General features: G+C 69.5%; 52 protein-coding genes and 2 tRNA genes (2 of these 54 only partly in view). 43 read left to right on the top strand and 11 right to left on the bottom strand.

Annotated elements, in window-relative coordinates:
• The 16 genes from rplJ to EPD65_RS03880 all read left to right on the top strand — a co-directional run.
• A protein-coding gene (rplJ, locus tag EPD65_RS03805) for a 50S ribosomal protein L10 (RefSeq protein WP_131581838.1) crosses the window boundary here: on the top strand, positions 1 to 166 show its end. 485 nt of this gene lie to the left of the window's left edge; only the last 166 of its 651 coding nucleotides appear in the window; the start codon falls outside the window, past its left edge; its stop codon occupies positions 164 to 166.
• 81 nt (positions 167 to 247) lie between these two features.
• A complete protein-coding gene (gene rplL / locus EPD65_RS03810) occupies positions 248 to 631 on the top strand; it encodes a 50S ribosomal protein L7/L12 (RefSeq protein WP_131581839.1) in 384 nt (127 codons plus the stop codon).
• A 250-nt stretch (positions 632 to 881) separates the two neighbouring features.
• On the top strand, positions 882 to 1,868 hold the full coding sequence (locus tag EPD65_RS03815; protein ID WP_131581840.1) for an ABC transporter ATP-binding protein: 987 nt from the start codon (positions 882 to 884) through the stop codon (positions 1,866 to 1,868).
• Positions 1,869 to 1,879: 11 nt separating this feature from the next.
• On the top strand, positions 1,880 to 2,665 hold the full coding sequence (locus tag EPD65_RS03820; protein WP_131581841.1) for an MlaE family ABC transporter permease: 786 nt from the start codon (positions 1,880 to 1,882) through the stop codon (positions 2,663 to 2,665).
• A gap of 4 nt (positions 2,666 to 2,669) precedes the next feature.
• Positions 2,670 to 3,497 carry an MlaE family ABC transporter permease gene (locus EPD65_RS03825; RefSeq protein ID WP_131581842.1) on the top strand — a complete coding sequence of 276 codons (828 nt, stop codon included), beginning with the start codon at positions 2,670 to 2,672 and terminating at the stop codon, positions 3,495 to 3,497.
• A 3-nt stretch (positions 3,498 to 3,500) separates the two neighbouring features.
• Entirely contained in the window at positions 3,501 to 4,778 is a 1,278-nt protein-coding gene (locus tag EPD65_RS03830; protein WP_131581843.1) for an MCE family protein, read from the top strand.
• Complete coding sequence (locus tag EPD65_RS03835) at positions 4,775 to 5,812, top strand: MCE family protein (protein ID WP_243640437.1); 1,038 nt, start codon at positions 4,775 to 4,777, stop codon at positions 5,810 to 5,812. Before EPD65_RS03830 ends, EPD65_RS03835 begins: the two co-directional genes overlap by 4 nt.
• Positions 5,812 to 6,798, top strand: a complete 987-nt coding sequence (locus EPD65_RS03840; RefSeq protein WP_131581844.1) for an MCE family protein — start codon at positions 5,812 to 5,814, stop codon at positions 6,796 to 6,798. The genes EPD65_RS03835 and EPD65_RS03840 overlap by 1 nt, the downstream gene beginning before the upstream one ends.
• Positions 6,795 to 7,928 carry an MCE family protein gene (locus EPD65_RS03845; protein ID WP_131581845.1) on the top strand — a complete coding sequence of 378 codons (1,134 nt, stop codon included), beginning with the start codon at positions 6,795 to 6,797 and terminating at the stop codon, positions 7,926 to 7,928. The genes EPD65_RS03840 and EPD65_RS03845 overlap by 4 nt, the downstream gene beginning before the upstream one ends.
• A complete protein-coding gene (locus EPD65_RS03850; protein ID WP_131581846.1) occupies positions 7,925 to 9,334 on the top strand; it encodes an MCE family protein in 1,410 nt (469 codons plus the stop codon). The genes EPD65_RS03845 and EPD65_RS03850 overlap by 4 nt, the downstream gene beginning before the upstream one ends.
• Positions 9,331 to 10,614, top strand: coding sequence for an MlaD family protein (locus tag EPD65_RS03855; RefSeq protein WP_131581847.1), 1,284 nt, complete (start codon positions 9,331 to 9,333; stop codon positions 10,612 to 10,614). The genes EPD65_RS03850 and EPD65_RS03855 overlap by 4 nt, the downstream gene beginning before the upstream one ends.
• Before the next feature lie 27 nt (positions 10,615 to 10,641).
• Positions 10,642 to 11,202: a hypothetical protein gene (locus EPD65_RS03860; RefSeq protein ID WP_131581848.1), complete on the top strand. Its 561-nt coding sequence runs from the start codon at positions 10,642 to 10,644 to the stop codon at positions 11,200 to 11,202.
• On the top strand, positions 11,199 to 12,017 hold the full coding sequence (locus EPD65_RS03865; RefSeq protein WP_131581849.1) for a J domain-containing protein: 819 nt from the start codon (positions 11,199 to 11,201) through the stop codon (positions 12,015 to 12,017). The genes EPD65_RS03860 and EPD65_RS03865 overlap by 4 nt, the downstream gene beginning before the upstream one ends.
• A gap of 188 nt (positions 12,018 to 12,205) precedes the next feature.
• Positions 12,206 to 15,679 carry a DNA-directed RNA polymerase subunit beta gene (gene rpoB / locus EPD65_RS03870; RefSeq protein ID WP_131581850.1) on the top strand — a complete coding sequence of 1,158 codons (3,474 nt, stop codon included), beginning with the start codon at positions 12,206 to 12,208 and terminating at the stop codon, positions 15,677 to 15,679.
• A gap of 95 nt (positions 15,680 to 15,774) precedes the next feature.
• Positions 15,775 to 19,629 carry a DNA-directed RNA polymerase subunit beta' gene (locus EPD65_RS03875; protein WP_131581851.1) on the top strand — a complete coding sequence of 1,285 codons (3,855 nt, stop codon included), beginning with the start codon at positions 15,775 to 15,777 and terminating at the stop codon, positions 19,627 to 19,629.
• Positions 19,630 to 19,724: 95 nt separating this feature from the next.
• On the top strand, positions 19,725 to 20,228 hold the full coding sequence (locus tag EPD65_RS03880; RefSeq protein ID WP_165872865.1) for a DUF4232 domain-containing protein: 504 nt from the start codon (positions 19,725 to 19,727) through the stop codon (positions 20,226 to 20,228).
• 22 nt (positions 20,229 to 20,250) lie between these two features.
• Here the strand turns inward: EPD65_RS03880 and EPD65_RS03885 are convergent, their stop codons facing one another.
• Positions 20,251 to 20,757: a hypothetical protein gene (locus EPD65_RS03885; RefSeq protein WP_131581853.1), complete on the bottom strand. Its 507-nt coding sequence runs from the start codon at positions 20,755 to 20,757 to the stop codon at positions 20,251 to 20,253.
• 78 nt (positions 20,758 to 20,835) lie between these two features.
• Between EPD65_RS03885 and EPD65_RS03890 the strand changes: the two genes are divergently transcribed.
• The 7 genes from EPD65_RS03890 (at position 20,836) to EPD65_RS03920 (ending at position 29,626) form a co-directional block, all read left to right on the top strand.
• Entirely contained in the window at positions 20,836 to 21,867 is a 1,032-nt protein-coding gene (locus EPD65_RS03890; protein WP_131581854.1) for an acyltransferase family protein, read from the top strand.
• Positions 21,868 to 21,877: 10 nt separating this feature from the next.
• Positions 21,878 to 22,762: an NUDIX domain-containing protein gene (locus EPD65_RS03895; RefSeq protein ID WP_131581855.1), complete on the top strand. Its 885-nt coding sequence runs from the start codon at positions 21,878 to 21,880 to the stop codon at positions 22,760 to 22,762.
• On the top strand, positions 22,762 to 25,563 hold the full coding sequence (locus EPD65_RS03900) for an FAD-binding and (Fe-S)-binding domain-containing protein (protein WP_131581856.1): 2,802 nt from the start codon (positions 22,762 to 22,764) through the stop codon (positions 25,561 to 25,563). The genes EPD65_RS03895 and EPD65_RS03900 overlap by 1 nt, the downstream gene beginning before the upstream one ends.
• Positions 25,564 to 25,739: 176 nt before the next feature.
• Positions 25,740 to 26,978 (top strand): class I SAM-dependent methyltransferase, encoded by a 1,239-nt coding sequence (locus tag EPD65_RS03905; protein WP_131581857.1) that lies wholly within the window; start codon positions 25,740 to 25,742, stop codon positions 26,976 to 26,978.
• Complete coding sequence (locus tag EPD65_RS03910; RefSeq protein WP_131581858.1) at positions 26,971 to 27,981, top strand: hypothetical protein; 1,011 nt, start codon at positions 26,971 to 26,973, stop codon at positions 27,979 to 27,981. Before EPD65_RS03905 ends, EPD65_RS03910 begins: the two co-directional genes overlap by 8 nt.
• Before the next feature lie 56 nt (positions 27,982 to 28,037).
• Entirely contained in the window at positions 28,038 to 29,123 is a 1,086-nt protein-coding gene (locus tag EPD65_RS03915; RefSeq protein ID WP_131581859.1) for an alpha/beta fold hydrolase, read from the top strand.
• A gap of 8 nt (positions 29,124 to 29,131) precedes the next feature.
• A complete protein-coding gene (locus tag EPD65_RS03920; RefSeq protein WP_207891394.1) occupies positions 29,132 to 29,626 on the top strand; it encodes a macro domain-containing protein in 495 nt (164 codons plus the stop codon).
• An 86-nt stretch (positions 29,627 to 29,712) separates the two neighbouring features.
• Here the strand turns inward: EPD65_RS03920 and serC are convergent, their stop codons facing one another.
• Positions 29,713 to 30,831, bottom strand: a complete 1,119-nt coding sequence (gene serC, locus EPD65_RS03925; protein WP_131581861.1) for a phosphoserine transaminase — start codon at positions 30,829 to 30,831, stop codon at positions 29,713 to 29,715.
• A 72-nt stretch (positions 30,832 to 30,903) separates the two neighbouring features.
• Here serC and EPD65_RS03930 point away from each other — a divergent pair, with 72 nt between their 5' ends.
• Positions 30,904 to 31,377 carry a GNAT family N-acetyltransferase gene (locus EPD65_RS03930; protein ID WP_131581956.1) on the top strand — a complete coding sequence of 158 codons (474 nt, stop codon included), beginning with the start codon at positions 30,904 to 30,906 and terminating at the stop codon, positions 31,375 to 31,377.
• Entirely contained in the window at positions 31,374 to 32,012 is a 639-nt protein-coding gene (locus tag EPD65_RS03935) for a DedA family protein (protein ID WP_207891395.1), read from the top strand. Before EPD65_RS03930 ends, EPD65_RS03935 begins: the two co-directional genes overlap by 4 nt.
• Positions 32,013 to 32,060: 48 nt before the next feature.
• Here the strand turns inward: EPD65_RS03935 and EPD65_RS03940 are convergent, their stop codons facing one another.
• Positions 32,061 to 33,185 carry a citrate synthase 2 gene (locus EPD65_RS03940; RefSeq protein WP_131581862.1) on the bottom strand — a complete coding sequence of 375 codons (1,125 nt, stop codon included), beginning with the start codon at positions 33,183 to 33,185 and terminating at the stop codon, positions 32,061 to 32,063.
• Positions 33,186 to 33,271: 86 nt separating this feature from the next.
• Between EPD65_RS03940 and pdxH the strand changes: the two genes are divergently transcribed.
• The 4 genes from pdxH (at position 33,272) to EPD65_RS03960 (ending at position 38,320) form a co-directional block, all read left to right on the top strand.
• Positions 33,272 to 33,904: a pyridoxamine 5'-phosphate oxidase gene (gene pdxH, locus EPD65_RS03945; RefSeq protein WP_131581863.1), complete on the top strand. Its 633-nt coding sequence runs from the start codon at positions 33,272 to 33,274 to the stop codon at positions 33,902 to 33,904.
• A 111-nt stretch (positions 33,905 to 34,015) separates the two neighbouring features.
• Positions 34,016 to 34,597 (top strand): TetR/AcrR family transcriptional regulator, encoded by a 582-nt coding sequence (locus EPD65_RS03950; RefSeq protein ID WP_131581864.1) that lies wholly within the window; start codon positions 34,016 to 34,018, stop codon positions 34,595 to 34,597.
• Position 34,598: 1 nt separating this feature from the next.
• Positions 34,599 to 36,332: an ABC transporter ATP-binding protein gene (locus EPD65_RS03955; RefSeq protein ID WP_131581865.1), complete on the top strand. Its 1,734-nt coding sequence runs from the start codon at positions 34,599 to 34,601 to the stop codon at positions 36,330 to 36,332.
• Positions 36,332 to 38,320, top strand: a complete 1,989-nt coding sequence (locus EPD65_RS03960) for an ABC transporter ATP-binding protein (protein WP_131581866.1) — start codon at positions 36,332 to 36,334, stop codon at positions 38,318 to 38,320. Before EPD65_RS03955 ends, EPD65_RS03960 begins: the two co-directional genes overlap by 1 nt.
• 314 nt (positions 38,321 to 38,634) lie before the next feature.
• Here EPD65_RS03960 and EPD65_RS03965 read toward each other — a convergent pair whose 3' ends face one another.
• A complete protein-coding gene (locus EPD65_RS03965; RefSeq protein WP_131581867.1) occupies positions 38,635 to 40,257 on the bottom strand; it encodes a glycoside hydrolase family 13 protein in 1,623 nt (540 codons plus the stop codon).
• A gap of 63 nt (positions 40,258 to 40,320) precedes the next feature.
• Here EPD65_RS03965 and EPD65_RS03970 point away from each other — a divergent pair, with 63 nt between their 5' ends.
• Entirely contained in the window at positions 40,321 to 41,007 is a 687-nt protein-coding gene (locus EPD65_RS03970; protein WP_131581868.1) for an iron-dependent transcriptional repressor DtxR, read from the top strand.
• A gap of 136 nt (positions 41,008 to 41,143) precedes the next feature.
• Here EPD65_RS03970 and EPD65_RS03975 read toward each other — a convergent pair whose 3' ends face one another.
• On the bottom strand, positions 41,144 to 41,413 hold the full coding sequence (locus EPD65_RS03975) for a DUF2277 domain-containing protein (RefSeq protein ID WP_131581869.1): 270 nt from the start codon (positions 41,411 to 41,413) through the stop codon (positions 41,144 to 41,146).
• A gap of 66 nt (positions 41,414 to 41,479) precedes the next feature.
• Positions 41,480 to 43,402: a beta-propeller domain-containing protein gene (locus EPD65_RS03980; RefSeq protein ID WP_131581870.1), complete on the bottom strand. Its 1,923-nt coding sequence runs from the start codon at positions 43,400 to 43,402 to the stop codon at positions 41,480 to 41,482.
• A 66-nt stretch (positions 43,403 to 43,468) separates the two neighbouring features.
• Between EPD65_RS03980 and EPD65_RS03985 the strand changes: the two genes are divergently transcribed.
• Positions 43,469 to 44,641: a saccharopine dehydrogenase family protein gene (locus EPD65_RS03985; RefSeq protein WP_131581871.1), complete on the top strand. Its 1,173-nt coding sequence runs from the start codon at positions 43,469 to 43,471 to the stop codon at positions 44,639 to 44,641.
• 10 nt (positions 44,642 to 44,651) lie between these two features.
• Here the strand turns inward: EPD65_RS03985 and EPD65_RS03990 are convergent, their stop codons facing one another.
• Positions 44,652 to 45,500 carry a class I SAM-dependent methyltransferase gene (locus EPD65_RS03990; RefSeq protein WP_131581872.1) on the bottom strand — a complete coding sequence of 283 codons (849 nt, stop codon included), beginning with the start codon at positions 45,498 to 45,500 and terminating at the stop codon, positions 44,652 to 44,654.
• A 37-nt stretch (positions 45,501 to 45,537) separates the two neighbouring features.
• Positions 45,538 to 45,613: transfer RNA gene (locus EPD65_RS03995), tRNA-Arg, on the bottom strand.
• Positions 45,614 to 45,788: 175 nt separating this feature from the next.
• Here EPD65_RS03995 and EPD65_RS04000 point away from each other — a divergent pair.
• The 5 genes from EPD65_RS04000 (at position 45,789) to EPD65_RS04020 (ending at position 48,558) form a co-directional block, all read left to right on the top strand.
• Positions 45,789 to 46,973 carry an LCP family protein gene (locus tag EPD65_RS04000; protein WP_131581873.1) on the top strand — a complete coding sequence of 395 codons (1,185 nt, stop codon included), beginning with the start codon at positions 45,789 to 45,791 and terminating at the stop codon, positions 46,971 to 46,973.
• The gene (locus tag EPD65_RS04005; protein ID WP_131581874.1) at positions 46,970 to 47,158 is read left to right on the top strand and encodes a hypothetical protein; all 189 of its coding nucleotides are present in this window, start codon (positions 46,970 to 46,972) and stop codon (positions 47,156 to 47,158) included. Before EPD65_RS04000 ends, EPD65_RS04005 begins: the two co-directional genes overlap by 4 nt.
• Before the next feature lie 60 nt (positions 47,159 to 47,218).
• Entirely contained in the window at positions 47,219 to 47,860 is a 642-nt protein-coding gene (locus EPD65_RS04010; RefSeq protein WP_131581875.1) for an SAF domain-containing protein, read from the top strand.
• 60 nt (positions 47,861 to 47,920) lie between these two features.
• Positions 47,921 to 48,256: an MscL family protein gene (locus tag EPD65_RS04015; RefSeq protein WP_131581876.1), complete on the top strand. Its 336-nt coding sequence runs from the start codon at positions 47,921 to 47,923 to the stop codon at positions 48,254 to 48,256.
• Between the two features lie 77 nt (positions 48,257 to 48,333).
• A complete protein-coding gene (locus tag EPD65_RS04020; RefSeq protein WP_131581877.1) occupies positions 48,334 to 48,558 on the top strand; it encodes an FmdB family zinc ribbon protein in 225 nt (74 codons plus the stop codon).
• Positions 48,559 to 48,600: 42 nt separating this feature from the next.
• Here EPD65_RS04020 and EPD65_RS04025 read toward each other — a convergent pair whose 3' ends face one another.
• On the bottom strand, positions 48,601 to 49,245 hold the full coding sequence (locus tag EPD65_RS04025; protein ID WP_131581878.1) for a 5-formyltetrahydrofolate cyclo-ligase: 645 nt from the start codon (positions 49,243 to 49,245) through the stop codon (positions 48,601 to 48,603).
• Between the two features lie 57 nt (positions 49,246 to 49,302).
• On the opposite strand from EPD65_RS04025, the gene EPD65_RS04030 reads away from it, so the two are divergent.
• The 7 genes from EPD65_RS04030 (at position 49,303) to EPD65_RS04060 (ending at position 54,512) form a co-directional block, all read left to right on the top strand.
• Complete coding sequence (locus EPD65_RS04030) at positions 49,303 to 50,685, top strand: UTP--glucose-1-phosphate uridylyltransferase (protein WP_131581879.1); 1,383 nt, start codon at positions 49,303 to 49,305, stop codon at positions 50,683 to 50,685.
• 1 nt (position 50,686) lies between these two features.
• On the top strand, positions 50,687 to 51,901 hold the full coding sequence (gene glp, locus EPD65_RS04035) for a molybdotransferase-like divisome protein Glp (RefSeq protein WP_131581880.1): 1,215 nt from the start codon (positions 50,687 to 50,689) through the stop codon (positions 51,899 to 51,901).
• Positions 51,901 to 52,371 (top strand): cyclic pyranopterin monophosphate synthase MoaC, encoded by a 471-nt coding sequence (gene moaC / locus EPD65_RS04040; RefSeq protein WP_131581881.1) that lies wholly within the window; start codon positions 51,901 to 51,903, stop codon positions 52,369 to 52,371. Before glp ends, moaC begins: the two co-directional genes overlap by 1 nt.
• Positions 52,368 to 52,847, top strand: coding sequence for a MogA/MoaB family molybdenum cofactor biosynthesis protein (locus EPD65_RS04045; protein ID WP_131581882.1), 480 nt, complete (start codon positions 52,368 to 52,370; stop codon positions 52,845 to 52,847). Before moaC ends, EPD65_RS04045 begins: the two co-directional genes overlap by 4 nt.
• Positions 52,848 to 52,854: 7 nt before the next feature.
• Positions 52,855 to 53,460, top strand: a complete 606-nt coding sequence (locus tag EPD65_RS04050) for a GNAT family N-acetyltransferase (protein ID WP_131581883.1) — start codon at positions 52,855 to 52,857, stop codon at positions 53,458 to 53,460.
• Between the two features lie 60 nt (positions 53,461 to 53,520).
• A complete protein-coding gene (gene sepX / locus EPD65_RS04055; protein WP_131581884.1) occupies positions 53,521 to 54,345 on the top strand; it encodes a divisome protein SepX/GlpR in 825 nt (274 codons plus the stop codon).
• A 91-nt stretch (positions 54,346 to 54,436) separates the two neighbouring features.
• Positions 54,437 to 54,512 (top strand) — tRNA-Ala (locus EPD65_RS04060).
• Between the two features lie 58 nt (positions 54,513 to 54,570).
• Here EPD65_RS04060 and EPD65_RS04065 read toward each other — a convergent pair.
• Together EPD65_RS04065 and EPD65_RS04070 are read right to left on the bottom strand one after the other, a co-directional pair.
• Entirely contained in the window at positions 54,571 to 55,962 is a 1,392-nt protein-coding gene (locus EPD65_RS04065; protein ID WP_131581885.1) for a copper amine oxidase, read from the bottom strand.
• Positions 55,963 to 56,036: 74 nt separating this feature from the next.
• Positions 56,037 to 56,978, bottom strand: partial view of a choice-of-anchor G family protein gene (locus tag EPD65_RS04070; protein ID WP_131581886.1) — the 3' portion only. It continues 633 nt past the right edge of the window; 942 of the gene's 1,575 nt are visible here — the last part of the coding sequence; its start codon lies off the right edge, out of view — the gene reads right to left on this strand; it ends in the stop codon at positions 56,037 to 56,039.

The raw sequence follows: 56,978 nt of genomic DNA on the forward strand, positions 1-56,978 counted from the left end.
TGCCGCTCTCGAGGCCAAGGCCGCGAACGACCCCTCGATCCTCGCAGGTGGTGCCGGTGCCCCGGCTGCCGCCGAGGAGACCCCGGCCGTCGAGGCCGCTCCGGAGGAGGCTGCCGACGAGGCTGCCCCCGCCGAGGCGACCGAGGCCGAGTCCGCCGACGCCTGATTCCAGGCTGACGCACCACACCACCTGAAACCCCGGCCTTCTCCGACAACCGGAGCGGGCCACTGCGAAAGGACCGCCATCATGGCGAAGCTCACCACCGCCGAGCTGCTCGACGCGTTCAAGGAGCTCACCCTCATCGAGCTCTCCGAGTTCGTGAAGGAGTTCGAGGAGACCTTCGGCGTCACCGCCGCTGCTCCGGTTGCCGTTGCCGCTGCTGGTGGCGCTGCCCCGGCCGCCGAGGCTGCCGCTGAGAAGGACGAGTTCGACGTCGAGCTCACCGCCGCCGGCGACAAGAAGATCAACGTCATCAAGGAGGTGCGCGCGCTCACCAACCTCGGTCTCAAGGAGGCCAAGGACCTGGTCGAGGCCGCCCCCAAGGTGATCCTCGAGGGCGTCGCCAAGGACGCTGCCGAGAAGGCCAAGGAGGCCCTCGAGGGCGCCGGCGCCACCGTCACCCTCAAGTGACTCTGACTCTCTGAGTCTTCCGGACCGGGCGGTCACCCTGCGGGGTGGCCGCCCGGTCTGCCATTTCCGGAGGGGCGTTTCCGGCGGGCTCCCGGCACGTGGTTTACCCGTCAGTACAAATACTGGGCATTGGGTGACGTGGGCCACGAAAGGCCGTAACTTTGCGGTGTCGGTCACGTTGAGTGCACCGTGAGGCAGTCGACCCCGGTCGGTGCAGCCGCGATACGCACGTAAGGAAGAGGGAACCCTCATGGGTGTTGAGATCAAGATCGAGCATCTGACGAAGTCGTTCGGCAAGCAGCTGATCTGGAACGACGTCACGCTGACGATGCCCGCCGGCGAGATCTGCGTGATGCTCGGCCCGTCCGGCACCGGTAAGTCGGTCATGCTCAAGACCCTCATCGGCCTGCTCAAGCCCGATCACGGCTCGGTCATCATCGAGGGCACCGACATCGCCAACTGTTCGGAGAAGGACCTCTACGAGGTCCGCAAGCTCTTCGGTGTCCTCTTCCAGGACGGCGCGATGTTCGGCTCGATGAACCTCTTCGACAACGTCGCCTTCCCGCTGCGCGAGCACACCCGCAAGTCCGAGTCCGAGATCAAGAAGATCGTTCTCGAGAAGATGGACCTCGTCGGTCTGATCGGCGCGGAGTACAAGCTCCCCGGCGAGATCTCCGGTGGTATGCGCAAGCGTGCCGGCCTCGCCCGTGCCCTCGTGCTCGACCCCGAGATCCTCCTCATCGACGAGCCCGACTCGGGTCTCGACCCGGTGCGTACGTCGTTCATCAACCAGCTCTTCGTCGACCTGAACGCGCAGATTGAAGCGACGTTCATGATCGTCACGCACGACATCCACTCGGTCCGTGTCGTCCCGGACTCGATCGGCCTGCTCTACCACAAGCACCTGGCCATGTTCGGCCCGCGCGAGATGCTGCTGTCCTCGGACGAGCCGGTCGTGCGCCAGTTCCTCAACGCCCAGACCGTCGGCCCGATCGGCATGTCCGAGGAGAAGGACGCCGACCAGCTGGCCGCGGAGAAGGACATGGACCTCCCGCCGCTGCCGCCGATCCCGCTCCAGCTCGAGCCGTCCAACGGCATTCCGCGCCGCACCCAGCGTCCGCCGGGCGAGTGGTGCCGCATCAACGGCGTGACGCCGCCTCCGGGTTCGTTCCGCGCGGACTCGATCCTGTCGGCCACGGCTGCCGCTAAGGGTGAGCCGGACGCAGCGAAGCTCTGAGAGGCGGGCCCATGGCAGCGCTCACTGCTTCCAGGGCTCTCGCGCCTATCGGCACGGCAGGCAAGCTCTTCGCGTTCGCGCTGGATGTTGCCAGGGGGCTGTTCCGTCGACCGTTCCAGACACGGGAGTTCTTTCAGCAGGCGTGGTTCATCGCTTCGGTGACCATCGTCCCGACTGCACTTGTCGCCATCCCCTTCGGCGCGGTCATCGCGCTGCAGGTCGGTGGCCTCATCGCGCAGTTCGGCGCCCAGTCGTTCACGGGATCGGCGTCGGTCCTCGCGGTCGTCCGTGAGGCCGGCCCGATCGCGACCTCGCTGCTCATCGCGGGGGCCGGCGGTTCGGCGATCGCTGCCGACCTCGGCGCGCGCAAGATCCGCGAGGAGCTCGACGCGATGATGGTGCTGGGCATTGACCCGATCCAGCGGCTCGTCGTCCCGCGCGTGCTCGCCTGCATGCTGGTGGCGGTCTTCCTCAACGGCCTGGTCAGCGTCGTCGGCGTCATGGGCGGCTACGTCTTCAACGTGATCCTCCAGCACGGCACCCCCGGCGCCTACCTGTCGAGCTTCACCGCGCTCGCCCAGCTGCCCGACCTCTATCAAGGTATGGTCAAGGCGCTCGTGTTCGGCCTGATCGCGGCCATCGTCGCGTCCTACATGGGCATGAACGCCGGCGGCGGCCCGAAGGGCGTCGGCGACGCGGTCAACATGTCGGTCGTCATCACCTTCATGCTGCTCTTCCTGGTGAACTTCGTGCTCAGCGCGCTGTACATCCAGCTCGTCCCACCGAAGACAGGCTGACGCGATGGGTGCCCTGCTCGCGCTTCCGCAGCGCTTCCTCAGCTTCCTCGACCACCTCGGTGGCGAGCTGGCCTTCTACCTGCGTGCCCTCGCCTGGGCGCCGGTCGCGATCAAGCGATGGTCGCGCGAGATCATGCGCCTCCTGGCCGAGGTCACCCTCGGCACGGGCGCGCTCGCTGTCATCGGCGGCACGGTCGGCGTCATCGTCTCGATGTGCTTCTTCACCGGCACGGAGGTCGGCCTCCAGGGATACGCCGCCCTCAACCAGCTCGGCACGGGTGCGCTGACCGGCTTCGTGTCGGCGTACTTCAACACCCGTGAGATCGCGCCGCTGGTCGCCGGCATCGCGCTGGCCGCCACGGTCGGTTGCGGTTTCACCGCGCAGCTCGGCGCCATGCGGATCTCCGAGGAGGTCGACGCCCTCGAGGTGATGGCGATCCCGTCGCTGCCGTTCCTCGTGACGACGCGCATCCTCGCGGGTCTTGCCGCCATCGTCCCGCTGTACGTCGTCGGCCTGCTGTCGTCGTACTTCGCGACGCGCCTGGTCGTGACCAAGGCGTACGGACAGAGCAGCGGTGTCTACGACCACTACTTCCACGCGTTCCTGCCACCCGGTGACGTGCTGTGGTCCTTCGGCAAGGTGCTCGTCTTCGCCGTGGTCGTCATCCTGATCCACTGCTACCACGGCTACACCGCATCGGGCGGTCCGGCCGGCGTCGGCGTCGCGGTTGGCAAGGCCGTCCGGACCTCCATCGTGGCCATCAACGTCATCGACCTGCTGCTGTCCATGGCGATCTGGGGCACGTCGACCACGGTCAGGTTGGCGGGCTGAGACATGTCGATCCTGCGCAGTCACCGACTCATCGGTCTCCTCTTCCTCGCATTGATGGCCGCATCGCTGTGGTTCACCTACGCGATCTTCAGCCAGAAGTTCACCTCGTTCGACGAGGTCACCCTCAAGTCGTCGGCCATCGGCCTGCAGATGCCCGAGCGCGCGGACGTGAAGTACCGCGGCGTGATCGTGGGTCAGGTCCTGGACTTCAAGCCGGCCGACGGGGGAGCGGAGATCACGCTCGGAATCCGCCCGGACGAGATGAAGACGATCCCGTCCGACGTCACCGGCTCCATCCTCCCGAAGACGCTCTTCGGCGAGAAGTACGTGTCGCTGGAGGCGGCCGCCGGGGACACCTCGAGCGCCCTGCAGCCCCACGACGTCATCGCCCGCACCAAGGTCGCGACCGAGGTCGAGGCGGTCCTCTCCGACCTGATGCCGCTGCTGCGCGCGGTCCAGCCCGAGCAGCTCAACTACACGCTCAACGCGCTGGCCACCGCGCTTGAGGGGCGTGGCCCGAAGCTCGGCCAGGGCCTGACCAACCTCGACAACTACCTCAAGCGGTTCAACCCGGAGGTCGACGACTTCATCACCGACATCCGCAAGACCGCGGAGGTCTCGGACCTCTACGCGAGCGTGATGCCGCAGATCGCGACCATCCTTCGCAACACCGTCTACACCGGCAACACGCTCAAGACGCGTGAGGCGAAACTGCAGCAGCTCTTCGGCGAGGTCTCGGCGTTCTCCGACACGGCGCGCAGCTTCCTCGCGGCCAACGAGAAGAACATCATCCGGCTGGGCCAGCTCAGCCAGGTGCAGCTCCACCTGCTCGCGGAGTACGCACCGCAGTACCCCTGCTTCCTCCAGGGCATGGAGCTGCAGAACAGCCAGGTCCAGGACATGTTCCGGGGCCACATGCTCCACATCAACGCCGAGCTGATTCCGCACCAGCCGCGCGGCTGGACGCCCGCCGACGCGCCGGTCAACGGGCTCACCGGCAAGCCCTACTGCGGTCCGCTGCCGCGGGACACGACCAACCAGGCGCACACGATGCCCGCTCCGCCGAACTTCAACGACGGCGTCGACACCCCGACGGGCAAGGGCACGATGCGCGTCGCACCCGGCACCGACCTCGCTGCGTACAGTGGCACCTCGGCCGAGTCTGCCCTGCTGCGTTCGCTGCTCAGCTCCGTCGTGGGCACCGACGCCGCCGACGTACCCGACGCGGCGGTCTTCCTGCTCGCGCCGATGGCCCGTGGATCAGAGGTGAGTGTCCAGTGAGCCGCAAGGGCCTCGACAAGCGGACCAGCCAGGACCTGATCCGCCTGAGCATCTTCATGGTGATCACGGCGCTGGCCACCGGTCTGCTCGCCGTCACCATCGGCAACCTGTCGTTCCAGCCGACCGAGGACTACAAGGCGGTCTTCTCCGACGCGACCGGCGTCAACAAGGGCGACGACGTCCGGATGGCCGGCGTGAAGATCGGCAGCGTCAAGGACGTCACGATCGTCGACCGCACGCACGCCGAGATCGCCTTCAGCGTCAGCAACGACGTTCACGTGACCGACGGGACGCACCTGACGGTGAAGTTCCGCAACCTCGTCGGCCAGCGCTACCTCTCGATGACGCAGGAGTCCGGCGATGCGGCCGCGCTGAAGGCCGGCTCGACGGTCCCGATGGACCGCACGACACCGGCGCTCGACCTGACCGTCCTCTTCAACGGCTTCAAGCCCCTGTTCGCCGCGCTCTCGCCGCGTGACATCAACAAGCTGTCCTACGAGATCGTGCAGGTCTTCCAGGGCGAGGGCGGCACCCTCGAGGGGCTGCTGGGCGACACCGCCTCGCTCACCTCCACGCTCGCCGACCGCGACGAGATCATCGGCCAGCTGGTCGACAACCTCAACACGGTGCTCGTCCACGTCGGCGACCGCGACGAGCAGCTGAGCAGCCTGCTCAAGAGCTTCCGCACGCTCGTTGGCGGTCTCAACAAGGACCGTGACGCGATCCTCGGTCCGCTCAACCAGATCTCGGAGCTGTCGGTGCAGACCGCGTCCCTCGTCCAGGGCCTCCGGCCCGACCTCGTCGCTGACCTCAAGCAGCTGCGTCGCCTGAGCACGAACCTCGACAACAACAAGGGCGAGCTCGACCGCGTCCTCCAGGTCCTGCCGATCAAGCTGACCAAGATCGGACGCACGGCGACCTACGGCTCGTTCTTCAACTTCTACCTGTGCGAGTTCCACGCCCGCGTGAGCCTGCCGGGCGGCAAGGCGCTGCCGATCGACTACAACACGGCTGCGAAGAGGTGTGACCTCTGATGATCCCGTTCCGTGAGCGCAATCCCGTCACCATCGGTGCCGTCAGCCTCGCCGTCATCGCGGCGGCGATGGTCGCGGCGTTCCGCGCCGACGACCTGCCGGTGATCGGCGGCGGCGACACCTACTACGCCAACTTCTCCGAGGCGGGCGGCCTGAAGCCGGACGACGAGGTCCGCATCGCCGGCGTGCGCGTCGGCAAGGTCGGCGCCGTCGAACTCGACGGCAACAAGGTCAAGGTCTCGTTCAAGATCTCCTCGGGTGCCGACTTCGGACCCGACACAGCGGCCGCGATCAAGGTCAAGACGATCCTCGGTCAGATGTACCTGGCGCTCCTGCCCGCCGGCTCCGGCCAGATGAAGGAAGGCGCGACGATCCCGGTCGACCGCACCTCTTCGCCGTACGACGTGGTGGACGCGTTCGAGGGCCTGGCCAACACCAGCGACAAGATCGACACGGACCAGCTCGCGAAGTCGCTGCGCACCATCGCCGACCTCACGCGCAACACGCCCGAGGAGTTCCAGAAGGCGCTGAGCGGCGTCTCGGCTCTGTCGCGCAACGTGGCCAAGCGCGACGACCAGCTCAACACGCTGCTGCAGAACCTGAAGAAGGTGTCGGGCGTCCTCGACGACCGCGACCAGGACATCATCGGGCTGATGAAGGACGCCGACGTCCTGTTCCGCGCCGTCGTCGCGCGCCGTGAGGCGGTCCACAACCTGCTCGTCTCGACCGCGTCGCTCGGCAAGGAGCTCACCGCCCTCGTCAAGCAGAGCCGCGCCGATCTCGCGCCCGCGCTGACGCACACCGAGCACGTGCTCAACGTCCTCAACAAGAACCAGAAGAACCTCGACCTGTCGCTGCGCCTGATGGCGCCGTTCTACCGGGTCTTCGCCAACACGCTCGGCAACGGTCCGTGGTTCGACAACTACGTCCAGAACCTGCCGCCGGGTCCGCAGCTCCCGCGCGTCGCTCCGGGGGAGGGCCGATGAAGAAGTTCCTGATCCCCGGCGTGATCGCCCTGCTGGTGCTGGCCACCGCGCTCGTGATGTTCTCCGGCTCCGACCGCAAGACGCTGGTCGCGCACTTCCCGCGCACGATCTCGGTCTACGAGGGCAGCGACGTCCGCGTCCTCGGTGTCGGCGTCGGCACGGTCGACAAGGTCGAGCCCTCGGGCACCGATGTGGTCGTGACGATGTCCTACCCGGCTGACGTGAAGGTGCCCGCCGACGCCAAGGCCGTGATCATCGCGCCGTCGGTCGTGGGCGACCGCTTCGTCCAGCTGACCCCGGCGTACGACGGCGGGCCGACGCTCAAGGACCACGCGGTGCTCGACGAGTCGCGCACCTCGATCCCGCTCGACCTCGACCAGATCTATCAGAGCCTGGACAACCTGGTGACGGCGCTCGGCCCGGACGGTGCCAACAAGGACGGCGCGCTGAGTGACCTCCTGGTCCAGACGGCGAAGAACTTCAGCGGCCAGGGCGAGAAGTTCAACCAGACGATCCACGACCTGTCGAAGCTGACCGGCACCCTCGACGACAACCGCGAGGAGCTCTTCGGCGCGGCAACGAAGCTCGAGGCCTTCGTCAACACGCTGGCCAAGAACGACGGCACGGTGCGCAAGTTCAACCAGTCGCTGTCCGACGTCTCGGCGATGCTGGCCGGTGAGCGAACCGATCTTGCTGCCTCGCTGCACAACCTGGCGGTCGCGATGGGCCAGGTGTCGACGTTCGTCAAGGACAACCAGGCAGCCCTCGGCCGCAACATCACGGGTCTCAACAAGGTCGCCAAGGTCCTCGTGCGCCAGCGTGCTGCGCTCGACGAGACGCTGACCAACGCCCCGGTCGCGCTGGTCAACCTCGGGCACGCCTACAACCCGCAGGCCGGCACGCTCGACACCCGCACGAACCTCGGCGAGGTGCTCAACCAGCTCACGGCCAACCCCAACGCAGTGCTCTGCGCCCTGACCAACAGCAAGACTGTCTGCAACCTGCTCAAGGGCGGTGGTCTCCACCTGCCGGGTCTGGGCGGGCTCGGGCGGGCCGGCGCGCTCCAGGGTCTCCCGACGCCCCAGCCCTACGACCCGACGCTCGGTGGTCTCGTGGAGGTGGCCCGATGACGATGCCCCGCCTCCTGCGCCTCGTGGTGCTGCTCGTCGCGAGCCTGCTCGCCCTGACGAGCTGCCGCTTCGACATCTACAGCCTTCCGCTCCCCGGTGGCGCCGACACGGGCGACCACCCGATGACCCTGAAGGTCGACTTCGACGATGTCCTCGACCTCGTCCCGGAGTCGACGGTCAAGGTCGCCGACGTCAGCGTCGGCAAGGTCACCAAGGTCGACCTGGTGGGCACGCACGCCGTGGTCACGCTCGAGGTCAACAAGGACGTCGACCTGCCGGCCAACGCCACTGCGTCGATCCGGCAGACCAGCCTCCTGGGTGAGAAGTTCGTGTCGCTCGCGCCGCCGACCACCGGCGCCAGCAGCCAGCGCCTGGCCACCGGTGCCGAGATCCCGCTCTCCCGCACGGGTCGCAACCCCGAGGTCGAGGAGGTGCTCTCGGCGCTCAGCCTGATCCTCAACGGCGGCGGCGTCGCGCAGCTCAAGACGATCTCGCACGAGCTCAGCCTCGCGCTTGAGGGCCACGAAGGCTCGGCGCGCTCCGTGCTCGACCAGCTCTCCGCGCTCGTCGGCCGGCTCAACCAGCACAAGGGCGACATCGTCCACGCGATCGAGTCGGTCAACCGGCTCGCGGTCAGTGTCCAGAAGCAGCTCCCGGCCATCGACGCCGCGCTCGAGCAGCTGCCGGGCGCCCTCGACTCGCTGAACCGTCAGCGTGACGACCTGGTCAAGATGCTGAAGGCACTCGCCAACCTCAGCGACGTCGGCGTACGCGTGATCAAGGCGTCCAAGGAGGCCACGCTCGGCTCGTTCCACGACCTCGAGCCGGTCCTCCGCAAGCTCGCCGATGCCGGCGACTCGCTGCCCAACAGCCTCCAGCTCCTCTTCACCTACCCCTTCACCGACTCGCTGGTGTCGCGTGACCCGCAGGCCGCGCGCGACCTGCAGATGGGTGACTTCGTGGACCTCTCGGTCCGGCTCGACGTCGGACCGGGCGTGCTGACCAACGGTCCGCTGACGCCCGGCGAGCAGTGCATCAAGCTGCCGGACGCCAACAAGGCCGGCGGTCTGATCGACCTGTCGAAGCTCTGCCAGGGTGCGCTCGACACGATCGAGAAGTGCTACGCGAACCCGTCGCTCGCCAACTGCAACCTCCTGTCGGGTGCTCTGAAGACGAGCCTGTGCAAGTCGGCCCCGCTGCCGCTGCTGTGTGGCACCACCTCGGGCGGGACGGGGGGCGGCACCACGGGCGGCACGCCGCTCCAGAACCTCCAGAACGCGCTCGGTGGCCTGCTGAAGCGCGCCGCACCGGGCTCGCCCGGCACGGACCGGACGACGTACGGGGAGCTGATGAAGCAGTACGACCCTGACCTCGTGCGACTGCTCGTCCCGGGGGTGGCCCGATGATCACCCGCCGCACCAAGATCCAGCTGCTGATCTTCGCGTTCATCACGCTGCTCGGCTGCACGTTCGTCGGGGCGAAGTACGCCCGTCTCGACCGGTTCTTCTACGACAGCTCCTACGACGTGACCGGCCATTTCGCCGACTCCGGCGGCATCTACGCCGGCGCCGAGGTCGCCTACCGCGGCGTCCAGGTCGGTCAGGTGAAGAAGCTCGTCGCGACCCGCGAGGGCGTCGACGTCGTCATGGCGATCGACCACGGCCACGACCAGATCCCGTCCGACACGCTCGCCGTCGTCGCCAACCGCTCGGCACTCGGCGAGCAGTACGTCGACCTGCAGCCCCGCGCCGATGGCCGCCCCTACCTCCACGAGGGCAGCCAGGTCGCCGAGGCCGACACCCGTACGCCGATCGCCACAGCCACGCTGCTGGCCGACGTGTCCCGGACCGTCGGTGGGGTCGACCAGGACGCGCTGAAGACGACGGTCGGCGAGCTCGGCCTGGCGTTCAAGGACACCGGCAGCGACCTCGGTCAGCTGATCGACACCTCGGACCGCTTCCTGAAGACGGCGACCGACAACTTCGACGTGACGACGGCCCTGATCCGTGACGGGCGCACGGTCCTCGACGGTCAGCTCGCGTCGGCTGACGCCATCAAGGGCTTCGCGCAGGACCTCTCGCTCTTCTCGACGACCGTGCGCGGCAGCGACAAGGACATCCGCACGCTGATCGACCGCGGCATCGTCACGGCGCAGACGCTCAAGGAGTTCCTGCACAAGTACGGCGTGGACCTCTCGGAGCTGATCAACAACCTGGTCACCACCGGCGAGGTCGTGACCGCGCACCTGCGCGGTCTCCGCACGATCCTCGTGGCCTACCCGCACGTGATCGAGGGTGGCTTCACGGTCATCGCCAAGGATCCCGGCGCTGGTGGCTACGCAGCCCACTTCGGTCTGGTCTTCACCCAGAAGCCCCCCGTCTGCCACCAGGGCTACGAGAGCACCGACCGCCGTGGCGCACTGGACGGCAGCAACCGGCCGATGGTCATGGGCGCTCACTGCTCCGAGCCGGCGTCGAAGTCCGATCCGCGCGGCGCGCAGCATGCTCCCCGCGATCGTGTTGCACCGGCGACCGACAGCTCGCCGGTCGTCGCGACCTATGACATGTCCACGGGTAAGGTCACGTGGACCGACGAGGCGCCGGCCGAGGCGACGTTCGTCCCGGCACCGTCCGGCCTGGGCGATGAGTCGTGGAAGTGGCTCTACCTCCAGCCGCTCGGCCAGTGACGCCCCCGCTGCACAGGAAGTGACCAGATGACGCTCGAGCACGGCGCTGCCGCGCGCCCGGGACGACGGATCCTCTTCGTCGCCCTCTGCCTCGCCCTTGCAGCGGCGCTCGCCGTGCTGGTGGTCCGGTCACTCAACGCGCGTGACACCGAGCAGGCGGCGGGTGGCGGCCACGGCTCCGCCACCGAGCGCGCTGCCGTCCTCGCGGTCGCCGACGAGTTCGCCAAGGAGATCGACACCTACGGCGCGTCGGACCTGGACGCCAAGGGTGCGATGCCGGACTACCGCAAGCGGATCAGCGCGATCCTCACCACGAAGTTCCGCACCGCGTTCGACCAGGAGGTCGAGCTCGCCGAGAAGGCGGTCGCCCAGACCCGCATCGAAGTGGCCTCGCGGCTCGACGCCTCGGGTGTCGTGTCCATCGACGGCGACCGGGCGACGGTCCTCGCTGCGTGGGAGCGCACGGCGAGCTATCCGAAGACGACCCCGGGGGCGCCCGTGCTCAAGCGTGCCTCGATCACGCTCGTGAAGGTCGAGGGGCACTGGCTCGTCGACGACTTCACCACGGTCACGGGGGAGGGCCAGTGAGCACCATCGACCTGTACGCCGTGCTCGGCGTCGATGCGCACGCGTCCGTCGACGAGATCCGTGCCGCGTGGAAGCGATCCGTCGCGGACCTGGATCCCACGGATCCCAAGCTGAACGTCTTCAACCAGGCCGGGGCCGTCCTGCTGGATCCGGCCCGCCGGGAGAAGTACGACGCGGAGGTCGCTGCTGCCTCAGCGGCGACCGATGCCGACGCGGGTGCTGCCCCTGTGGCCGAGACGAAGCCGGCGCCGCCGACGTCCGCGCCGGTCTCCGCCCCGGAGGCGGTTGCCAAGGCGCCTGCTGCTGCCCGCGAGGTGCCCACTGGTCTGCTCGCCGTCGTCGGCGTCCTCCTCGTGGCAGCGGTGCTGGCCGCGATCTTCGCGGCGGGCCCGATCGGCCGGGCACTGCCAGACCGCGGCGTGCCGGCCTCCGAGCAGCGCCTCGGCGACGCGGTCACGGCCGCGGAGAAGGCAGCCGTGCCGGTGCTGTCGTACGACTACCGGCACATGGCCCAGGACGAGAAGGCGGCCACGGCGCAGATGACGCCGGACTTCGCGAAGAAGTTCGAGAGCCTCTTCGCGTTGATCGAGCAGAACGCCCCCGCCACCCAGTCGGTGGTGGCCGTCCAGGTCGTCGGCTCGGCCGTGGCCGACAGCACCGCCAAGACGGTCGATGTCCTTCTCTTCGTGAACCGCCCGACGACGAAGAAGGGGCAGGCGGATCCCGTTGTGTACAAGGACTTCGTCACCTTCACGATGAAGGCGAGCGACGGTCACTGGCTGGTCGACTCGCTCAAGGCAACGCCCGCTGCTTGACCCCGGCCCGTCCGGCGTTCATCATCGTCGTACCTTCCCGATTTCCTTCGGTTGAGGGTTTGAGACGCGTGCGCGCGTGAGGTAGGCTGCTTCTTTGCGTCTGCCCTCATATGCATCCGGCCTGCACGGTGGCTGGTTTGTGGTCGGTTGACGCCGCCAAATCACGCGTTCCCTCAGAAGGACACCTCTTGGCCGCGCGCAGCTCCGCTGGTAACCCCCGTCGCATCTCCTTCGCGAAGATCACCGAACCTCTCGAGGTCCCGCAGCTCCTCGCCCTCCAGACTGACAGTTTCGACTGGCTGGTGGGCAACGAGAAGTGGCAGGCCGTCGTGCAGCGTCGTCTCGACGCTGGCGAGGACGTCTCCACGAAGTCGGGTCTGACCGAGATCTTCGAGGAGATCTCCCCGATCGAGGACTTCTCCGAGACGATGTCGCTCTCGTTCGAGAACCCGGTCTTCTACGACCCCAAGTACACCGTGGAGGAGTGCAAGGAGAAGGACTTCACCTACTCCGCGCCGCTCTACGTCTCGGCTGAGTTCACCAACAACGAGACCGGTGAGATCAAGGGCCAGACCGTCTTCATGGGCGAGTTCCCGCTCATGACCGACAAGGGCACCTTCGTCATCAACGGCACCGAGCGTGTCGTCGTCTCGCAGCTCGTCCGCTCGCCGGGTGTCTACTTCGAGCGCACCGCCGACAAGACGTCCGACAAGGACATCTACACGGCCAAGGTCATCCCGTCGCGTGGCGCCTGGCTCGAGTTCGAGATCGACAAGCGCGACATGGTCGGCGTTCGCCTCGACCGCAAGCGCAAGCAGAACGTCACCGTGCTGCTCAAGGCCCTCGGCTGGACCAACGAGCAGATCCGTGAAGAGTTCGGCCAGTACGAGTCGATGATGCTCACCCTGGAGAAGGACAACACCCAGGGCGAGGACGACGCGCTCCTCGACATCTACCGCAAGCTGCGTCCCGGCGAGCCGCCGACGCGTGAGGCTGCGCAGACGCTGCTGAACAACTACTACTTCAACAGCAAGCGCTACGACCTGGCCAAGGTCGGTCGCTACAAGATCAACAAGAAGCTCGGCGCGCACGAGGCGTTCGACCAGCAGACGCTGACCATCGACGACATCGTGGCGACCATCCGTTACGTCGTGGCGCTGCACGCCGGCGAGACCGAGCTCCCGAGCACGAGCGACGCTGCGGACGCCGTCCCGACCCCGGTCGCGGCTGACGACATCGACCACTTCGGCAACCGTCGCATGCGCACGGTCGGCGAGCTCATCCAGAACCAGCTCCGCACGGGTCTTGCCCGCATGGAGCGCGTGGTCCGTGAGCGGATGACGACGCAGGACGTCGAGGCGATCACGCCGCAGTCCCTGATCAACATCCGCCCGGTCGTTGCGGCGCTGAAGGAGTTCTTCGGCACCTCGCAGCTCTCGCAGTTCATGGACCAGACCAACCCGATCGCGGGCCTGACGCACAAGCGTCGTCTCTCCGCGCTCGGCCCGGGTGGTCTCTCCCGTGACCGCGCCGGCATGGAGGTCCGCGACGTCCACCCGTCGCACTACGGCCGCATGTGCCCGATCGAGACGCCGGAAGGCCCGAACATCGGTCTGATCGGCTCGCTCGCGTCGTTCGGTCGGATCAACCCGTTCGGCTTCGTCGAGACGCCGTACCGTCGCGTCGTCAACGGTGTCGTCACGGACCAGATCGACTACCTCACGGCTGACGACGAGGACCGTTACGTCATCGCGCAGGCCAACGCCGTGCTCGACGCCAACGGTGCCTTCGCCGAGGAGCGCGTGCTCGTCCGTCTGCGTCAGGGTGAGGTCGCCGAGATCCTGCCTGAGGACGTCGACTACATGGACGTCTCGCCGCGCCAGATGGTGTCGGTCGCGACCGCGCTGATCCCGTTCCTCGAGCACGACGACGCCAACCGTGCCCTCATGGGCGCCAACATGCAGCGTCAGGCCGTCCCGCTCATCAAGAGCGACAGCCCGATCGTCGGCACCGGCATGGAGTTCCGTGCCGCCGTCGACGCCGGTGACGTTGTTGTCGCTTCCAAGGCCGGTGTCGTCAAGGACGTCTCTGCCGACCTCGTCGAGGTCATGAACGACGACGGCACGTACTCGTCGTACCGCATGGCGAAGTTCAAGCGCTCCAACCAGGGCACCTGCATCAACCAGCGCCCGCTGGTGAGCGAGGGTGACCGCCTCGAGGTCGGTTCGCCGATCGCCGACGGTCCCTGCACCGACAACGCCGAGATGGCGCTGGGCTCCAACCTCCTCGTCGCCTTCATGACGTGGCAGGGTCACAACTACGAGGACGCGATCATCCTGTCGCAGCGCCTCGTCCAGGAGGACGTCCTCACCTCGATCCACATCGAGGAGCACGAGGTCGACGCCCGTGACACCAAGCTCGGCCCCGAGGAGATCACGCGGGACATCCCGAACGTCTCCGAGGAGGGTCTGGCCGACCTCGACGAGCGCGGCATCATCCGCATCGGCGCCGAGGTCACCACCGGTGACATCCTCGTCGGCAAGGTCACGCCCAAGGGCGAGACCGAGCTGACCCCGGAGGAGCGCCTGCTCCGCGCGATCTTCGGTGAGAAGGCGCGCGAGGTCCGCGACACCTCGATGAAGGTTCCGCACGGTGAGTCCGGCACGGTCATCGGCGTTCGCGTCTTCGACCGTGAGGACGGCGACGAGCTGCCGCCGGGCGTCAACCAGCTGGTCCGTGTCTACGTGGCCCAGAAGCGCAAGATCTCCGTGGGTGACAAGCTCGCCGGCCGTCACGGCAACAAGGGCGTCATCGCGAAGATCCTGCCGGTCGAGGACATGCCGTTCATGGAGGACGGCACCCCGGTCGACGTGATCCTCAACCCGCTCGGTGTTCCGCGTCGTATGAACATCGGCCAGATCCTCGAGCTCCACCTCGGTTGGCTCGGCAAGCAGGGTTGGCACATCGACGCCGACCTGCGGGACGAGGAGTGGGCCAAGCGGCTCATCGAGATCGGTGCCGACGAGGCTGCCCCGGGCACGAAGGTCGCCACGCCGGTCTTCGACGGTGCGCGCGAGGACGAGATCATCGGCCTGCTCGGCCAGACCACCCCGACCCGTGACGGCGTTCGCCTGATCGACGGCACCGGCAAGGCCCGGCTGTTCGACGGTCGCTCCGGCGAGCCGTTCCCGGAGCCGGTCTCGGTCGGTTACAAGTACATCCTCAAGCTGCACCACCTCGTGGACGACAAGATCCACGCCCGCAGCACGGGTCCGTACTCGATGATCACCCAGCAGCCGCTCGGCGGTAAGGCCCAGTTCGGTGGCCAGCGCTTCGGTGAGATGGAGGTCTGGGCGATGGAGGCGTACGGCGCCGCCTACGCCCTCCAGGAGCTCCTCACCATCAAGTCCGATGACGTCCCGGGCCGCGTGAAGGTCTACGAGGCGATCGTGAAGGGCGAGAACATCCCCGACTCGGGTATCCCGGAGTCGTTCAAGGTTCTCGTCAAGGAGATGCAGTCGCTCTGCCTCAACGTGGAGGTCCTCTCGCAGGACGGCTCCATGATCGAGCTGCGCGACGCGGACGAGGACGTGTTCCGGGCCGCGGAGGAGCTGGGCATCGACCTGTCCCGCCGCGAGAACCCGAGCGTCGAAGAAGTCTGAGCGTGACGGTGGTACGCCGGCCTGACCGGTCGGCGTACCGCCTCCCTCGGTCCATCATCTTTTTTCTTCAGAACTAACGAAGGACAGCAGCCAAAGTGCTCGACGTTAACTTCTTCGACCAGCTCAAGATCGGCCTGGCCACCGCGGACGAGATCCGCGGATGGAGCCACGGCGAGGTCAAGAAGCCGGAAACCATCAACTACCGCACGCTCAAGCCCGAGCGTGACGGCCTCTTCTGCGAGAAGATCTTCGGTCCCACCCGGGACTGGGAGTGCTACTGCGGCAAGTACAAGCGCGTGCGCTTCAAGGGCATCATCTGCGAGCGCTGCGGCGTCGAGGTGACCCGCTCGAAGGTTCGTCGCGAGCGCATGGGCCACATCGAGCTTGCCGCTCCCGTGACCCACATCTGGTACTTCAAGGGCGTCCCGTCGCGCCTTGGCTACCTGCTCGACCTCGCCCCGAAGGACCTCGAGAAGGTCATCTACTTCGCGGCCTACATGATCACGTCGGTCGACGAGGACGCGCGTCACCGCGACCTGTCCTCGCTCGAGGGCAAGGTGGACCTGGAGCGCAAGCGCCTCGAGGGCCGCCGCGACACCTCCATCGACGACCGCGCGAAGAAGTACGAGGAGGACCTGGCCGCACTTGAGGCCGAGGGTGCCAAGTCGGACGTCAAGCGCAAGGTCAAGGACGCCGCCGAGCGCGAGATGAAGCAGCTGCGCGACCGCTCGCAGCGCGAGATCGACCGCCTCGACGAGGTGTGGACCCGCTTCAAGAACCTCAAGGTCCAGGACCTCGAGGGCGACGAGCTGCTCTACCGCGAGATGAAGAACTGGTTCGGCAAGTACTTCGAGGGCCACATGGGCGCTGCGGCGATCCAGAAGCGCCTCCAGGACTTCGACATCGAGGGTGAGGTCGAGTCGCTGCGCGAGACGATCGCCACCGGCAAGGGCCAGCGCAAGGTTCGCGCGCTCAAGCGCCTCAAGGTCGTCGACGCCTTCCGCAAGACCGGCAACCAGCCGATCGGCATGGTCCTCGACGCCGTCCCGGTCATCCCGCCGGACCTCCGCCCGATGGTGCAGCTGGACGGTGGCCGCTTCGCGACCTCCGACCTCAACGACCTGTACCGCCGCGTGATCAACCGCAACAACCGACTCAAGCGACTGCTCGACCTCGGTGCGCCGGAGATCATCGTCAACAACGAGAAGCGCATGCTTCAGGAGGCCGTCGACTCGCTGTTCGACAACGGCCGTCGTGGTCGCCCGGTCACGGGTCCGGGCAACCGCCCGCTGAAGTCGCTCTCCGACATGCTCAAGGGCAAGCAGGGTCGCTTCCGTCAGAACCTCCTCGGCAAGCGCGTCGACTACTCGGGTCGTTCGGTCATCGTCTCCGGCCCGCAGCTGCGCCTGCACCAGTGCGGTCTGCCCAAGCAGATGGCGCTGGAGCTCTTCAAGCCGTTCGTGATGAAGCGCCTCGTGGACCTGTCCCACGCGCAGAACATCAAGTCGGCCAAGCGCATGGTCGAGCGTGCTCGCCCGGTTGTGTGGGACGTCCTCGAAGAGGTCATCACCGAGCACCCGGTCCTGCTCAACCGTGCGCCTACGCTCCACCGCCTGGGTATCCAGGCGTTCGAGCCGCAGCTCATCGAGGGCAAGGCCATCCAGCTCCACCCGCTCGTCTGCTCGGCGTTCAACGCTGACTTCGATGGTGACCAGATGGCCGTCCACCTGCCGCTCTCCGCGGAGGCGCAGGCCGAGGCCCGCATCCTGATGCTGTCGACGAACAACATCCTGAAGCCGTCGGACGGTCGCCCCGTGACCATGCCGACCCAGGACATGATCATCGGCCTGTTCTTCCTCACCACGGACCGTCAGGGTCCGGGCGAGGGTCGCGTCTTCTCCTCGCCGGCCGAGGCCATCATGGCCTTCGACCGCAAGGAGATCTCGCTGCAGAGCAAGGTCAAGATCCGCCTGACCGGTGTTGTCCCGCCGCTTGGCTCGGAGATCGAGGGCGACACGTTCCTCCTCGAGACCACGCTGGGTCGCGTCATCTTCAACGACGCCCTGCCGAACGACTACCCGTACGTCAACTACGAGGTGGGCAAGAAGCAGCTCGGCGCGATCGTCAACGACCTCGCGGAGCGCTACACCAAGGTCGAGGTCGCTGCCTCGCTCGACGCCCTCAAGGACAACGGCTTCCACTGGTCGACCCGCTCGGGTGTCACGGTCTCCATCGAGGACGTCGTGACGCCGGCCAACAAGCCGGAGATCCTCGCCGGCTACGAGGCGCAGGCCGCGAAGGTCCAGAAGCAGTTCGAGCGTGGTCTCGTCACCGACGAGGAGCGTCGTCAGGAGCTCATCGAGATCTGGACGCAGGCTTCCAACGAGGTCGCGAAGGCCATGGAGGTCAACTTCGACAAGGCCAACCCGATCTTCATGATGGTCGACTCGGGTGCTTCCGGAAACATGATGCAGATCCGTCAGGTCGCCGCCATGCGTGGCCTCGTGGCGAACCCGAAGGGCGACATCATCCCGCGCCCGATCAAGTCGAACTTCCGCGAGGGCCTGTCCGTTCTCGAGTACTTCATCTCCACCCACGGTGCCCGCAAGGGTCTCGCCGACACCGCGCTGCGTACCGCCGACTCGGGTTACCTGACCCGTCGTCTGGTGGACGTCTCGCAGGACGTCATCATCCGTGAGGAGGACTGCGGCACCGAGCGTGGTCTGCCGAAGAAGATCGGCGTCCAGACCGACAACGGTGTGGTCAAGCACGAGCACGTCGAGGTTGCCGCGTACGCCCGTACGTCGGCCGTCGACGTGGCCGACCCGGCCTCCGGCGAGCTTCTCGTCGCGGCCGGCGAGGACCTGGGTGACGTCAAGATCGGCCAGCTGGTCGAGGCGGGCATCACCGAGCTCAAGGTCCGCTCCGTCCTCACCTGTGAGGCAAAGACGGGTACCTGTGCCAAGTGCTACGGCCGTTCGCTCGCGACCGGCAAGCTCGTCGACATCGGTGAGGCGGTCGGCATCATCGCCGCCCAGTCCATCGGTGAGCCGGGCACGCAGCTCACCATGCGTACCTTCCACACCGGTGGTGTGGCCTCCGCAGACGACATCACGCAGGGTCTTCCCCGCGTCGTGGAGCTCTTCGAGGCCCGCTCGCCCAAGGGCCGTTCGCCGATCGCCGAGGCCGCTGGTCGCATCGAGATCGACGAGTCGGACAAGGCGCGCAAGATCCTGCTCACCCCGGACGACGGTTCCGAGGTCCAGGAGTACCCCGTCTCCAAGCGCTCGCGTCTGCTCGTCGCCGACGGCCAGCACGTCGAGGTCGGTCAGAAGCTGATCGTCGGTACGGAGGACCCGCAGGACGTCCTGCGCATCCTCGGTATCCGCAAGGCGCAGGAGCACCTCGTGGACCAGGTCCAGAGCGTGTACCGGTCGCAGGGTGTGTCGATCCACGACAAGCACATCGAGATCATCGTGCGCCAGATGCTCCGTCGCGTGACAGTCATCGAGTCCGGCGACACGAACCTGCTGCCGTCCGACCTGGTCGACCGCACGCTCTTCGAGACCGAGAACCGCCGCGTCGTCTCCGAGGGTGGCAAGCCCGCCTCGGGTCGTCCGGTGCTCATGGGTATCACGAAGGCGTCGCTCGCGACCGAGTCGTGGCTCTCCGCGGCCTCCTTCCAGGAGACCACCCGCGTCCTCACCGACGCGGCGATCAACGGTCGTTCGGACTCCCTGCTGGGTCTGAAGGAGAACGTGATCATCGGAAAGCTGATCCCGGCCGGTACGGGTCTGGAGCGTTACCGCAACATCCGTGTGGAGCCGACCGAGGAGGCCCGCGCCGCGGCGTACTCCGTCACCGGTTACGACTCCTACGACTACGACTTCGGCACGGGTGGCCAGGTCGTCGCGGTGGACGACTTCGACTTCGGGTCCTACCAGAACTGAGTCAGACCGAAGGCCCCGGCCGCGCCTCGTGCGCGGACCGGGGCCTTCGGGCATTTCGGGTGCAACCGGGCGTCGTTCCCATGCGTCGTACAAGCATGACCAGGATTTCCGCTCTCGTGATCGCCGCCCTCGCGGCGACCGGCGTGGCCGTCGTGCCCGCCGCCACCACGGCCGCCGCGTCAGTGCCGGCCTGCCACGCCGCCGATGTCGCCGTCCACTACCGGGCCACGGACAGCGGTGCCGGTCACCGCTACGGGCGGATCGTCATGAAGAACACCAGCACCCACGCCTGTACGTCGGGCGGTTTCGGCGGGCTCTCGTACGTCGGGGACGGTGACGGGACACAGATCGGCGCAGCCGCCGACCGCGAGGGCACCTGGCAAGCGTTCACGCTGCAGCCCGGGCAGCGCGCCTACAGCCCTGTCGACGAGGTGGTGGCGCAGAACTACCCGAAGGCGACGTGCCGTCCGGCCGCTGTGGACGGCTTCCGGGTCTACATCCCGAACGCGACACGATCGAAGTTCGTGGCGCACGCGACCACCGGGTGCCGCAACGCCGCGGTGCACCTGATCTCGCACAAGGCCTTCCGCCGCTTCTGAGGCGTCGGGCCGGGGGAGTGCGTCAGGGGGCCTGCAGCGCCTCGCGAAGCGAGACGGCGGATCCTCGTGCCCCGAGAGCCGCCTGCACCTTCTGCAGCTGGGTGGCGTTGGGGACGACGTGGACCCAGATCAGCAGCTCGGTGAGGACGGCGCCGACGAGGATGACCGCGATGCCGCCCTGGCTGATCACGAACGCCAGCACGATGGAGACGATCAGCACCGCGTCGACGAGCGAGAAGCGGAGCATCGTCAGCACCTGGAAGCGCGCTGCGGCGGTAGTGCGCGCCTCGTCAGCGGGAAGCGCCGGGTCGAGGGCCTCGGTGCGGTAGCCGATGGCGGACACGAGCAGGACCGCGACGCCAGCCAGGGCCAGCGGCGCCGCGAGGGCCCAGAGCGGTGGCTCGAAGCGGTGCGCCTGCGATCCCAGCACCATCCAGAGCGCGAGGAGGACGAACGCCGGAGCGGCCGCGAGGCTAAGGGAGAGGATCCGGAGCGACTGCCACGTGGCCGTGGACGAGGGGTTCGGCATGGTGCCAGTCTGGCGTGTGACCGGTCTCCCGTCGGCTCTGTCCGGGCCGTGTCTGCGTGATCGGCTACGGTCGTGGCGATGACTCGGGATCCATGGCTCGACAACCTGAAGATGACGCTGGTGACGCTGGTGGTCATCGGGCACGCCCTGACGATGATGCCCAAGGAGCCGATCACCGAGCGGATCTACGACTTCGTCTACTACTGGCACATGCCGGCGTTCGTGCTGGTCAGCGGCTATCTCTCGCGGAGCTTCACGTGGTCGCGCAAGAACCTGACCAACCTGGTCACCGGCATCGCGCTGCCGTACGTGATCTTCGAGGGGCTGCTGGCGCTGTTCCGGATCAAGGTGGGGCACGAGACCGGCATCCACGACGTCTGGCTCAACCCGCACTGGCCGATGTGGTACCTCGCGGCACTCTTCCAGTGGCGGTTGATCACGCCGATTCTGAAGCGGCACTGGATCGCGTTGCCGCTGAGCGTCGTGGCGTCGCTGTGGTTCGGCACCGAGGGGTCGGCGTTCTTCGACCTCAACCGGACGATCGGGATGCTCCCGTTCTTCACCATCGGCCTCTACCTCCACGACGCCCACCCGAAGGTGCTCGAGTTCCTCCGGCGCAGCCACGGCCGTGAGGTCGGGGCAGGTCTGCTGGTCGGCATCTTCGTGCTCGCCGCCTGGACCGATGACTGGACCTCGACGAGCTGGCTCTACTACTCCGACGCGTACGCCGACTTCGGCGTCTCCCCGACGGAGGGGATCTGGATCCGCGCCGGTCTGCTCCTGATCGCGACGGCCGGTGCGTTCGGCATCCTGATGGTGGTGCCGCGGCAGGACTCGTGGTTCGCCCGGATGGGCTCCGCGTCGCTCGTGGTCTATCTCTTCCACGGCTTCGTCGTCCGGGCCGCGATGTACGCCGGGTACCCCGAGTGGGCGCACGAGCATGGCGCGTGGACGATGTGGCCGACGATCCTCGGCGCCATCGCTCTCTCGCTGCTCCTCGCGTCGCGGCCGGTCGCAGGCCGGCTGATCTGGATCGCAGACCCCGTGGGTTCGTGGCGCCGCCACCTGCGCGCGCGGCGCGCCGACGTCGATGCAGCCCCAGCGGCCTAGGATCGGGGCCATGGGACGACTGCCGCAGCGCCAGCGCGTCGCCGCGTACGCCGTGATCATCCGGGACGGCCGGATCCTGCTGTCGCGTCTCGCTGCCCGGGTGACGAAGGACGAGCTCTGGACCCTGCCCGGAGGCGGGATCGAGCACGGCGAGGATCCCCGGGACGCGGTGATCCGCGAGATCGTGGAGGAGACCGGCCTGACCGCGACGGTCTCCCGCGAGGCGCGGGTCTACTCCATGCACAACCGGCGCGCGCGTTTCGGCAAGGGCAACGCCGACTACCACGCGCTGCGGATCGTCTTCGAGGGCTGGGTGGCCGCTGACGCACCGAGCCCGCGCGTGGTCGAGGTCGACGGCTCCACGGACGAGGCAGCCTGGCTGCCTCTCGCGGACGTGCTGTCCGGCGCCGTGCCGACGACCTCCCTTGTCCTCGAGGCGCTGCGCGATCACGAGCACAACCGCCACCAGCGCGTCGCGGCGTACGCGGTCATCCGTCGGGGTGGCGAGGTCCTCCTGACCCGGTTGTCCGGGAAGGCGCACCTGCCGGGCGTCTGGACGTTGCCGGGTGGCGGCATCGAGCACGGGGAGCGCCCCGCTGTCGGTCTGGCGCGTGAGGTCGCGGAGGAGTGCGGTGTCGCCTGCGACGTCGGCGCCCTGCTCGACGTGCACGACGTGCACCTCGTCGGCACGGCGCCCGACGGTCGGACGCAGGACTACCACGGGGTCCACCTGATCTATGCGGGCACGGTGGGGCCCGACGCCGTCCCGCGTGTGGTCGAGGTCGACGGCACCACCGACGCGGTCGAGTGGGTCGCCGTCGCGGACGTGACCGAGGGACGCCGCGAGGTGCTCGACGTCGTACGCCACGCGCTGAGCCTGGCCGTCACGGGCTGATGGCCGACGCGCGGGAGCTCGTCGCCGCGCTCCGGCGCGCGGGAGTCGCAGGCGCCTCGGCGTCGGTGCTCGACCGTGCGCTCTACGCCTCCGACGCCTCGCTCTACCGGGTGGTGCCCGAGGCGGTGGCGAAGCCGCGCTCGCGCGAGGAGCTCCTGGCCTGTCTGGGGGTGGCGCGCGAGGTCGGCGTGCCGCTGACGATGCGCGGAGCGGGTACGTCGATCGCAGGCAACGCCGTGGGCCACGGGCTGGTGGTCGACACCTCGCGCCTGGACAGGGTGCTGGCGATCTCTCCGGAGCAACGGACCGCTGTCGTCGAGCCCGGCGTCGTGCACGCATCGCTCCAGGCGGCTGCCGCCCTGCACGGGCTGCGGTTCGGGCCGGACCCGTCGACGCACAGCCGCTGCACGATCGGCGGCATGGTCGGCAACAACGCCTGCGGCTCGCGGGCGCTGGGCTTCGGGCGAACGTCGGACAACGTCTCCGGGCTGGAGGCGGCCTTCGGCAACGGCTCGGTCGAGACGCTGGGGGAGGGGGCGGCTGGTGCGACGGCCGCTCGCCTGGCCGAGCTGGGCGCCGCGTCGCTCGGGCCGATCCGGACGCAGTTCGGGCACTTCGCGCGGCAGGGGAGCGGCTACGCGCTGGAGCACCTGCTGCCCGAGCGACTGGCTCCGCACCGGCTGCTGGTCGGGTCGGAGGGCACGCTCGGCGTCGTCCTCTCCGCGACCGTGTCGCTCGTCGAGGAGCCGGCCGCGCGGGCCGTGCTGCTGATCGGCTACCCGACCATGGCGGAGGCCGCGGACGCCGTGCCGGCGGTGCTGGCGTCCTCGGACGGCTTCCTCGCACTCGAAGGCCTCGACGCGCGCATCGTCGACGTCGTCCGGGTCCGCGGCGGCGCCGTGCCCGAGATGCCGCGAGGGGGCGGATGGCTCATGGCCGAGCTGACCGCTGCTTCCGCCGACGAGGCGGTCGCGCGGGCCACGCGGGTCGCCGCGACCGCGGGCGGGCTCGGCCACCGGATCGTGACCGACCACGCCGAGCAGCTGCGGTTGTGGCAGATCCGCGAGGACGGCGCCGGGCTGGCCGGACGCTCGCTCGGGCGCCCGGCGTACTCGGGATGGGAGGACGCCGCGGTCCCGCCGGAGAGGCTGGGTGCCTGGCTGCGTCAGTTCGACGAGCTGCTGGTGGCGCACGGCCTGCAGGGTGTGCCGTACGGGCACTTCGGCGACGGCTGCGTGCACGCGCGGATCGACTTCACCTTCGACGACGGCGGGGCGCGCTTCCGGAGCTTCCTGACCGAGGCGGCGACGGCCGTGGCCGCGCTCGGCGGGTCGCTCTCGGGTGAGCACGGCGACGGCCGGGCGCGGTCGGAGCTCCTGCCACTGATGTACGACGATGCCGCGCTCGCGCTGTTTGCGCAGGTCAAGCGGATCTGCGACCCCGACAACCTGCTCAACCCCGGCGTCCTGGTCGACCCGGCCCCGCTCGACGCGGACCTGCGACCGGCCCGGTCCGTGGCGCCGGTCCGGACCCGGCTGCAGCTCGGAGAGACGCTGGGGGAGGCGGCGCATCGCTGCACCGGCGTCGGGAAGTGCGTCGCCCCCGCAGCCGGCGGCGTCATGTGCCCGTCGTGGCGGGCGACGCGCGACGAGAAGGACTCCACCCGCGGTCGGGCCCGGGTGCTGCAGGAAGCCCTCGACGGATCCCTCGTCGCCGGCCTCGATGACCCGGCCGTCCACGAGGCGCTCGACCTCTGCCTGGCCTGCAAGGGCTGCAGCAGCGACTGTCCCGCCGGCGTCGACATGGCGGCGTACAAGGTGGAGGCGCTCCAGCAGCAGTACGCCGGATGGCGCACCGCACGCCGTCCGCGCGAGCACCGCACCCTCGGGTGGCTCCCGCGGTGGGCGCGTCTGACGCCACCGGTGCTCGCCAACCGGGTGCTCGACCGGCCGGTGCTCGGCCGGCTCGTCGCCCGGGCCGCCGGTGTGGATACACGACGCTCGCTGCCCCGGTTTGCGGCGACGAGACTCCGCGATCTCGTCGAAACCCGGGTCTCGACGCGCCACAACCCGGGTCTCGAGGCGGCAAAACCCGGGTCTCGGCGGGTGTGGATCTGGGCGGACACGTTCACGGACCGGTTCACCCCGGAGGCAGGCCTCGCCGCTCTCCGCCTTCTCGACGACGCTGGTCTCGACGCGCGGGTGATCCCGGCCGATGCCTGTTGTGGCCTCACCTGGCTGGCGACCGGCCAGGTCGACGGCGCCCGCCGCGCGATCGCGCGAGCTGTCGAGCGGCTGCACCCCTACGTGACCAGCGGGGTGCCCGTGATCGGGCTCGAGCCGAGCTGTCTGGCCACCCTCCGCGACGACGCGGAGCGGGTCGTGCCGGGAGAGCGGACCACTGCCGTCGCCCACGGGATCAGCACGCTCGCCGAGCTGCTCGCGACCCTCGAAGGCTGGCGACCGCGGGACCTGACCGGCGTCGAGATCGTTGCCCAGCCGCACTGCCACCACAGCTCGGTGCTGGGCTGGTCCGCCGACGAGGCCCTGCTCCGGCAGGCCGGTGCGACCGTCACCCGGGTCGACGGCTGCTGCGGCCTGGCCGGCAGCTTCGGCGTGACGCCGGAGCACCACGACGTGAGCGTCGCGATCGCGGAGACGGGGTTGTTGCCGGCGGTCCGCGCGGCGGGACCGGGCGCCGTCGTGCTGGCTGACGGGTTCTCCTGTCGCTACCAGCTCGACGACCTCGCGGGGGTCCGTGCGCTGCACCTCGCGGAGCTGCTCGCCGGCCAGAACCCGTGACTCGACGCGCCAAAACCCGGGTTTCGACGCGCCAAAACCCGGGTTTCGGGGCGCGAAAACCCGGGTCTCGGCGGGCAATAGGATGAGCGCATGCATCCCCGTTACCGCCGTCTGGTCATTCCCGCGCTCCTCACCGGGCTGATCCTGATCGCGGTCGTCGCCAAGTTCGTCAACTGATGTCCGAGCCGCTCCTCCGCGCACAGATGCGGGTGCGCACGCTCCTCCTCGACGGGGAGCAGATGGTCCGGGCCGTCGCGTCCGGGCGCCAGCGCGGCACCGAGCCCGCCTGGCGCCGCGCCGAGCTGCGCTACGTCGACCTCAAGGCCGGCCGCCACCTCCAGATCACGACGTACGACGCGACGCAGGCGCACACCGCCAACCACGCGGTCGGTGATGCCGCGCGTGACGCCGTCGATGCCCTGCTCGAGGTCCCGTTCGGCAACTGGCACGTCGAGACGCTCACCGAACAGCACCAGATGCGGGTGACGAAGAAGCACGAGGCGTTGATCCACACGACCGCGCGGGCCACGCCGGTCGACGCGGCCCAGGTCGTCCGCGGGCACGACAAGCCCAAGGAGCGCCTGCTGGCCGAGGACCACCCGGTGCTCGTCGAGCTCGGCATCTCGGACAGCCAGGGTCGGATCAAGCCCAGCCGGCAGGCGAAGTACCGCCAGGTCGAGGAGTTCGTCCGTCTGCTCGATGCCAGCGTCACCGACGCGATCAAGTCCGGCAGCCTCCGGCGGCCGACGAAGGACGACCCGCTGCGGATCGTCGACCTCGGCTGCGGCAACGCCTACCTGACCTTCGCTGCCCAGGCCCACCTCGGCGCCACGCTGCCCGTCCACCTCACCGGCGTCGACGTGAAGCAGCAGTCCCGCGACCACAACAGCGCTGTCGCCGAGCGGCTCGGCCTCGACATGGACTTCGTGGTCGGCACGATCGCCGCGGCCGAGCTGCCGCAGGCGCCCGACGTGGTGCTCGCGCTGCACGCGTGCGACACCGCCACCGACGAGGCCCTCGCACGGGCCAGCGAGTGGCAGGCCGCGCTCGTCCTCGCGGCGCCGTGCTGCCACCACGACATCGCGGCGCAGCTGCGCAAGGCCCGCACCCCGTCGCCGTACGCCATGCTGACGCGGCACGGCATCCTCCGCGAGCGCTTCGCCGACACGCTGACCGACGCCGTTCGCGCCGCGATCCTGCGACTGCTCGGCTACCGCGTCGACGTGGTCGAATTCGTCGAGTCGGAGCACACCCCGCGCAACACGCTCCTGCGTGCGGTGCGCACCGGCGGCGTCGTCAAGGGCGGCTCGGTCCGCAAGGAGTACGACGAGCTCGTCGACACGTGGGCGATCCGCCCCCACCTGGCTGTGCTGACCGGCATCGCCTCGACGGAGGGCGTCACGCTCGATGCGTAGCCTCCTCGTGGCCGCGCTGGTGGCGGCACCGTTCGCCCTCGGCGCTGCCGTCGCGGCGCCTGCGGACGACACCGCTGTGGGCCATGAGGTCACCCGCTTCACCGATCCCGACATCATCGAGTCGTCGGGCCTCGTCGTGCTCGGCGACGATCTCGCGGTCACGATGAACGACTCCGGCGACACCGCGCGCGTCTTCACCGTCGACCTCGCGACCGGCGACACCGTCGGCGTCACGCACTTCGACGGCGCGGCCCACGACCTCGAGTCCCTCGCGCCTGCCGACGCCGACCACGTCTGGGTCGGCGACACCGGCGACAACGGCAAGGACCGCCCCGACATCACGGTGACCAAGGTGCCGGTCGGCCGCGGCGATCGCACGGTCGAGGGCGAGACCTTCCACCTGACCTATCCCGACGGCCCGCACGATGCGGAGACCCTGCTCGCTCAGCCGCGCACGGGTCGCCTGTTCGTGGTCAGCAAGAGCCCCCTCGGTGGCGCCGTCTATGCCGCGCCGGCACACCTGAGCGCCACGGGCACCAACATCCTGGTCAAGGTCGCCTCCGCGCCGGCGCTCGCCACCGACGGGTCGTTCCTGCCGGACGGCCGGCACGTCCTCGTGCGCAACTACTTCAAGGCCACCGTCCTGACCTTCCCGGGCTGGCAGGCGGTCGCCGACTTCACCCTTCCGCAGCAGCAACAGGGCGAGGGACTCGGCGTACGCGCGGACGGCACGGTCTTCCTCTCGTCCGAGGGCGCTGACCAGCCGGTGCTGCGCATCGACCTGCCGGCGTCCGCCCGGGCCGCGCTCGCAGCGAAGCCAGTCGCTCCGACCAGCGGCCCGACGACTGCCGCGTCGTCCCCGAGCGCGGCGCCCACCCCGTCGTCTCGCCCGGCAACCACACAGCACGACTCCGGCTCCGGTGGAGGCGTCTGGGTGCTGGCCCTCTTCGGCGCGCTCGGCCTGCTGCTGCTCAGCGGCATCGTGAAGCTGCTCCGCGGCTGATCTCGCTGCACGTCGGATCGGTTACATCAGACCGGTCGGGGGAGTAGGTTGCGGGCGTGAGCAACACCCCCGCCCTCTTCAGCCCGAAGCGCACTCTCGAGCAGCGTCGTCAGGCCGTCACGAACCTCTGGGACTTCCTCGTGCGCGGCGGCATCGCCGACCTGTCCCGGACGCCGGGCGAGGTCATCGACACCGGCCGCCTGCGGCGCCTCACGCGCTACACGCCCAAGCCGGGCATCCCGCAGGTCGAGGGCCCCGTCCTGCTCGTGCCGCCGCTCGGCGCGCAGTCGCTCTGCTTCGACCTGCGCCAGGGCTGCTCGCTGGCCGAGCACCTCGTGCTGACCGGCCGCCAGGCCTATCTCGTCGACTACGACGAGGTGCATGCCAGCAACGACAAGACGGTCGGCATCGAGTTCTGGATCAACGACGTCATCCCGTCCGCGATCCGCCGGGTCTCCGAGGAGCACGGTGGCGCGAAGGTCAACCTCATCGGCTGGTCGCTGGGTGGCCTCATCGCCACCGGCACGGTCGCCACGCACCCGGAGCTCCCGGTCAACACCGTGACGGTCTTCGGCAGCCCCTTCGACATGTCGAAGGTCCCGCTCCTGATGCCGTTCCGGATGATCGGCAAGGCCACGGGCGGCCGGATCCTCGGCACCGGCATCAAGGCGATCGGCTCGATCCCGTCGCCGATCGTCAGCCTGGGCTTCAAGGCGACCGCCATCCCGACGTACCTGCGCAAGCCGATGAAGATCTGGAGCCGTCGCGACGACCGCGACTTCCTCGGCCAGATCCAGGCCGTCGACGCGCTGATGAACAACATGCTGGCTTACCCGGGCAAGGCGACGCTGCAGGTCTACCTGCAGATGGCGATGCGCAACGAGGTGGCGACCGGCAAGGTCCAGGGCCCCAACAAGCTGGTCGACTTCGCCGACGTGCACGTGCCCGTGCTCGCCGTGGCCGGCACCGCCGACGTGCTGGCGCCCATCCCCGCGGTGCACCACGCTGCAGAGATCCTCACGGGCAGCCCGGAGGTGCGTCTCGTGACGGCGCCCGGCGGCCACCTCGGCCTCCTGACCGGCACGTCTGCCGCGACGACGAGCTGGAAAGAGCTCGACGCCTTCCTCAACGACTACAACTGAGGTACGCCGTGCGCGTCGGTGTCCTCCGCGGCGACATCACCACGGAGCACGTCGACGCGATCGTCAACGCTGCCAACAGCCGCATGCGTGGCGGCGGTGGCGTTGACGGCGCGATCCACCGCGCGGGCGGGCCTGCCGTGCTGGCCGACTGCGTCGCGCGCTTCCCGGACGGCCTGGCGACCGGCGATGCCGGCTGGACCGTCGCGGGTGACCTGCCCGCGCGCTGGGTGATCCACACCGTCGGGCCGGACCGTCATGCCGGCCAGACGGATCGGGCCCAGCTCGTCTCCTGCTACCGGCGGTGTCTCGAGGTGGCCGATGACCTCGGAGCGCTCACCGTGGCTTTCCCGCTCGTCGGTGCCGGGGTCTACGGCTGGACCGTCGAGGAGTCGGCAGGGGCTGCACTCGAGGCCTTCGCGGCCACGTCGACCCGGGTCGAGGAGGCGCGCTTCGTGGCGTTCAGCGACGCGGCGTACGACGTGGTGGCGGGGCTCCTCGCCTGACGTCCCCTAGAGCCGGCCGCGCAGAAATGACATCGGGCCCGCCACCTCGCGGTGACGGGCCCGACGTACGGCAGGTCAGGAGACGATCAGAGCGCGCCCACGACGAAGTCGATGGACTTCGTCAGCAGCTCGATGTCGCTGGCGTCGATCGCCGGGTACATCGCGATGCGCAGCTGGTTGCGGCCGAGCTTGCGGTAGGGCTCGGTGTCGACGATGCCGTTGGCGCGCAGGACCTTGGCAACGGCAGCAGCGTCGATGTCGTCGTTGAAGTCGATCGTGCCGATGACGAGCGAGCGCTCGTCGGCCTTCTCGACGTAGCAGGACGTGTTGGCACCGGCGTCAGCCCAGCCGTAGAGGGCGTTGGAGGAGGCGGTGGTGCGCTCGACCATGCCCTTCAGGCCGCCGTTGGCGTTCATCCAGTCCAGCTGCTCGGCCATCAGGAAGAACGTCGCGATGGCGGGCGTGTTGTAGGTCTGGTTGAGGCGCGAGTTGTCGATCGCGGTCTGCAGGTCGAAGAACGCCGGGATGTGACGACCCGACTCCTTGATCTCCGCGACGCGGGCGATCGCCTTCGGGGACATCAGCGCGAACCAGATGCCGCCGTCCGAGGCGAAGCACTTCTGCGGGGCGAAGTAGTAGACGTCGACCTCGTTGAGGTCGACCGGCAGGCCGCCGGCGCCCGAGGTGGCGTCGATGAGGACGAGCGCGTCGTCCGCAGCACCGGCGGGGCGCACGACCGGCGCCATGACGGCGGTCGAGGTCTCGTTGTGCGCCCAGGCGTAGACGTCCACGCCCTCCTCGGCGACCGCGACGGGGCGGGTGCCGGGCTCGGACTTGATGATCGACGGCTCGGCGAGCCACGGGGCGTCCTTGGCGGCGGTGGCGAACTTCGAGGAGAACTCACCGAACGTGAGGTGCTGCGACTTCTCGCGGATCAGGCCGAAGGTGGCGATGTCCCAGAACGCCGTGGCGCCGCCGTTGCCGAAGACGACCTCGTAGCCCTCGGGCAGGTCGAAGAAGGTGGCGAGGCCCTCACGGACGCGGCCGACGGTGTTCTTCACGGCGGCCTGGCGGTGCGAGGTGCCCATCAGGGAGGTGCCCGTCGCGGCCAGCGCGTCGAGCGCGCCGGGGGCGATCTTCGAGGGGCCGGCGCCGAAGCGGCCGTCCTTGGGGAGCAGGTCAGCGGGGATCTGGATCTCGGTCACGGCGAGAGCCTTTCACGAATGTGGTTGTCGCGGCACCTGACCCCGTTGTCAGGGTCCTATTGTGACAGCGTGATGGAGATCGTCCGGGTTCCGTATGACCATCCGGACGCCATCACCCTGATGGACCGGGTGCAGCAGATCTACACCGAGCGCTACGGGGGTCCGGACGCGTCGCCGATGGACCCTGCCGAGTTCGCTCCGCCCGCGGGTGAGTTCTTCCTCGGTTTCCTCGACGGAGCTGCTGTCGCGACGGGCGCCTGGCGCCACGTCGGCCTCGACCGGCTCGGCTCGACGGCTACCGCCGAGGTGAAGCGGATGTACGTCGTCGAGGACATGCAACGCCGTGGCCTGGCCCGGCTGATGCTCGCCCGCCTCGAGCAGGCGGCTGCGGCAGCGGGCCACGACGTCCTCGTGCTGAGCACCGGCTCGATGCAGCCCGAGGCGATCGCGCTCTACGAGTCCTCGGGCTATGCGCCGGTCCCCGGCTGGGGCGTGTACGCCGACCACCCCGGCGCCTTCTTCTTCGGCAAGGCGATCGCGTCGTGACGGGCATCGTCGGCGACCTCGCCGACTGGATGCTCCACCTCGACCCGCTCTGGGTCCTGCTCGTGGTCGCGCTGCTGGTCTTCGCCGAGGACGCCTTCTTCCTCGGCTTCGCCATCCCGGGGGAGACGGCAGCGGTCATCGCGGGTGTGGCAACCGCGCTCGACCACGTCTCCCTCCCCGTGGCGATCGTGGTGGTCGTGGTGGCCGCGATCCTCGGCGACAGCGTGGGCTACGAGGTCGGGAAGCACTTCCTCGGGCCCAAGGTGCTGGGCCGGCCGTTCCTGGACCGCCACCGGCACCGGATCGAGGGGGCGCAGCGGCTGATCCGCCGACGTGGCGGCCTGGCGGTCTTCATCGGCCGCTGGACGGCGCTGCTGCGCGCGATGATGCCGGCGCTCGCCGGGGCGTCCCACATGCGCTACCGCACCTTCGTGATCTGGAACGGCATCGGTGGCATCGCCTGGGGTGTCACGTTCGTGATGCTCGGGCACGTCGCAGGCACGTCGTACCACCAGATCGAGAAGCGGGCCGGGCACTGGGTGGCGATCGGCTTCGGCGTCATCGTCGTGCTCGGCGTACTCCTCTGGCACCTGCGCCGGAAGGCAGCCGAGCGCGCGGAGGAGCGCGTCACATGACGAAGGGCCGGCCCCGCAGTGCGGAACCGGCCCCTCAGGGAGATTTGCTTACAGCGCCCACTCGGCCTTGTAGCCGGCGACCTCGGAGGCCGGTCGCGTCGCCGGGCCGGTGTAGACCGCCGACGGGCGGATCAGGCGACCGGTCGTCTTCTGCTCGAGGATGTGCGCCGACCAGCCACCCGTGCGGGCACAGGTGAACATCGAGGTGAACATGTTGGCCGGGACCTCGGCGAAGTCGAGGACGATCGCGGCCCAGAACTCGACGTTGGTCTCGAGGACGCGGTCGGGGCGACGCTCGCGGAGCTCGGCCAACGCGGCCTGCTCCAGGGCCTCGGCGACCTCGTAGCGCTCGGCACCGAGCTCCTTCGCCGTACGACGCAGGACGCGGGCGCGGGGGTCCTCGGCGCGGTAGACGCGGTGGCCGAAGCCCATGAGGCGCTCGCCGGAGTCGAGGAGGTTCTTGACGTACTTGCGCGCGTCACCCTGCTGCTCGACCTCCTCGATCATGCCGAGGACGCGGGACGGGGCGCCGCCGTGGAGCGGGCCGGACATCGCGCCGATGGCGCCGGAGAGCGCAGCGGCGACGTCAGCACCGGTGGAGGTGATGACGCGGGCGGTGAACGTCGAGGCGTTCATGCCGTGCTCGGCAGCGGAGCTCCAGTAGGCGTCGATCGCCTTGGCGTGACGCGGGTCCGCCTCGCCCCGCCAGCGGATGAGGAACTTCTCGGCGAGGGTCTTGCCCTCGTCGACGAGCTTCTGCGAGACGACGGGCGTCCCGACGCCGCGGGCCGACTGGCCGGCCCAGGCGAGCACCATGACGGCGGCGCGGCCGAGGTCCTCGCGGACCTTCTCCGGCGTCGAGTCGTAGGTGTAGGTGATGCCGAACGCGGGGGCGAGCTGGGCGATCGCGGACTGCAGGTCGACGCGCACGTCGCCGGTGTGGACCGGGAGCGAGTACGCCTCGGCGGGCTGGAGGCCCGGGTCGAAGGTGCCGTCGACGAGGAGGCCCCAGACCTTCTCGAACGGGATGCGGCCCGCGATCTCCTCGATGTCCACGCCGCGGTAACGCAGCGCGGAGCCCTCCTTGTCGGGCTCGGCGATCTCGGTCGCGAAGGCGACGACGCCCTCAAGGCCCTCGTGGACGACGGGGCCGGTGTTCTCCGCGGCAGTCATGGGTGCTCCTTGCTCAACGCGGTCTGGAATGTGCGGCCGCGCCTTGATCGGAAAGGCGGCCTTCCGCATTCAAGCATCATGGAGTCATGGACGAGCAACTGCCCACCCTCCGGTCCGAGTACGCCGCACGCTCGCTCGTCGAGGCAGACCTCCCGGCTGACCCGATGGATCTCTTCCGTGACTGGTTCGTCGATGCGCGTGAGCTGACCGAGCCCAACGCGATGGTGGTCGCCACCGTCTCGGCCGACGGTCAGCCGTCGAGCCGGATCGTGCTGCTCAAGGGTCTGGACCAGCAGGGCTTCCACTTCTTCACCAACCAGCGCTCCCGCAAGGGGGAGGAGCTGGCCGCCAACCCGCGCTGTGCGCTCCTCTTCCCGTGGCACGGGCTGCGCCGGCAGGTGCGGGTCGAGGGCGTGGCGACGCCGTTGAGCCGCGCCGAGATCGACGCCTACTTCCACCAGCGTCCGCGCGGCGCGCAGCTCGGGGCCCTGGCCTCGCCGCAGTCGCAGCCGGTCACGCTCGAGGAGCTCAACCAGCGCTTCGCCGACGCCGACGCGGCGTACCCGGAGGAGGTGCCGGTGCCCGACGGCTGGGGTGGGTACGCCGTCCGCCCGCACGCGATCGAGTTCTGGCAGGGCGGGGTGAACCGCCTCCACGACCGGTTCCGCTACACGCTGACCGAGGCCGGCACGTGGGCCGTGGAGCGCCTGGCCCCCTGACGCCGACATGGCAGAAGTGGCCGTCGAGATGGCAGAAAGTTCTGCCATCTCGACGAAAAGAACTGCCCTCTCGACTTGTGAGTGAGCGCTCACTCACTTAGAGTGGTTGGCATGTCCAGACGTGCCGCACGCATGACCGCCGATGACCGGCGTACCCAGTTGATCGAGGTGACCCTGCCGCTCCTGCGGGAGCACGGGCGCGCCACGACCACCCGGCAGATCGCCGAGGCCGCGGGGATCGCGGAGGGCACGATCTTCCGCGCCTTCGAGACGAAGGACGAGCTCTTCCTCTGCGCGCTGGAGCAGGCGTTCGACCCGAGCGACCTGATCGAGCGCACCGAGGCGATCGACCTGTCCCTGCCCCTGCGGGAGCGGATGGTCGCGGCGGTGACGCTGCTCCAGGAGCGGTTCAACTCGATGTTCACGCTGATGGCGCGCATGGGGATGCTCCAGCCGCCGCGCGCCAAGCGGCACACCGAGGAGCTCCGCGCCCGCGGTCTCGCCGCCATCGAGGCGCTCCTCGCCCCGGACGCGGAGGCCTTCCGCGTCGACGTACCCCAGGTGGCGCACACCCTGCGCCTGCTGACCTTCTCGGGCAGCCACCCCCACCTCACCGAGGGCCGGCTGCTCTCACCCGACCAGATCGTCGATGTCGTCCTGCACGGCACCCTCGCCCCCACCAAGGAGAAGTGAGTTGCTGATCCAGCTCCTGCGCACCCAGCTGCGCCCCTACCGGACGTGGCTGACCCTCGTGGTCGCGCTGCAGTTCCTGAGCACGCTCGCGATGCTCTTCCTGCCCCACATCAACGCCAAGATCATCGACCAGGGCGTCGCCCGGGGCGACGTCGGCTACATCTGGAGCATGGGCGGCGTCATGCTCGCCGTCAGCCTCGGACAGATCCTCTGCTCGGTCATCGCGGTCTGGTTCTCCGCGCGTACGTCGATGGGCTTCGGCCGCGACGTCCGCCGCCAGGTCTTCCACCGCGTCGGCTCCTTCTCGAGCCGGGAGATCGCGCAGTTCGGCGCCCCGTCGCTGATCACGCGCGGCACCAACGACGTGCAGCAGGTGCAGATGCTCGTGCTGATGGGCCTGACCATGCTGGTCAGCGCCCCGATCATGATGGCCGGCGGCATCATCATGGCGATGCGTGAGGAGCTCGGACTCTCGTGGCTGCTCGCCATCACCGTGCCGGCGCTGCTGGTCACGGTCGGCTTCATCATCAGCCGCATGGTGCCGGGCTTCAAGGTCATGCAGGTCCGCATCGACACCGTGAACCGGATCCTGCGCGAGCAGGTCACCGGCATCCGCGTCGTACGGGCGTTCGTGCGGGAGCCGGAGGAGAAGGCGCGCTTCGCCGCGGCCAACGAGGACCTGACCGTCGTCGCCCGCAGCACCGGCCGCTGGATGGGCACGATGTTCCCCACGGTCATGCTGATCATGAACGTCTCGATCGTCGGCGTGTACTGGTTCGGCGGTCACCGCATCGACAGCGGCGAGATGCAGATCGGCTCGCTGACGGCGTTCATGAGCTATCTGATGCAGATCCTGATGAGCGTCATGATGGCGACGTTCATGCTGGTCCAGGTGCCGCGTGCGGCCGTCTGTGCCGAGCGCATTTCCGAGGTCCTGGACACGGACGCGTCGGTGCGTCCGCCGGTCGCTCCGGTGACGCTGGAGGACCCGCGCGGCATGGTCACCTTCGACGGTGTCGGCTTCGCCTACCCGGGCGCGGGGGACCCCGTGCTGACCGACATCTCGTTTACGGCGCTGCCCGGGCAGACGACGGCGTTCGTCGGCTCGACCGGCGCCGGCAAGTCGACGCTCGTCGACCTCGTCCCTCGTCTGTACGACGCGACGGCCGGCGCCGTCCGTGTCGACGGTGTCGACGTGCGCGATCTCGACCCCGAGGCGTTGTGGTCGCTGATCGGGATCGTCCCGCAGAAGTCGTTCCTCTTCAGCGGCACCGTGCGCAGCAACCTGCAGGTCGGCAAGGGCGACGCTACGGATGAGGAGATGTGGGCGGCGCTGCGCGTCGCGCAGGGTGAGGACTTCGTCCGCGCGCTGCCCGAGGGCCTCGACGCCCCGGTCGCCCAGGGTGGCAGCAACTTCTCCGGCGGCCAGCGCCAGCGCCTCGCGATCGCGCGGGCCCTCGTGCGCAAGCCGAAGATCGTCGTCTTCGACGACTCGTTCTCGGCGCTCGACGTCGCGACCGACGCACGCCTGCGCCGGGCCCTGCCCGAGGTCACGTCGGAGTCGACCGTGCTCCTGGTCGCCCAGCGGGTCAGCTCGATCCTCGATGCCGACCAGATCGTCGTCCTCGACGACGGCCGCATCGTCGGCGTGGGCACGCACCACTCGTTGCTCGAGGAGTGCCCCACGTACCAGGAGATCGTCCGGTCCCAGCTGACCGAGGAGGAGGTGGCCTGATGAGCACCACTGCCAACAAGCCCGCGGGCCAGATGAAGCAGACCGAGCGCGTCGTGATGGGCGGCGGCCCCGGCCGCGGCGGTCCGTTCGGCGGCGGCCAGGTCGGTCAGAAGGCCAGCGACTTCAAGCCGTCGCTGAAGCGGTTGCTGCGCCGGATGGCACCCGACCGCGCGCGCATCGCGGGCGTCGTGCTCCTCGGTGTCGTCTCGGTAGCCTTCTCGGTGATCGCGCCGAAGATCCTCGGTCACGCGACCGACCTGATCTTCCAGGGTCTCTTCGGCAACCGCCTGGGCGCCGAGCACGCCACGAAGGAACAAGCCGTCGAGGCCGCGCGGGCAGCCGGCGACGGCACCTTCGCCGACATGCTCTCGAAGCTGGACGTCGTCCCCGGCGTCGGCGTCGACTTCGGCGCCGTCGGCTCGGTCCTGCTGATCGTGCTCGCGGTCTACGTCGCGTCGGCGCTCGCGGGCTGGCTCCAGGGCTGGTTCGTCACCGACGTCGTCCAGCGCACGGTCTCGGACCTGCGCGAGGAGGTCGAGCAGAAGCTGCACCGCCTGCCGCTCGGCTACTTCGACCGCCAGCCGCGCGGCGAGCTGCTCTCGCGGGTGACGAATGACATCGACAACCTGTCCCAGTCGCTCCAGCAGACCCTGGCCCAGCTGCTCACCTCGATCCTCACCGTCGTCGGCGTGCTCGGGATGATGTTCTGGATCTCGCCGCTGCTGGCCGTCATCTCGCTGGCTGCCGTGCCGCTGACGATGATCATCAGCAAGCAGGTCATGGGCCGCTCGCAGGGGCTCTTCGTCGAGCAGTGGCGGCGCACGGGTGCGCTCAACGCGCAGATCGAGGAGACCTTCTCCGGTCACGCGCTGGTGCGGGTCTACGGCCGGCTGCCGGAGGCCGAGGAGCGGTTCGCCGAGCAGAACGAGGCGCTCTTCAAGGCCTCCTTCGGTGCCCAGTTCGTGAGCGGCCTGATCATGCCGCTGATGATGTTCGTCGGAAACCTCAACTACGTGATCGTCGCCGTTGTCGGTGGCCTCAAGGTGGCGTCGGGTTCGATGAGCCTGGGTGACGTGCAGGCGTTCATCCAGTACTCGCGCCAGTTCACCCAGCCGCTGACCCAGGTCGCCTCGATGGCGAACCTGCTGCAGTCGGGCGTGGCGTCGGCCGAGCGGGTCTTCGAGCTGCTCGACGCCGAGGAGGAGTCCGAGGAGCCGGCCGCGACCGGCGGCCCGGGCGTCACCCGGGGCGCGGTCCGCTTCGAGGACGTCGCCTTCTCGTACGACGAGGACCGGCCGCTCATCGAGGACCTCTCGCTCGACGTCCAGCCGGGGCAGACCGTCGCCATCGTCGGCCCGACCGGTGCCGGCAAGACGACGCTGGTCAACCTGATCCTGCGGTTCTACGAGCTCAACGGCGGACGGATCACGCTCGACGGCGTGGACATCGCCGGCATGCAGCGCCGCGAGCTCCGCGACCGGATCGGCATGGTCCTGCAGGACACCTGGCTCTTCGAGGGCACCATCCGCGACAACATCGCCTACGGCCGCCCTTCCGCGACCGAGGAGGAGATCCTCGAGGCGGCGAAGGCGACGTTCGTGGACCGCTTCGTGCACTCGCTGCCGGAGGGCTACGACACGGTGATCTCGGGTGACGGTGGCTCGGTGTCGGCCGGTGAGCGTCAGCTGATCACGATCGCGCGGGCCTTCCTGTCGGACCCGGCGCTGCTGATCCTCGACGAGGCCACCTCGTCGGTCGACACCCGGACGGAGCTGCTGCTGCAGCACGCGATGGCGGCGCTGCGGTCTGATCGGACCAGCTTCGTCATCGCGCACCGGCTCTCCACGATCCGCGACGCCGACCTGATCCTCGTGATGGAGGACGGCCGGATCGTCGAGCAGGGCTCGCACGTCCACCTGCTCGAGGCCGACGGCGCGTATGCCGCGCTGTACCGCTCGCAGTTCGAGTCGGCGGTGGACGCCGCCTGACGCCCCTTCGTCGAAACCCGGGTTTTGGTCCGCCGAAACCCGGGTTTTGGCGTCATGAAGCGCGGGTTGTGGTGCGGAAAACCCGTCGACTCCCGGTGTCCTGCGGCGTACCGTCGAAGGACACGAGAAGGGAGGTGGTCCGCCAGATGATTTCTACAAGGACGCGTGAGGTGGCTGCGCGCTAGCGCACGCACAGGTGGCGTCGCCGCTGTGCTCATCAGCTGCTGGCGAATCCACCGCGGTCACCGCGACCCGCAGGCCCCGGCCCTCGTCCTGGCCGGTTCCATGGCCTGCGGGTCGTGCGCATTTCTCGCTCAGTCGTGCAGGATCCAGGTCGCCGTGTCGGCGTCGCCCGGACGGTCGCCGCTGCACAGCAGCACCTCGCCGTCGGCCAGCAGAGCGCGCAGTCGCTCGGCCCCGATCGACGTGTCCGCGGTGTTGAGGTGGCACACGAGCCGGCCCCGCCGGATCACGAGCTCGGTCGGGGTGCCCTCGACCTCCAGCTGCGGATCGGTGCCGCCGAAGCCGGCCAGCACCTCGCGGCGTACGGCGAGGACCCGGCGTACCCACTCGAGGGTGGAGTCCGCGACGCCGGTCTGGGCCTCGACCGAGAGGTCGGTCCACTCCTCGGGCTGGGGGAGCCACGGCTGCCCGTCGCCCGGCCCGAAGCCGTAGGGCGGCTTGCTGCCGGACCACGGCATCGGCACGCGGCACCCGTCGCGGCCGCCGCGTCCCGGCACGTTCGCCCGGGGGTCCTGACGGAGGTGGGGCGGTACGTCGACCTGCGGGAGGCCGAGCTCCTCGCCCTGGTGGATGTACGCCGACCCGGGCAGCGCCAGCATCGTCAGGAGCGCCGCACGCCAGCGGGCAAGCCCGAGGTCGCCGCCGCCGTAGCGGGTGACCGGGCGGACCACGTCGTGGTTGCCGAGCACCCACGTCGGCGCAGGCACGACAGACAGCGTCTGCTCGATCACCGCGCGGAACGCCTCCGCCGACCAGGGTGCAGCGAGCCAGTGGAAGTTGAACGCCTGCTGCAGCTCGTCGGGGCGCACGAAGTCGGCGATGTCCTCGGGGTCGCGGACCCAGGCCTCGGCGATCGCCATCCGGTCTCCGTCGTACGCCGCGAGGAGCTGGTGCCAGTGCCGGTAGACCTCGTGCACCTCGGGCTGGTTCCACATCGGGGTGTGGGAGGGCCGCTGGGTGATCAGTGACTCGCCGGGGTCGGCGGACTCGCCGGGCGCGAGCTGCTGGTCAGGGAGCCCGGGGGCCTTGAAGAGCCCGTGGGCGACGTCGATGCGGATTCCGTCGACGCCCCGGTCGAGCCAGAACCGCAGGATCCGCTCGAACTCGGCCGGAACGTCGGGGTGGTGCCAGTCGAGGTCGGGCTGGGAGGTGTCGAAGAGGTGGAGGTACCACTCGCCGGGCTCGTTGACATCGGCAGGAACCCGGGTCCACGCGGGGCCCTCGAAGCGCGAGATCCAGTTGTTGGGCGGGCCCTCCACGCCGTCGGGGCCGATCCGCCCCGGACGGAAGAGGTAGCGCTCACGCTCGGCCGAGCCCGGCCCGGCTGCCAGCGCTGCCTGGAACCACGGGTGCTCGCTCGAGGTGTGGTTGGGCACCAGGTCGACGATCACCCGCAGCCCCAGCTCGTGGGCGCGCGCCAGCAGGTCGTCGGCGTCGGAGAGCTGTCCGAAGAGGGGGTCGACGTCGTAGTAGTTGCTGACGTCGTAGCCGTGATCGGCCTGCGGAGACGCGTAGAAGGGCGTGATCCAGAGGGCGTCCACGCCCAGGTTCCGCAGGTACGGGAGCCGGGACGTGATGCCCGGCAGGTCGCCCACACCGTCGCCGTCGGAGTCGGCGAACGAGCGGACGTAGACCTGGTAGACGACGCCGTGGAGCCACCACGGGTCCGTGCCCTGTGTCGTCGGAGCGCTCATGCCTCGACTGTGCCAGAGCCCTGTGAACGCCGCGTGTCGCGGGGATGGGGAATGATGGGTGCCGTGAGCGACCTCATCGACACCACCGAGATGTACCTCCGCACGATCTACGAACTGATCGAGGAGGGGATCGTCCCGCTGCGCGCCCGCATCGCCGAGCGCCTGCACCAGAGCGGTCCGACCGTCTCCCAGACCGTTGCCCGCCTCGAGCGCGACGGCCTGCTCACCGTCGAGGGCGACCGCCACCTCGAGCTCACCGAGACCGGCCGCCAGCTCGCCACGCGGGTCATGCGCAAGCACCGTCTGGCCGAGCGCCTGCTCACCGACGTGATCGGCCTCGACTGGGAGCTCGTGCACGCCGAGGCCTGCCGCTGGGAGCACGTCATCTCCGAGCAGGTCGAACGCCGCCTCCTCGAGCTGCTCGGCAACCCCACCGAGTCGCCGTACGGCAACCCGATCCCGGGCCTCGAAGAGCTCGGCCAGGAGGGTGAGGCCGACGACTTCATGGACGGCGTCGAGCCGCTGGCCGCGATCACCGGCCCCGGCGAGGTCCGCGTGCTGGTGCGTCGTATCTCCGAGGAGACGCAGAAGGACGAGGCGCTGATGTCGGCGCTGCGTCGCGTCGGCGCTCTGCCCGGCCAGACCGTCACCGCCGCCCCGACCCGCGAGGGCGTCCTCGTCGGCTCCGGCGGCGAGACCGCGGAGGTCATGCTCGACTCCGCCGACCACATCTTCGTCAGCCGCCGCTGACCTGTTCGGCCCCGGGTCCGCCGGTCCTCCGGCTGGCGCCTACCCGGCTTCGGGCTCGCTCGCTGCGCTCGCTAACACCCTCAAGTGCCGGGCAGACCCCACCCTGCGGCCCGGCGGAGCGTGGTCGTCGGGCGTCTCAGCTGCCGTAGCGCAGCTGTGCCCGGGCCTTTGCCTTGGCGGCCTCGGTGGCACGGTCCTTCGGCGGCGCGTTGGTGACGAGCCGGTCGAGCAGGTGCTGAGTGATGTGCGCGATCCCGTGCACGGCCTCGTCGAACGCAGCCTGGTTGGCCTGCGACGGCTTCACGGTGCCGCTGACCTTGCGGACGAACTGGATGGCTGCCGCAGTCACCTCGTCGGAGGTGGCCGGCGGCTCGAAGTTGTTGAGGGGGCGGATGTTGCGGCACATGCCTTCACGGTAGCCCGGAGTCGTCCGCCTGAGGCCTACCAATTGCTAGGCCTCAGACGGACGACCTCAGAGGAAGCGGGCGGAGTCCTCGGTCACCAGCGCGACGCGTCCGTCCGGAAGCGGGACGGTACGGAGCGCGGCGACGTCGTCGTACCCCTCGGTGCCCTTGAGGTTGTGGCGCTTCAGCGAGCCGTCGGCGCCGACCTTCAGGACGGAGACCCAGCCGGTCATGCCGCCCGTCCGGCCGTACCGCGCGATCACCGTGTACGCCGTGTGGCTGGCCGGCACCCAAGTGAACTGGCGCGGGTCCTGGCCGGCCATGACCTGGATGTTCTGCGCGTAGGTGTTCTGCCCCTGGCGCACGGGGTGCTTCGGGTCGGTGAGGTCGAAGACGGCCACCTTGCCGCCGCGGCTCATGCCCTGGTCATCGGCGTCGATGCCGAGCCCGAGGATCTTGTGGTCGCCGATCGGGTGCAGGTAGTCGGAGTAGCCGGGCACCTTGAGCGAGCCGAGTGCCTTCGGGTGGGCGGGGTGCGAGAGGTCGACGGCGTACAGCGGGTCGACCTGGCGGAAGGTCACCAGCACGGCCAGGTCGTCGAACCAGCGCACGGACTGGATCTGCTCGCCGATGCCGAGCCGGTCGACGCGACCGAGCGGCTCGAGCGACCCCTTTGCCTCGCGCAGCGTCACCACCGAGTTCCAGTCACCTGTCTGGCTCGTCGGACTGACGGCGACCCGCAGGGTGCCGTCGACCGCATCCATCGCCCAGCGGTCGTCGACGTTGCCCTCCACCTCCCCGCTCCCGAGGTACGACGCATCGGTGCCGTCGAGCCGGAACGCGTGGATCTGCGTGGTGCCGTCCGCGCTGCCACCGCCGGGCCACGGGCCGGGCATGATCCGGTGGACGAGCGGCCCCACGCAGTCCATACAGCCGCCGCTGAAGCCGGACGTCGCGAGATAGAGCCGGTCGGTCGACGAGTAGACGATCTGGGACCCGGTCGCCACCCCCGTGGATGACCGGACCTCAGGCGTCGACCCCGACCAGCCGACGATCGACACCGTGCCGGCGCTGGTGAAGTCCTCGGGACGTGCCATGTCGGCGCAGTCCACGACCTGCTTCGTGCTGCCTCCGTCGGTGAGCGACGGCAGCCAGTCGCTGATCGTCGAGTGCGCGAGGACCTGGCGGTTCTTCGCCAGAGCCTCCTTCTCGGTGAGGCTGCCCTGCGGGCTCACGAAGTCGAGCATCGGCAGTCCGGTGCCGAGCACGAGCCGGACCGTGTCGCCGTACTGGCGCGCGGACAGCAGGTTCGCGGCGTACGACGTGGAGTCGGTGATCTTCGGCGAACCCGGCGTGGAGAGGTCGACCGTGTCGACGCGCGTGCTGGCGGTGCCGGTGGCGTCCCACCGCTGGGAGAACACGACGGCGTCGTCGCCGACGAGCAGGAGCTCCGGCTGGGCCTTCTGGTTGCCGGGGAGGTCGAGGCGCGCGATGCGCTTCGGGGCCTTGCCGGTGACGTCGTAGACGACCAGATCGTCGCCGACCATCCGCAGCAGCACCGAGCCGTTGGTCTTCACGACGTCGGGCTCGTCGACGCCCGACTCCTGGACGTTGGTGCCGGTGGCGCTGGAGCTCTGGCTGTTGAGCGACTTCCCGGCGGCGGCCGCTTCGGGGGCGGCCGCGGTGCCCGCCAGGTCGGCCCGGTTCATCAGGAGATCGGTCGCGCCGTACATGATCCCGCCGCCCCATCCCCACGCGGTGACGAGGTCGCGGGTGTTGTCGACGTACCAGCCGAGGAGGCTGTCACAGTCACCCGCGGCGACGAGGGAGAGGTCGCCCGCAGCGAGCGGGTGGCCGGCCGCGAGGGGCGGCGCCTTCGTGGCCCGGGGTGCGGGGGAGTCGGGGCCACCGACGCTGACGCCGAGCGCGAACGCCCCGCCCAGGGCGAGGGCCGCGACGCCCGTGATCGCGAGGGTCTTCGAGGTCTTCATGCACCTGTGACGCGCGGCACCGTGAAGCGGTTCCCGTCGCGCGGGGAGGTGCGGCAGAGTGGCTCCATGAGCACCGACCGCGAGTTCGACATCGTCCTCTTCGGCGCCACCGGCTTCACCGGTGGCCTGACCGCGGAGTACCTCGCCCGCAACGCCCCGGCCCGCCTGCGTTGGGCGCTCGCAGGCCGCAACGCCGCCAAGCTGGCCGCGGTCCGCGACCGGCTCGCCGGCATCGACCCGCGGCTGGAGACGATGGAGCTCGTGGTCGTCGACGCCGGCGACCAGGCGGCGCTCGAGCTCGTCGTGGCCCGCGCCAAGGCGGTCATCACCACGGTCGGCCCGTACCTGGCGCTCGGCGAGCCTCTCGTCGCCGCCTGTGCCGCCCAGGGCACCGACTACGTCGACCTGACCGGCGAGCCGGAGTTCGTCGACCGGATGTACATCAAGCACCACGCGGCCGCCGAGGCCAGCGGCGCTCGCATCGTCCACGCCTGCGGCTTCGACTCGATCCCGCACGACCTCGGCGCGTACTACACCGTCCAGCAGCTCGACACCTCAGGACCGGTGACGCTGCGCGGCGTCGTTCGGTCCGACGCGATGGCGTCCGGCGGCACCTTCCACTCGTTCCTCGGTGCGGCGAGCCGTGGGCGCCAGATGATGCAGGCGGCCAAGGAGCGCAAGGCCGTCGAGCCGCGCCCCGAAGGTCGGCGCAGCCGCGCCGTCGCCGGTCGTCCGACGCGCGACAAGTCGCTCGGCTACTGGCTGCTGCCGCTCCCGACCATCGACCCGATGGTGGTCGCCCGCAGCGGCGCGGCGCTGTCGTCGTACGGACCCGATTTCCGCTACTCGCACTTCGCCGGCACCAAGACCCTCCGGTACGCCGTCGGCGGCGCCGCCCTCGTCGGTTCCATCGCCACGGCGGCCCAGGTCAAGCCGCTGCGTGAGGCAATGGGCAAGCGGATGCCGCAGGGCGAGGGTCCGAGCGAGAAGAAGCGCAAGAAGTCGTGGTTCACCGTCGACTTCATCGGCGAGGCGGGTGGGCGCACGATCCACACGCGCGTGTCGGGCGGCGACCCTGGCTACACCGAGACGTCGAAGATGCTCGCCGAGTCGGCGCTCTGCCTCGTGTTCGACGCGAACCCGCCGACCGCGGGCATGGTCACCACCGCCCAGGCGATGGGGGAGTCGCTGATCGCTCGCCTGCAGGCGGCGGGCATCCGCTTCCAGGTGGTCAGCTGACCACCTGCGCTCAGATCTGCGCTTCGACCACGCGCACCAGACGGGCGCCGGCCCGGAGGTGCGGCGGCAGGTCCCACCGCTCCGCGTCGGGCCGGTGCAGCGTCGCCTCGCGGAAGCCTGCGTCGCGCAGAGCCTGCTCGGCGCTCGCCACGTCGGCGAAGTGGAAGTGGATCCGGCCGCGCACGAACGCCCCCAGGAGCGTTGAGAACGTCGTCAGCGCCGCGCTCCGGTTCTCCCCTGCGAGGTGCAGGTCGGAGAGGTACAGGCCAGCCGGGAAACGGTGCAGCTCCGTGGCGAGCCGGGCCCACAACCCGGTCACGGCCTCGGTCGGCAGGTAGTTGAGCAGCCCCTCGGTGATGACCGCGGTGCCGACCGTCGGGTCGAGCTGTGCCATGACCGAGGAGAGTGCGTGCGGGCCGGCGGTGGCGAGGGCGTCGAAGTCGACGACCCGGTGCGTCGCCGATCCGGGGCCGCCGACGCGCGCGAGCGCCTGGCGCTTCAGGGCCGCCATGCCGGGCAAGTCGGCCTCGACGTACGTCAGCTTGTCGCCGTACGTCGTCGCGTACTGGTGTCCACGCGGGGAGAGGCCGGCCGCGATCTCGACGACCTGACCGATCCGGCCGCTCTCGATCGCCTCGGTGAGCAGGGCATCCATCGCACGGTGCCGACCGAGGAGCAGCCCCTCCAGCGTCGGGCCGCCGGTCGCTGCGGAGGCGGCCATCGCCGGGCGGAGCCCGTTGTAGAGCACGGCGCCGGTGCGCGTGGCGAGGCCCGCGGGGCCGATGCCGTGGCGTGCCCAGACATAGCCCGTGTAGTGCGCAGTGGGGCTGATCGCCGCCGAGGTACGTCGCAGGGACATGTCGTGCCTTCCTCGCGCGCGACCCCACAGTCGTGCGTGGCGCCCCAGGCAGGATTCGAACCTGCGACACCCGCTTTAGGAGAGCGGTGCTCTGTCCCCTGAGCTACTAGGGCCACGTCCCGGACGGTGCTGCCAGCCGCGACGGCGTACATCCTTGCACGGTCCGATCGCGCCCACGGGCGGGGATGCTTTTGTCCGATCGCGCTGCACCCGTCACAATGCAAGGAACGTGCGGAGCCTTTCTGTCGGGGGAGGGGGTCACGCCGACTCCGACCCCGAAGGATTCCGTTGAGCCAGCTGAGCGCCGCCCGGCATCGCGCCGCTGCTTCGCGGCAGCACCACGTGCTCCGGATCTTCGGCTACTGCCTCCTGGCCCTGACCGTCGGGATGACGCTCTTCGTCTGCTTCACCTATCGCACGCTCAACGCGAACCTTCACGTCGTCGACCTCGACGGCCTGCTGTCGAACCGCCCGGCCAAGGTCAACACCGGTCCCAAGGGCCCGCTCAACATCCTCGTGATGGGGTCGGACTCGCGTGACGGCAAGGGCAACAACATCGACGGCCTGACCAACGAGGGCCAGCGCTCGGACACCACGATCATCGTGCACCTCTCCGCCGACCGGAAGCACGCGTACGGCGTCAGCCTGCCGCGCGACGCGATGGTCCAGCGTCCCGACTGCAAGAAGCGCAACGGCGACACGATCCCGGGCGGCTTCGACATGTTCAACGCTGCGTTCTCGTACGGCGGGCCGACCTGCACGATGCAGCAGGTCGAGCAGCTGACGGGCATCCGGATCGATGACTTCGTGGTGGTCGACTTCGGCGGCTTCAAGGACATGGTCGACGCCGTCCACGGCGTGAAGATCTGTGTGCCGGAGGACGTCGACGACACGGTCGGCAACATCCACCTCAAGGCCGGCACCCGCGTGGTCAAGGGCAACGAGGCGCTGGACTACGTGCGCGTGCGCCACGGCATCTCCGCCAACGGCGACATCGGCCGGATGAAGCGCCAGCAGGTCTTCATCGCCTCGATGATCAACAAGGTGATGAGCAAGGGCACGCTGACCAACCCGGTCCGCCTGATCAACTTCCTCAAGGCGGCGACCAAGTCGCTCACGGTCGACAAGGGCCTGGGCGACCTGAAGAAGATCGCTGACCTCGGGCTGCAGTTCAAGGGCATCAGCCTGGACGACATCAAGTTCATCACGGTGCCGTTCGAGGAGTACCCGCCGGACCACAACCGTCTGCAGTGGACCTCCGACGCCGACAACCTGTGGCGCAAGATCCGCAACGACCAGCCGCTGTCGAAGAAGCTCAGCTCCGACGCCGTGAGTGCCGGTGACGAGGGTGGCAAGGGCGACAAGGGCAAGCCCTCCTCGTCCGCCTCGCCGAGCTCGTCGCCGGGGGCGAACTCCACCACGGACGACGCCTCGCACGAGGAGATCGCCCGCGAGAACGGCCTCTGCACGTGAGCGACGAGCCCGTTCCGGAGATCGAGGCTGTCGAGACCGAGCCTGCGTGGAAGCGCAAGGCCCGTCTGGCTGCGGTCTTCGGTGACGTCCTGCCGGAGAGCACCGGCGACGACCGCGACGAGCAGCGCTCCGGCGGCACGTCGGAGGAGTGGCTCAAGCGTCAGGTGCCGCCGCACCACGGCTGAGCCTGTGCCTGCCTGTGGAGGACGCCAGCACGGGGCGGCGTGCCGTCCTAGCGTCGCGCCATGGACTTCTCGGGAGTACGCCGACGGCTCGCCGCCGCGCTGGGCGAGGTGCGCCGCACGATCCTCGTACGTCGCCGACTGTTGAGCGCGCTGTGCGCCGGTGTCGCGGTGCTGGCGACGGTGCGGGCGCTCGCGCCGCCACCTCCACGCATGGCCGCGACCCTGGTGGCGGCGCATGCGCTCGCCGCCGGTGACGTGGTCGGGCCGGCGGACGTCGCGAGCAAGGCGCTGCCCGTCGCTGCCGTGCCGGACGGTGCCGCGCGTGATCCCGTCGGGCGCACGCTGGCCGGCGCCATGGCGCCCGGAGAGGTGATCACCGATACGCGGCTGGTCGGCCCGACGTTGCTCGAGGGGCATGAGGGTTCCGTGGCGCTGCCGGTGCGCATCGCGGATGCCGACGTGGTGGCGCTGCTGCGGGTGGGTGACCGGGTGGATCTGTTCGCTGCCGACCCGGCCGCAGCGACGCCCTCGGGGACGCGGTTGCTGGAGGGTGGGCTGATCCTCGCTCTCCCGCGCTCCGCGGCTCGATCTGCGGATGGACAGAAGGGGAGCCTGGTGGTCATGGCGGTGACTCCGGACCAGGGAGCGGAGATCTCCGGCCACGCGGCGCGGGGTCTTTTGACCGTTGCCTTGTCCCGATAGTCTGCGACGGAGATCGCTCTGCTCGGTGCAGCGCGTACCGGTAATTTTGAAGGAGATCAGATGTCCGGTTTCAAGAACTTCCTCCTCCGTGGCAACCTCGTCGAGTTCGCTGTCGCGGTCATCATGGCGACCGCCTTCGGCAAGGTCGTTGCGGCGTTCGTCGCCTGGCTGACTGCCCAGCTTCCCGAGAAGTCGCTGAAGTACTTCGCTGACGACCCGAAGACCTTCGGTGCGTTCATCAACGCCCTGATCGCGTTCATCCTTCTGGGTGCGGTCGTCTACTTCTTCGTCGTCGTGCCGTACACGAAGGCGAAGGACCGCTTCTTCCCGGGCGAGGCCGCTGGCCCGTCGGAGGTCGAGCTCCTCACCCAGATCCGCGACTCGCTCGCCAAGTGATCTGACGCAGTGCCGTCTCGAGGCCCGTCTCCCGCGAGGGAGGCGGGCCTCGTGCGTTCCTCTAGAATGTCCGCACCATGCCGACCTATCAGTACGCCTGCACCGCGTGCGGGCACACGTTTGAGCAGTTCCAGAGTTTCAGCGAGGACGCGCTGACCGTCTGCCCCGAGTGCGACGGCAAGCTCCGCAAGGTCTTCAGCGCGGCCGGCGTCCACTTCAAGGGCTCTGGTTTCTACCGCACCGACTCGCGCACCAGCTCCTCCTCGAGCAGCAGCTCCAGCTCCAGCTCGTCTGCCTCCTGACGCGGAGAGGGCGCCGCAGCGGCGTTCTGCCGTGCTGCCCTGTCAGCGGAAGCGGGTCATGCCGGACGGCGTTGCCGCCGCGTGCACCGGTACGTCGTGCGGCTCGGCCGGTACGCGTGCCAGCACCTCACCGTCGTGGAGCAGCACGCAGACGAAGGCATCCGGAGCGACGCGGTTGAGCGTCCGGTCGTAGGAGCCGCCTCCGCGTCCCATGCGGAGTCCGTCGGCGCCGACCGCGAGGCCCGGCACTAGCACGACGTCGGCCGTGGCGATCGCGTCGACTCCCAGCCGCGGCCCGGTCGGCTCGAGCAGGCCGCGACCGGCGGAACGCAGCCCGCTGGCCGAATTGTCCGAAGGTGACCGTCCTGCCCTCGCGGCGGACGACTGTCCTGCCTCGGCGGGGGCCCACACCGCCCAGTCGAGGTCGTTGTCCGGCAGGAGCACCGGCAGGATCACGCGCTTGCCTGCTTCGTGCAGGCCGGCGAGCAGCGCGCCGGTGCCGGGCTCGGACCCGACGGAGACGTACGCCGCGACGGTGGCCGCCCGGCGTACCTCCGGAGTGGCGAGGACGACCTCCGCGAGTGAGCGGCCCGCAACCCCCAGTGAGGCGACGTCGAGCGAGCGGCGCGCAGCGAGAAGTTGGTCACGCAGCGCCCGCTTGGCGACCGTGACAGCGGGCTCCGACATGCGGCCAGCCTACGAGGCGTCGCCCGTCGGAGCGGGAAGCGCCCTACGATCACCCGCATGGCAACCGACGCGCTCGCCGCTGCCCGCGACAAGATGGCCGAGGCCGGGGTCGACCCGGTCGCGATCGAGGTCTTCACCCACTTCTTCCACCAGGTGGAGGAAGGGGCCACGGGCATGATCCCGGAGTCCACGATCGAGCCGCACGACATGGCCGCCCTGGCGGACATCGACGTGCCCGAGGAGGTCGCCGCCGAGGCGATCCGGCACACGGCGGTGATCAAGCTCAACGGCGGCCTCGGCACGTCGATGGGCATGGACCGCGCGAAGTCGCTGCTCTGCGTGCGCAAGGGGCTGAGCTTCCTCGACGTCATCGCCCGGCAGGTGCTCCACCTCCGCCAGCAGTACGACGCGCCCCTGCCGCTGCTCTTCATGAACAGCTTCCGTACCAGCGCGGACACGATGGATGCCCTCGGCCGCTACACGGACCTGCCGGTCCCGGGCCTGCCGCTGGAGTTCCTGCAGAACAAGGAGCCCAAGCTGCTGGTCGGCTCGCTGCAGCCCGCCACGTGGGAGAAGGACCCGACCCTGGAGTGGTGTCCGCCGGGCCACGGCGACATCTACACCGCGCTGGTCGGCACCGGCATCCTCGACGCCCTGATCGAGGCTGGCTTCCGCCATGTCTTCGTCTCCAACTCCGACAACCTCGGCGCCGTGCCGGACGCCCGGGTCGCGGGCTGGTTCGCCCAGTCGGGGGCGCCGTTCGCGATCGAGGCCGTCCGGCGTACGCCCAGTGACCGCAAGGGCGGCCACTTCGCCCGCCGCATCGAGGACGGCCGCATCGTCCTGCGCGAGTCGGCGCAGACCCTCGACTCCGACAAGGAAGCGCTGGCGGACCTCAACCGGCACCGGTTCATGTCGACCAACAACCTCTGGTTCGACCTCGCCGCGATGAAGGCGACGCTGGCCGAGCGTGACGGCGTGCTCGGCCTTCCGCTGATCCGCAACGAGAAGAACGTCGACCCCGGTGACGCGTCGTCGCCGAAGGTGATCCAGATCGAGAGCGCCATGGGTGCTGCGATCGAGGTCTTCGAGGGCGCGACCACGATCGAGGTCGGCCGCGACCGCTTCGTCCCGGTGAAGACGACGGACGACCTGCTCGTCCTCCGGTCGGACGTCTACGACCTCGGTGAGGACTACGCGCTGGCCCAGGCCGCGCCGGAGCTGCCGTTCGTCGCGCTCGACGGCGCCGTCTACAAGCTCGTCGGCGACTTCGACCAGCGCTTCCCCGACGGCGCCCCCTCGCTGCGCGAGGCGAAGAGCTTCACCGTCCAGGGCGACTGGACCTTCGAACACGGCGTCGAGGTCAAGGGAGAGGTGACGCTGGCGAAGCAGCCGGCCGCCCAGCGCGTCCCTGCCGGCACGGTTCTCGCGGAGGACTGAGATGGCCGGCCACGGACCGCTGACGTCCGTCGACGAGCACCTCGGCCGCATCATCGACGCGGTCGAGGCGCTGCCGCCCGCCGTGGTCCCGCTCAGCGAGGCGCTCGGCCTGGTGCTTGCCTCTGACGTCGTCTCGCGCCTGCCCCTGCCGGCGTTCGACAACTCCGCGATGGACGGGTACGCCGTCCACCAGCGTGACTGCATCGGTGCGAGTGCCGAGTCGCCGGTGCATCTCCCCGTCGTCGGCGGCATCGGCGCCGGAGCTGCTGCCACGGAGGAGCTCGCTCCCGGCACGGCCGTGAAGATCATGACCGGCGCGCCGGTCCCGCCGGGGGCCACCGCGGTGGTGCCCTACGAGTGGACCGATCGCGGCGCGCACGAGGTGCAGATCTTCCAGCAGCCGGTCGTGCAGCAGAACATCCGACGTGCCGGCGAGGACGTCGACGAGGGCGACCTGCTCGTCTCGGCCGGCACGGTCCTCGGCCCGCGCCACCTCGGCCTGCTGGCCGGTGCGGGGGAGGGGCGCGTCGCCGTACGCCCGAAGCCCCGCGTCGTGATCATCTCGACCGGCAGCGAGCTGCGCGAGCCCGGACAGCCGCTCGGTCCGGGCCAGATCCACGACGCCAACTCGACGTTGCTCGCCTCGGCCGCGCGTGCCGCCGGCGCATCGGCGTTCCGGGTCGGCTCGGTCACGGACGAGCCCGGCACCTTCCTGGAGACGCTGCAGGACCAGCTCTCGCGCGCCGACGTGATCGTGACGAGCGGTGGCGTCAGCCAGGGTGACTTCGACGTCGTCAAGGCTGCGCTCCGCGACCGGCTCTGGTTCGGTGGCGTGGCGATGCAGCCGGGCAAGCCGCAGGGGTTCGGCACGATCGACGGGATCCCGGTCTTCACGCTGCCCGGCAACCCGGTGTCGGCGTACCTCTCGTTCCAGCTCTTCGTTCTCCCTGCGCTCCGCAAGCTGCAGGGCCGGACCCGCCTGGTGCACCCGTTGCGCGAGGCGCGCTGCAGCAAGGGTTTCGGCTCGCCCGTCGGCAGGCGGCAGTTCGTCCGGGCGGCGTACGACGCCGGGCTGGTCGCCCCGGTCGGCGGCCACGGCTCGCACCTGCTGGGTGACCTGGCTGCTGCCAACGCCCTGATCGTCGTACCCGAGCAGACCGGTGAGGTGCAGGCGGGCGATACGGTGCAGGTCCTGCTGCTGGACGAGGAGTACTGATGGGCGACCGCCTCACGCACGTCGACGCGTCGGGTGCTGCCCGCATGGTCGACGTCTCCGAGAAGGACGTGACCACGAGGGTCGCGACCGCCTCGGGCCGGGTGCTGGTCTCCCCGACGGTGATCGGCCTGTTGCGCGGCGAGGGTGTGCCGAAGGGCGACGCGCTCGCGGTGGCTCGCATCGCCGGGATCATGGGCGCGAAGAAGACGCCCGACCTGATCCCGCTGTGCCACCCGCTGGCGGTCTCCGGCGTGAAGGTCGAGCTGACGGTCAGCGACGATGCTGTCGAGATCACGGCCCTCGTGAAGACCACCGACCGCACCGGCGTCGAGATGGAGGCCCTGACCGCCGTGTCGGTCGCGGCCCTCACCGTCGTCGACATGGTCAAGGCCGTCGACAAGGCGGCGGTCATCACCGACATCCGGGTCGAGACGAAGACCGGCGGGAAGTCAGGGGACTGGGCCCGATGATCGCGGGCGTCGTGATCGCCTCCAACCGCGCCTCGGCCGGTGTCTACGAGGACGAGACCGGGCCGCTGATCGCCGCCTGGCTGCGCGAGCGCGGCTTCGAGACCTCCGTCGCGGTCGTCCCGGACGGGGCTCCCGTCGGAGAGGCGATCCGGGCTGCGGTCGACGCCGGCGCCCGGGTGGTGCTGACCTCCGGGGGCACCGGGCTGACGCCGACCGACCGGACGCCGGAGGCGACGCGGCCGCTCCTCGACCGTGAGGTCCCGGGCATCGCCGAGGCGATCCGCCTCCGCGGCGTGCAGGCCGGCATCCCGACGGCGGCGCTGTCGCGTGGCCTGGCTGGGGTGGCGGGCGACTGCCTCGTCGTGAACCTGCCCGGCAGCAAGGGTGGCGTCAAGGACGGCCTGGCCACCCTCGACGGGATGCTCCTCCATGCCGTCGAGCAGATTCCCGGCAGCGACCATCCGCAGATCGGCTGACCCCGCGATGGTCTGGCCCGTCACCCTCCGCCACGGCGCACTCACCCTGCGTCCGCTCGTGATGGGCGACAACCGGGCGTGGAGCGACCTGCGGGCGGCCAACCGTGACTGGCTGCGCCAGTGGGAGGCCACGATGCCTCCGGGCGGCGGCGGTCGGCCCACGACGTTCCGGGGGCTGGTCCGTCGACTCACCCGGATGGCCAGGGACGGGCAGGCGATGCCGTTCGCGATCGAGGTCGACGGAGCGTTCGCCGGCCAGCTGACGGTCAACAACATCGTGCGGGGCTCGGCGCTCTTCGCCTCGGTCGGCTACTGGATCGGCCAGGAGTACGCCGGCCGCGGTCTCACGCCGCTGGCGGTCGCGCTCGCGATCGACCACTGCTTCGGCGCCGAGGGCCTGCACCGGGTCGAGGTCGCGATCCGTCCGGAGAACACCAACTCCCTGCGCGTCGTCGAGAAGCTCGGGATCGAACGCTGTGGCTACGCACCGCGCTACCTGCACATCAACGGCGACTGGCGCGACCACGTCCTGTTCGGGATCACGCGCGAGGAGTGCCCCGAGGGGCTGGTGAACCGCCTTCTCGGCGGTGAATCCCACTCGTCACACGAGTGATTTCCCGACACACCTATGGACTTGCGTCTCATCCTGCGCTAACGCTCCTAACCTCAGAGCGTGGACGTCACCTCTCTGATCTTTGTGGCCCTGGCCGTGGCCTGGGCCGTCTACCTCGTGCCCAAGGCGCTGCAGCACACCGACGAGGCCTCGGTGAGCCACTCCGTCGAGCGCTTCTCGTCCGCGCTGCGTGTCATCGCCCGCCGCGAGGAGGTCGCGACCGCTGCTCCGGCCGAGGTGGCTCCCGTCGCGACGGCGCCGCAGCGCCGCCCCTCCGCCACCCAGATCCGGGCCCGCCGTGAGGCTGCTCGCGTCGCTGCGCAGCGACGCCGTCGGGTCCTGGGCACGCTGCTCGTCCTCAACGTCCTCGTCGCGGCCCCGGCCGCGTTCGGGCTGATCGGCTGGTCGTGGCAGGCCGTTCCGGCGACCCTGCTCGTGGCCTGGCTGGTCACCTGCCGCCTGATGGTCCGCTCGGAGCAGGCTGCCAAGGCCGACGTCTGGGCGCCGACCCGCGTCCGGATGCCGCGTCGCACGGAGGAGTCCCCGGTCGCTGCTTCCCCGGCCGACCAGGAGTCCGACGTCCCCGCGGAGACCCTCGTCGAGCGCAACGACCAGGGCTTCGACGAGGTCGGTTCCGACGCCGACACCACGACGATCGCCGCGGTCAAGGAGGAGCTCTGGAACCCCGTTCCGATCACCCTCCCGACGTACGTCACGAAGGACGCGGCCACGCGCCGCACCGTCCGCACGATCGACCTCTCCTCGCCCGGCGTGACGACGTCCGGTCGCACCGAGGAGGACGCCGCGATCGCGCGCGAGGCCGACGAGGCAGCCCGCGCGTCGAAGCTCGCCGCGATCGCGCGGTCCATCCGCAAGAGCTCCTGATCCGGCCCCTCGCGGACCGGCACCCGATTTTCGACGTTCACGCTCCGGGTGCTATGTTTTCGCACGCAACACGCGCAAGCGTGAAGCGGCTGGGGGTATGGCGCAGCTGGTAGCGCGCCTCGTTCGCATCGAGGAGGCCAGGGGTTCGAGTCCCCTTACCTCCACCAGCAACAGAAGGCCCGGTCCACCTGGACCGGGCCTTCTGCTTTCTCCTCGTACGCCGCGTCAGTTGCTGCCCGGCAGGTCCGTCAGCTCATCCAGCGGGACCCCCTCGTAGGTCTTCGGCTGGCCGTTGCCGCCCTCGCGCCCGGCGGGCTCGTCCATGCGGGTGGCGGTGAGGTCGCGGGGCACCATCCGGAACCCCTGCCAGTGCAGCTCCATCGGGGACTGGTCCTCATCACGCGGCACGTGGTGGAAGCCGACCGCGACCCACGACACCGGGTCCGTCAGCGGCGCGAGGTCGGCAGCGACGTAGTCGGGTACGCCGTCGCCGCAGGTCTCGTCGTTGCCGGTGGCGAAGACCTGGCAGGCGTCGTAGTTGGTGAACGCGACGTCGTAGCCGTGCCGGGCGCCGTGCTCGGTGTCCTCGCTGAACTCGAACGGGTCCGTCGCGCCGAGGTCGATCTCGTAGGAGATCGGGTGGCCGTCGGCGTTCTTCGTGCCGGGGGCGACGACGCGCCACCAGCGGCGGCTCGCACGCTCGGCCTCGGTCGCGTGGCCGAGGCGCCTCAGCGCACCGTCCATGAGCGGCGATTGCTTGCCCTGCTGGCCGGTCGGGGCGGCGTCGTACTGCTCGACGGCCAGGGGGCCGGTGCCGAGGGCCCAGTGGATCCGCCAGACCGCGTTGTGGGAGTGCGAGGCGGCGTGGTCGTGGTCGCCCGAGCCCACGGCCGAGCCGCGCGCGGAGTCGCCGGTGTAGTCGACGGGGGAGAGGTCGCCTGTCGCGCCGAGGTCCGGCGTGATCGAGCCGTCGGCGCCGAACGTGTAGCGGGTGACGTACTCGTACCAACCCACCTTGGAGACGGTCGACAGGGTCCACTGGTCCTTGCGGGCGGCGGTGACCGCGCCGTTGGCTGCCGATCGGTAGGCGAGGCCGGCGTCCGTGACCTCGCTGCAGAGCACCTTGCGCGTGGGGATGTCGCCGAACGTCGAGCCGTCACCGATCGTGGGCACCGCCAGGCCGACCAGTTCGCCGGCACACTCCTTGGAGCTCAGGTCCTGCATCTTGGTGCCGCCGAAGCCGGCGCTGGTGATGTCCTCGGTGAGACGGGTGCCGGTGTCGTAGGGGACCTCGAGCTGCGCGAGCGAGATCTCGTGGGCAATTGGCAGGGCCTTCGCGCCGGGCGCCGTGAGGTCGACGTTCGTCAGCACCATGCCGCGCTTGGCGTCGACGTGCAGGCACATCGTCCAGGCCGCGCCGCTGGAGAGGGTCCGGGTCAGCCCGACTGCCCGCTCGCCGCAGTGCGCCTTCGCGTCGACGGCCGTGCCGGCACCGCCGAGCGACCCGGCTGCGGCGGTCGCTCCTCCGTCGGGTGAGCCACTCGCCTCACCGCCGCAGGCCGAGAGCGACAGCGGGATGCCGAGGAGGGCGACGGAAGCCAGGGCGAGGCGACGCATGGGGTGACCTTAGGGGAGGACGGCGTGACAGGGGCCGCACCCACTCACGTGGATGCGGCCCCTCCCGGAACGGATCAGCGAACGATCGTGCCCACGCACTTCGTGCTGACGGCGGAGTTGCCCAGGCCGATGCTCGGGCCACCCGCGGCACGGTTGACCGCGACGTTGAACGCCGACAGGTCGATGCCGCTGACCCGGCGTACGCCCGTGCGGGAGACGCAGGTCGTGGTCCGCTGGCTGTTGACCTGGATCGACACGTACTTCGTCACGGCCGCGAGGAACGGGTCGAGCGCCTTGCGGAGCGGGATCGTGAGCGCGCCCGTCTTGAGGTCGGAGATGGCCAGGCCGTAGAGGTTGGCTCCGGCATCGCCGATCAGCAGGTCCCGGAGCGGGTAGACCGCCTTGTTCGCGAGCGGGACGAGCACCGTGTTGACCAGACCGTTGAGGGTCTTGCACAGCGCAGGCCCGGCGGTCCCGGTCGGCAGGCACGTCGCCGGTCGTGCGGTCGTGCCGCCGAGGTTGACGTTCCAGGCCGAGGTGGCAGTGCCGAGGGGCGACTTCAGCTGGGTGATGAAGTCGACGGTGACCGAGCTCAGCGCGGCCTGCACCTCACCGACCGCGATCGTGACGACCTCGTTGATCAGGTCGTGGATCGTCTCGGCGATCATCGGGTAGATCTCGTCGTCGATGATCTCGGTGTTCGGGTTCTGGTTGTTGAGTCCGTTGGGGTCGCCCGGGCGGACCGTCTCGCCCGGCAGCAGAGGACCATCGACCACCTGCTGGCCGTGCATGGCCTGATCCAGGTGCAGGGTTGCCTTGCCCTTCGAGAAGTCGATCGTCAGGACGTGGTTCTTCGTCGTGATCGGCTTCGCGAGGAGGCGCTTGAAGATGGTGTCCTGCATGCGCGAGTGCACGCGTGCGGTGAGCGTGGCCCCGGCCGGCAGCTTCGAGGTCAGGGACGTCAGGGAGAGCGCCTTGTTGATGGTGCTCTCGGTGAGGGTGTCGAACGTGCCCAC

The sequence above is a fragment of the Nocardioides jejuensis genome (assembly GCF_004337475.1).
Lineage (GTDB): Bacteria > Actinomycetota > Actinomycetes > Propionibacteriales > Nocardioidaceae > Nocardioides > Nocardioides jejuensis.

Bases quoted from the DNA above. Each gene is read 5' to 3' on its own strand.
- EPD65_RS03910 (WP_131581858.1), top strand. From the start codon at position 26,971: ATGCGTAGCCTCCTCGTGGCCGCGCTGGTGGCGGCACCGTTCGCCCTC.
- EPD65_RS03840 (WP_131581844.1), top strand. From the start codon at position 5,812: ATGATCCCGTTCCGTGAGCGCAATCCCGTCACCATCGGTGCCGTCAGC.
- EPD65_RS03900 (WP_131581856.1), top strand. From the start codon at position 22,762: ATGGCCGACGCGCGGGAGCTCGTCGCCGCGCTCCGGCGCGCGGGAGTC.
- EPD65_RS03950 (WP_131581864.1), top strand. From the start codon at position 34,016: ATGTCCAGACGTGCCGCACGCATGACCGCCGATGACCGGCGTACCCAG.
- EPD65_RS03825 (WP_131581842.1), top strand. From the start codon at position 2,670: ATGGGTGCCCTGCTCGCGCTTCCGCAGCGCTTCCTCAGCTTCCTCGAC.
- EPD65_RS04025 (WP_131581878.1), bottom strand. From the start codon at position 49,245: ATGTCGGAGCCCGCTGTCACGGTCGCCAAGCGGGCGCTGCGTGACCAA.
- EPD65_RS03855 (WP_131581847.1), top strand. From the start codon at position 9,331: ATGATCACCCGCCGCACCAAGATCCAGCTGCTGATCTTCGCGTTCATC.
- EPD65_RS03965 (WP_131581867.1), bottom strand. From the start codon at position 40,257: ATGAGCGCTCCGACGACACAGGGCACGGACCCGTGGTGGCTCCACGGC.
- EPD65_RS03975 (WP_131581869.1), bottom strand. From the start codon at position 41,413: ATGTGCCGCAACATCCGCCCCCTCAACAACTTCGAGCCGCCGGCCACC.
- pdxH (WP_131581863.1), top strand. From the start codon at position 33,272: ATGGACGAGCAACTGCCCACCCTCCGGTCCGAGTACGCCGCACGCTCG.
- EPD65_RS03820 (WP_131581841.1), top strand. From the start codon at position 1,880: ATGGCAGCGCTCACTGCTTCCAGGGCTCTCGCGCCTATCGGCACGGCA.
- EPD65_RS04030 (WP_131581879.1), top strand. From the start codon at position 49,303: ATGGCAACCGACGCGCTCGCCGCTGCCCGCGACAAGATGGCCGAGGCC.
- EPD65_RS03930 (WP_131581956.1), top strand. From the start codon at position 30,904: ATGGAGATCGTCCGGGTTCCGTATGACCATCCGGACGCCATCACCCTG.
- moaC (WP_131581881.1), top strand. From the start codon at position 51,901: ATGGGCGACCGCCTCACGCACGTCGACGCGTCGGGTGCTGCCCGCATG.
- glp (WP_131581880.1), top strand. From the start codon at position 50,687: ATGGCCGGCCACGGACCGCTGACGTCCGTCGACGAGCACCTCGGCCGC.
- EPD65_RS03980 (WP_131581870.1), bottom strand. From the start codon at position 43,402: ATGAAGACCTCGAAGACCCTCGCGATCACGGGCGTCGCGGCCCTCGCC.
- EPD65_RS03830 (WP_131581843.1), top strand. From the start codon at position 3,501: ATGTCGATCCTGCGCAGTCACCGACTCATCGGTCTCCTCTTCCTCGCA.
- EPD65_RS04015 (WP_131581876.1), top strand. From the start codon at position 47,921: ATGTCCGGTTTCAAGAACTTCCTCCTCCGTGGCAACCTCGTCGAGTTC.
- EPD65_RS04010 (WP_131581875.1), top strand. From the start codon at position 47,219: ATGGACTTCTCGGGAGTACGCCGACGGCTCGCCGCCGCGCTGGGCGAG.
- EPD65_RS04045 (WP_131581882.1), top strand. From the start codon at position 52,368: ATGATCGCGGGCGTCGTGATCGCCTCCAACCGCGCCTCGGCCGGTGTC.
- EPD65_RS03890 (WP_131581854.1), top strand. From the start codon at position 20,836: ATGACTCGGGATCCATGGCTCGACAACCTGAAGATGACGCTGGTGACG.
- EPD65_RS03845 (WP_131581845.1), top strand. From the start codon at position 6,795: ATGAAGAAGTTCCTGATCCCCGGCGTGATCGCCCTGCTGGTGCTGGCC.
- EPD65_RS03960 (WP_131581866.1), top strand. From the start codon at position 36,332: ATGAGCACCACTGCCAACAAGCCCGCGGGCCAGATGAAGCAGACCGAG.
- EPD65_RS03990 (WP_131581872.1), bottom strand. From the start codon at position 45,500: ATGTCCCTGCGACGTACCTCGGCGGCGATCAGCCCCACTGCGCACTAC.
- EPD65_RS03985 (WP_131581871.1), top strand. From the start codon at position 43,469: ATGAGCACCGACCGCGAGTTCGACATCGTCCTCTTCGGCGCCACCGGC.
- EPD65_RS04050 (WP_131581883.1), top strand. From the start codon at position 52,855: ATGGTCTGGCCCGTCACCCTCCGCCACGGCGCACTCACCCTGCGTCCG.
- EPD65_RS03895 (WP_131581855.1), top strand. From the start codon at position 21,878: ATGGGACGACTGCCGCAGCGCCAGCGCGTCGCCGCGTACGCCGTGATC.
- EPD65_RS03940 (WP_131581862.1), bottom strand. From the start codon at position 33,185: ATGACTGCCGCGGAGAACACCGGCCCCGTCGTCCACGAGGGCCTTGAG.
- EPD65_RS03860 (WP_131581848.1), top strand. From the start codon at position 10,642: ATGACGCTCGAGCACGGCGCTGCCGCGCGCCCGGGACGACGGATCCTC.
- rplL (WP_131581839.1), top strand. From the start codon at position 248: ATGGCGAAGCTCACCACCGCCGAGCTGCTCGACGCGTTCAAGGAGCTC.
- EPD65_RS03885 (WP_131581853.1), bottom strand. From the start codon at position 20,757: ATGCCGAACCCCTCGTCCACGGCCACGTGGCAGTCGCTCCGGATCCTC.
- EPD65_RS03880 (WP_165872865.1), top strand. From the start codon at position 19,725: ATGACCAGGATTTCCGCTCTCGTGATCGCCGCCCTCGCGGCGACCGGC.
- EPD65_RS04065 (WP_131581885.1), bottom strand. From the start codon at position 55,962: ATGCGTCGCCTCGCCCTGGCTTCCGTCGCCCTCCTCGGCATCCCGCTG.
- EPD65_RS04020 (WP_131581877.1), top strand. From the start codon at position 48,334: ATGCCGACCTATCAGTACGCCTGCACCGCGTGCGGGCACACGTTTGAG.
- EPD65_RS03815 (WP_131581840.1), top strand. From the start codon at position 882: ATGGGTGTTGAGATCAAGATCGAGCATCTGACGAAGTCGTTCGGCAAG.
- EPD65_RS03850 (WP_131581846.1), top strand. From the start codon at position 7,925: ATGACGATGCCCCGCCTCCTGCGCCTCGTGGTGCTGCTCGTCGCGAGC.
- EPD65_RS03905 (WP_131581857.1), top strand. From the start codon at position 25,740: ATGTCCGAGCCGCTCCTCCGCGCACAGATGCGGGTGCGCACGCTCCTC.